This is a genomic window from Sphingomonas plantiphila, from assembly GCF_046000505.1.
Taxonomy (GTDB): domain Bacteria; phylum Pseudomonadota; class Alphaproteobacteria; order Sphingomonadales; family Sphingomonadaceae; genus Sphingomonas; species Sphingomonas plantiphila.
On record NZ_JBELQC010000001.1, the window covers coordinates 1 to 57671 of the forward strand.

At 65.6% G+C, this 57671-nt stretch carries 49 protein-coding genes, 1 tRNA gene and 1 pseudogene; 22 read left to right on the top strand and 29 right to left on the bottom strand.

Going from position 1 to position 57671, the window contains the following annotated elements:
• Positions 1 to 931 (top strand): DNA polymerase IV (dinB, locus tag ABS767_RS00005; RefSeq protein WP_408076315.1); only part of this gene is annotated, 931 nt, incomplete at its 5' end.
• Between the two features lie 726 nt (positions 932 to 1657).
• Here dinB and ABS767_RS00010 read toward each other — a convergent pair.
• A complete protein-coding gene (locus ABS767_RS00010; protein ID WP_408076316.1) occupies positions 1658 to 2440 on the bottom strand; it encodes an NAD(P)H-dependent oxidoreductase in 783 nt (260 codons plus the stop codon).
• Positions 2441 to 2493: 53 nt separating this feature from the next.
• Between ABS767_RS00010 and ABS767_RS00015 the strand changes: the two genes are divergently transcribed.
• The 4 genes from ABS767_RS00015 (at position 2494) to ABS767_RS00030 (ending at position 6715) form a co-directional block, all read left to right on the top strand.
• Positions 2494 to 3432, top strand: a complete 939-nt coding sequence (locus tag ABS767_RS00015) for a LysR family transcriptional regulator (RefSeq protein WP_408076317.1) — start codon at positions 2494 to 2496, stop codon at positions 3430 to 3432.
• Between the two features lie 487 nt (positions 3433 to 3919).
• Complete coding sequence (locus ABS767_RS00020; RefSeq protein ID WP_408076318.1) at positions 3920 to 6070, top strand: ATP-binding protein; 2151 nt, start codon at positions 3920 to 3922, stop codon at positions 6068 to 6070.
• A complete protein-coding gene (locus ABS767_RS00025) occupies positions 6067 to 6435 on the top strand; it encodes a response regulator (RefSeq protein WP_408076319.1) in 369 nt (122 codons plus the stop codon). Before ABS767_RS00020 ends, ABS767_RS00025 begins: the two co-directional genes overlap by 4 nt.
• Positions 6428 to 6715: an Hpt domain-containing protein gene (locus ABS767_RS00030; protein WP_408076320.1), complete on the top strand. Its 288-nt coding sequence runs from the start codon at positions 6428 to 6430 to the stop codon at positions 6713 to 6715. Before ABS767_RS00025 ends, ABS767_RS00030 begins: the two co-directional genes overlap by 8 nt.
• Here ABS767_RS00030 and ABS767_RS00035 read toward each other — a convergent pair.
• From ABS767_RS00035 to ABS767_RS00065, 7 genes and pseudogenes are all read right to left on the bottom strand, one after another.
• Entirely contained in the window at positions 6703 to 8121 is a 1419-nt protein-coding gene (locus ABS767_RS00035; protein WP_408076321.1) for a glycosyltransferase family 2 protein, read from the bottom strand. The genes ABS767_RS00030 and ABS767_RS00035 overlap by 13 nt on opposite strands.
• Complete coding sequence (locus tag ABS767_RS00040; RefSeq protein WP_408076322.1) at positions 8118 to 9158, bottom strand: HEAT repeat domain-containing protein; 1041 nt, start codon at positions 9156 to 9158, stop codon at positions 8118 to 8120. Before ABS767_RS00040 ends, ABS767_RS00035 begins: the two co-directional genes overlap by 4 nt.
• On the bottom strand, positions 9155 to 10252 hold the full coding sequence (locus tag ABS767_RS00045) for a YaiO family outer membrane beta-barrel protein (RefSeq protein ID WP_408076323.1): 1098 nt from the start codon (positions 10250 to 10252) through the stop codon (positions 9155 to 9157). The genes ABS767_RS00040 and ABS767_RS00045 overlap by 4 nt, the downstream gene beginning before the upstream one ends.
• Positions 10249 to 10623, bottom strand: a complete 375-nt coding sequence (locus ABS767_RS00050; RefSeq protein WP_408076324.1) for a response regulator transcription factor — start codon at positions 10621 to 10623, stop codon at positions 10249 to 10251. The genes ABS767_RS00045 and ABS767_RS00050 overlap by 4 nt, the downstream gene beginning before the upstream one ends.
• 156 nt (positions 10624 to 10779) lie before the next feature.
• A complete protein-coding gene (locus ABS767_RS00055; RefSeq protein ID WP_408078621.1) occupies positions 10780 to 11586 on the bottom strand; it encodes a putative bifunctional diguanylate cyclase/phosphodiesterase in 807 nt (268 codons plus the stop codon).
• 27 nt (positions 11587 to 11613) lie between these two features.
• Positions 11614 to 12072, bottom strand: a pseudogene (locus ABS767_RS00060) (diguanylate cyclase domain-containing protein); the annotation flags it as partial.
• Between the two features lie 15 nt (positions 12073 to 12087).
• A complete protein-coding gene (locus tag ABS767_RS00065; RefSeq protein WP_408076325.1) occupies positions 12088 to 13017 on the bottom strand; it encodes a CHASE4 domain-containing protein in 930 nt (309 codons plus the stop codon).
• A 126-nt stretch (positions 13018 to 13143) separates the two neighbouring features.
• Between ABS767_RS00065 and ABS767_RS00070 the strand changes: the two genes are divergently transcribed.
• Entirely contained in the window at positions 13144 to 13812 is a 669-nt protein-coding gene (locus ABS767_RS00070) for a TorF family putative porin (RefSeq protein WP_408076326.1), read from the top strand.
• Positions 13812 to 16097 carry a TonB-dependent receptor gene (locus ABS767_RS00075; RefSeq protein WP_408076327.1) on the top strand — a complete coding sequence of 762 codons (2286 nt, stop codon included), beginning with the start codon at positions 13812 to 13814 and terminating at the stop codon, positions 16095 to 16097. The genes ABS767_RS00070 and ABS767_RS00075 overlap by 1 nt, the downstream gene beginning before the upstream one ends.
• A gap of 217 nt (positions 16098 to 16314) precedes the next feature.
• Here the strand turns inward: ABS767_RS00075 and ABS767_RS00080 are convergent.
• Positions 16315 to 16404: transfer RNA gene (locus ABS767_RS00080), tRNA-Ser, on the bottom strand.
• A 133-nt stretch (positions 16405 to 16537) separates the two neighbouring features.
• On the opposite strand from ABS767_RS00080, the gene hspQ reads away from it, so the two are divergent.
• The 4 genes from hspQ (at position 16538) to ABS767_RS00100 (ending at position 18583) form a co-directional block, all read left to right on the top strand.
• The gene (gene hspQ, locus ABS767_RS00085) at positions 16538 to 16918 is read left to right on the top strand and encodes a heat shock protein HspQ (protein ID WP_408076328.1); all 381 of its coding nucleotides are present in this window, start codon (positions 16538 to 16540) and stop codon (positions 16916 to 16918) included.
• A 287-nt stretch (positions 16919 to 17205) separates the two neighbouring features.
• The gene (gene rplU / locus ABS767_RS00090; RefSeq protein ID WP_408076329.1) at positions 17206 to 17574 is read left to right on the top strand and encodes a 50S ribosomal protein L21; all 369 of its coding nucleotides are present in this window, start codon (positions 17206 to 17208) and stop codon (positions 17572 to 17574) included.
• 13 nt (positions 17575 to 17587) lie between these two features.
• On the top strand, positions 17588 to 17857 hold the full coding sequence (gene rpmA / locus ABS767_RS00095) for a 50S ribosomal protein L27 (RefSeq protein WP_145849395.1): 270 nt from the start codon (positions 17588 to 17590) through the stop codon (positions 17855 to 17857).
• A gap of 171 nt (positions 17858 to 18028) precedes the next feature.
• Positions 18029 to 18583, top strand: a complete 555-nt coding sequence (locus ABS767_RS00100; protein ID WP_408076330.1) for a GNAT family N-acetyltransferase — start codon at positions 18029 to 18031, stop codon at positions 18581 to 18583.
• A gap of 58 nt (positions 18584 to 18641) precedes the next feature.
• Here the strand turns inward: ABS767_RS00100 and ABS767_RS00105 are convergent, their stop codons facing one another.
• The 4 genes from ABS767_RS00105 to ABS767_RS00120 all read right to left on the bottom strand — a co-directional run bounded on the left by ABS767_RS00105 (position 18642) and on the right by ABS767_RS00120 (position 25429).
• Positions 18642 to 20090, bottom strand: coding sequence for an efflux transporter outer membrane subunit (locus tag ABS767_RS00105; RefSeq protein ID WP_408076331.1), 1449 nt, complete (start codon positions 20088 to 20090; stop codon positions 18642 to 18644).
• On the bottom strand, positions 20087 to 23263 hold the full coding sequence (locus ABS767_RS00110) for an efflux RND transporter permease subunit (RefSeq protein ID WP_408076332.1): 3177 nt from the start codon (positions 23261 to 23263) through the stop codon (positions 20087 to 20089). The genes ABS767_RS00105 and ABS767_RS00110 overlap by 4 nt, the downstream gene beginning before the upstream one ends.
• 12 nt (positions 23264 to 23275) lie before the next feature.
• Positions 23276 to 24460, bottom strand: coding sequence for an efflux RND transporter periplasmic adaptor subunit (locus tag ABS767_RS00115; protein ID WP_408076333.1), 1185 nt, complete (start codon positions 24458 to 24460; stop codon positions 23276 to 23278).
• Between the two features lie 108 nt (positions 24461 to 24568).
• Positions 24569 to 25429, bottom strand: coding sequence for a metal-dependent hydrolase (locus ABS767_RS00120; RefSeq protein ID WP_408076334.1), 861 nt, complete (start codon positions 25427 to 25429; stop codon positions 24569 to 24571).
• 49 nt (positions 25430 to 25478) lie between these two features.
• On the opposite strand from ABS767_RS00120, the gene ABS767_RS00125 reads away from it, so the two are divergent.
• Complete coding sequence (locus ABS767_RS00125) at positions 25479 to 26111, top strand: TetR/AcrR family transcriptional regulator (protein ID WP_408076335.1); 633 nt, start codon at positions 25479 to 25481, stop codon at positions 26109 to 26111.
• Position 26112: 1 nt separating this feature from the next.
• Positions 26113 to 27162, top strand: a complete 1050-nt coding sequence (obgE, locus tag ABS767_RS00130; RefSeq protein WP_408076336.1) for a GTPase ObgE — start codon at positions 26113 to 26115, stop codon at positions 27160 to 27162.
• Positions 27163 to 27195: 33 nt separating this feature from the next.
• On the opposite strand, the gene ABS767_RS00135 is transcribed toward obgE, so the two are convergent.
• Positions 27196 to 27594: a hypothetical protein gene (locus tag ABS767_RS00135; RefSeq protein WP_408076337.1), complete on the bottom strand. Its 399-nt coding sequence runs from the start codon at positions 27592 to 27594 to the stop codon at positions 27196 to 27198.
• 149 nt (positions 27595 to 27743) lie between these two features.
• Here ABS767_RS00135 and ABS767_RS00140 point away from each other — a divergent pair, with 149 nt between their 5' ends.
• The gene (locus ABS767_RS00140) at positions 27744 to 28526 is read left to right on the top strand and encodes a MipA/OmpV family protein (RefSeq protein ID WP_408076338.1); all 783 of its coding nucleotides are present in this window, start codon (positions 27744 to 27746) and stop codon (positions 28524 to 28526) included.
• Positions 28527 to 28529: 3 nt separating this feature from the next.
• Here ABS767_RS00140 and ABS767_RS00145 read toward each other — a convergent pair whose 3' ends face one another.
• The gene (locus ABS767_RS00145; protein WP_408076339.1) at positions 28530 to 28994 is read right to left on the bottom strand and encodes a DUF305 domain-containing protein; all 465 of its coding nucleotides are present in this window, start codon (positions 28992 to 28994) and stop codon (positions 28530 to 28532) included.
• 109 nt (positions 28995 to 29103) lie between these two features.
• Here ABS767_RS00145 and proB point away from each other — a divergent pair, with 109 nt between their 5' ends.
• Both proB and ABS767_RS00155 read left to right on the top strand, forming a co-directional pair.
• A complete protein-coding gene (proB, locus tag ABS767_RS00150; RefSeq protein WP_408076340.1) occupies positions 29104 to 30207 on the top strand; it encodes a glutamate 5-kinase in 1104 nt (367 codons plus the stop codon).
• On the top strand, positions 30204 to 31112 hold the full coding sequence (locus tag ABS767_RS00155) for an NAD-dependent epimerase/dehydratase family protein (protein WP_408076341.1): 909 nt from the start codon (positions 30204 to 30206) through the stop codon (positions 31110 to 31112). Before proB ends, ABS767_RS00155 begins: the two co-directional genes overlap by 4 nt.
• Positions 31113 to 31121: 9 nt before the next feature.
• Here the strand turns inward: ABS767_RS00155 and ABS767_RS00160 are convergent, their stop codons facing one another.
• Positions 31122 to 32825: a class I adenylate-forming enzyme family protein gene (locus ABS767_RS00160; RefSeq protein WP_408078622.1), complete on the bottom strand. Its 1704-nt coding sequence runs from the start codon at positions 32823 to 32825 to the stop codon at positions 31122 to 31124.
• 190 nt (positions 32826 to 33015) lie between these two features.
• Between ABS767_RS00160 and ABS767_RS00165 the strand changes: the two genes are divergently transcribed.
• The 5 genes from ABS767_RS00165 (at position 33016) to ABS767_RS00185 (ending at position 39847) form a co-directional block, all read left to right on the top strand.
• Positions 33016 to 34245, top strand: coding sequence for a serine hydrolase domain-containing protein (locus ABS767_RS00165; protein WP_408076342.1), 1230 nt, complete (start codon positions 33016 to 33018; stop codon positions 34243 to 34245).
• Between the two features lie 28 nt (positions 34246 to 34273).
• Positions 34274 to 36298: a 3-hydroxyacyl-CoA dehydrogenase NAD-binding domain-containing protein gene (locus ABS767_RS00170; RefSeq protein WP_408076343.1), complete on the top strand. Its 2025-nt coding sequence runs from the start codon at positions 34274 to 34276 to the stop codon at positions 36296 to 36298.
• A 105-nt stretch (positions 36299 to 36403) separates the two neighbouring features.
• Positions 36404 to 37591 (top strand): acyl-CoA dehydrogenase family protein, encoded by a 1188-nt coding sequence (locus tag ABS767_RS00175; protein ID WP_408076344.1) that lies wholly within the window; start codon positions 36404 to 36406, stop codon positions 37589 to 37591.
• Between the two features lie 106 nt (positions 37592 to 37697).
• Positions 37698 to 38825 (top strand): acyl-CoA dehydrogenase family protein, encoded by a 1128-nt coding sequence (locus tag ABS767_RS00180; RefSeq protein ID WP_408076345.1) that lies wholly within the window; start codon positions 37698 to 37700, stop codon positions 38823 to 38825.
• 131 nt (positions 38826 to 38956) lie between these two features.
• Positions 38957 to 39847 carry an acyl-CoA thioesterase gene (locus ABS767_RS00185; RefSeq protein WP_408076346.1) on the top strand — a complete coding sequence of 297 codons (891 nt, stop codon included), beginning with the start codon at positions 38957 to 38959 and terminating at the stop codon, positions 39845 to 39847.
• 13 nt (positions 39848 to 39860) lie between these two features.
• Here ABS767_RS00185 and ABS767_RS00190 read toward each other — a convergent pair whose 3' ends face one another.
• The 8 genes from ABS767_RS00190 to ABS767_RS00225 all read right to left on the bottom strand — a co-directional run bounded on the left by ABS767_RS00190 (position 39861) and on the right by ABS767_RS00225 (position 47379).
• Positions 39861 to 40568 carry a TonB-dependent receptor gene (locus ABS767_RS00190; RefSeq protein WP_408076347.1) on the bottom strand — a complete coding sequence of 236 codons (708 nt, stop codon included), beginning with the start codon at positions 40566 to 40568 and terminating at the stop codon, positions 39861 to 39863.
• Positions 40569 to 40641: 73 nt separating this feature from the next.
• A complete protein-coding gene (locus tag ABS767_RS00195; RefSeq protein WP_408076348.1) occupies positions 40642 to 41760 on the bottom strand; it encodes an energy transducer TonB in 1119 nt (372 codons plus the stop codon).
• A 111-nt stretch (positions 41761 to 41871) separates the two neighbouring features.
• A complete protein-coding gene (locus ABS767_RS00200) occupies positions 41872 to 42081 on the bottom strand; it encodes a hypothetical protein (RefSeq protein WP_408076349.1) in 210 nt (69 codons plus the stop codon).
• A 67-nt stretch (positions 42082 to 42148) separates the two neighbouring features.
• On the bottom strand, positions 42149 to 42949 hold the full coding sequence (locus tag ABS767_RS00205) for an SDR family NAD(P)-dependent oxidoreductase (RefSeq protein ID WP_408076350.1): 801 nt from the start codon (positions 42947 to 42949) through the stop codon (positions 42149 to 42151).
• On the bottom strand, positions 42949 to 43713 hold the full coding sequence (locus ABS767_RS00210) for an SDR family NAD(P)-dependent oxidoreductase (protein WP_408076351.1): 765 nt from the start codon (positions 43711 to 43713) through the stop codon (positions 42949 to 42951). The genes ABS767_RS00205 and ABS767_RS00210 overlap by 1 nt, the downstream gene beginning before the upstream one ends.
• A 116-nt stretch (positions 43714 to 43829) precedes the next feature.
• Positions 43830 to 44891: a phosphotransferase family protein gene (locus ABS767_RS00215; RefSeq protein ID WP_408076352.1), complete on the bottom strand. Its 1062-nt coding sequence runs from the start codon at positions 44889 to 44891 to the stop codon at positions 43830 to 43832.
• Complete coding sequence (locus ABS767_RS00220) at positions 44888 to 45973, bottom strand: Zn-dependent alcohol dehydrogenase (RefSeq protein WP_408076353.1); 1086 nt, start codon at positions 45971 to 45973, stop codon at positions 44888 to 44890. Before ABS767_RS00220 ends, ABS767_RS00215 begins: the two co-directional genes overlap by 4 nt.
• Positions 45974 to 46095: 122 nt before the next feature.
• The gene (locus ABS767_RS00225; RefSeq protein WP_408076354.1) at positions 46096 to 47379 is read right to left on the bottom strand and encodes an acyl-CoA dehydrogenase family protein; all 1284 of its coding nucleotides are present in this window, start codon (positions 47377 to 47379) and stop codon (positions 46096 to 46098) included.
• Positions 47380 to 47635: 256 nt separating this feature from the next.
• On the opposite strand from ABS767_RS00225, the gene ABS767_RS00230 reads away from it, so the two are divergent.
• On the top strand, positions 47636 to 48880 hold the full coding sequence (locus tag ABS767_RS00230; RefSeq protein ID WP_408076355.1) for a TetR/AcrR family transcriptional regulator: 1245 nt from the start codon (positions 47636 to 47638) through the stop codon (positions 48878 to 48880).
• 19 nt (positions 48881 to 48899) lie between these two features.
• On the opposite strand, the gene ABS767_RS00235 is transcribed toward ABS767_RS00230, so the two are convergent.
• The 5 genes from ABS767_RS00235 to ABS767_RS00255 form a co-directional block, all read right to left on the bottom strand.
• The gene (locus ABS767_RS00235) at positions 48900 to 50195 is read right to left on the bottom strand and encodes a spinster family MFS transporter (RefSeq protein ID WP_408076356.1); all 1296 of its coding nucleotides are present in this window, start codon (positions 50193 to 50195) and stop codon (positions 48900 to 48902) included.
• A 95-nt stretch (positions 50196 to 50290) separates the two neighbouring features.
• A complete protein-coding gene (locus ABS767_RS00240; RefSeq protein WP_408076357.1) occupies positions 50291 to 53245 on the bottom strand; it encodes a TonB-dependent receptor domain-containing protein in 2955 nt (984 codons plus the stop codon).
• Positions 53246 to 53527: 282 nt separating this feature from the next.
• Positions 53528 to 54598, bottom strand: a complete 1071-nt coding sequence (locus tag ABS767_RS00245; protein WP_408076358.1) for an acyl-CoA dehydrogenase family protein — start codon at positions 54596 to 54598, stop codon at positions 53528 to 53530.
• Positions 54599 to 54740: 142 nt separating this feature from the next.
• Complete coding sequence (locus ABS767_RS00250; protein ID WP_408076359.1) at positions 54741 to 55955, bottom strand: acyl-CoA dehydrogenase family protein; 1215 nt, start codon at positions 55953 to 55955, stop codon at positions 54741 to 54743.
• A 95-nt stretch (positions 55956 to 56050) separates the two neighbouring features.
• Positions 56051 to 57586 carry an MFS transporter gene (locus tag ABS767_RS00255; protein ID WP_408076360.1) on the bottom strand — a complete coding sequence of 512 codons (1536 nt, stop codon included), beginning with the start codon at positions 57584 to 57586 and terminating at the stop codon, positions 56051 to 56053.
• Positions 57587 to 57671 lie beyond the last annotated feature (85 nt).

Consider the following 57671-nt stretch of genomic DNA (forward strand, 5'->3'; position numbering starts at 1 on the left):
TGCTGCGCTTCATTTTCGTCCGACTCCTTCGAGGCGGACTCTACCCAAAATCGGTCACATTCCAGGGGCGCACGTCACGCGCTTCGACGTTTACCGCGCGGTCTCGGCGCAGATCCACGCGATCTTTGCCGACTATACGGACCTAATCCAGCCGCTTTCGTTGGATGAAGCCTATCTCGACGTGACCGAGGATCGCCGGGGGCTGCAGACCGCTTGGGCGACCGCTAAAGAAATCCGCGCGCGCATCCTGGGCGAGACCGGCCTCACGGCGTCGGCGGGAATCTCTTACAACAAATTCCTCGCCAAGCTCGCTTCGGACCATCGCAAGCCCAATGGTCAGTTCGCCGTGACGCCCGAAATGGGCGCCGCCTGGGTTGAGCAATTGCCGGTCGCGAAGTTCCACGGGGTGGGTCCGGTGACCGCCGCCAAAATGAAGCGGCTCGGCATCGAAACCGGCGCCGACCTCAAGGCCCAGTCGATCGAATTTTTGGCGCGGCATTTTGGGAGCTCCGCCGAGTGGTATCACGGCATCGCGCGGGGCATCGACGATCGCCCGGTGAACCCGAGCCGCGAGCGCAAATCATCGGGTTCGGAAACGACGTTCGACCGCGATCTCACTGACCCCGCCGAGATTGAGGCAGGCGTCCTAAAAATGGCCGACGACGTTTCCGTCTGGTGTTCGACCCGTCAGCAGTTCGGGCGGACCGTCACCGTTAAGGCAAAGTACGCGGACTTTCGACAGGTAACGCGCAGTCGAACGCAACCACAGGGGTTGCGCGATCCGAGCAATTTGCGATCGACCGCAATCGAATTGATCCGCACCCTCTATCCGTTGAAACAAGGGGTGCGACTCGTCGGCGTTACAGTGTCGAATTTTGAACCGATGAGATCGGACATGCCACTATTCTCGGACAACCAATCGCCCGCGTGAGTGGCGGCAGTTTTGCGCCCCAGTTTCGGACATTCAGCCGACAGGTGTTCAGGCCAAAAACTGCCGGATTGTTGCTAGCGCTCGCCCCTCCAGATTTGGACGACCGCAATTGAAGGCAGTGTGTCGACTGTCTGGCCTCGACGACGCTGCAGCGTTTCGGACATTCGTTCAGCTAACGGCTATGTGGCAACCGAGCGCGCCGCGCCGGTCCTCCCCGCCCGTCGCCGACACGTTAGATTCGGTACGATGCGGCGAGAGCCGAAGCGATCCTGAATCCCTTACAGCCTAGATATCGCCAGCGCCTGAAGTTCGCTGTCCCATTGAATTCGCTTTAACAGATGCGGGACTTCGACATCTTCGGCGATGAATTCGACCTAACCATCCTTTGCCTCAACCGCACCAACCGCGCATGCTACGTCCTCCCTCGTCACTCCAATCAACTCGCGCACCCGCTTGGCTTCCTCCTTAGCGCGCTATCGCGGGCAAGCTCGGTTTCATTCTTGCCGCGCATGAGATGATCAGTGACAAGCAAATCGGGCAAGAGTTCTCCCTCGAGCCGGTCGATGCGGGTGGCCGTGTCTGCGGCGGCGACAAAACGCGATGCCGGATGGGGGCACGCCGTTCCGATCCTGTGCTGCGGACGTGCCGTGCACCCCTTGGCAGGACGCCAATTAGGGATTTGGCCGCCAATGTGCGCGGCCTTGATCGATCGACATCGGTGTTGCCCTATGCGTCGGCCAAATCGGCAAAGTGCGCGGCGAGGCCGGTTTGGCCCGGCGCAACATGGCCGGCCATGGTGTGGCGATCGGGGAAGTCGCCGCCGTTTTGCGACCGGAAGGGAATTGGCATATCGGTGAACAATCCCCCGAGACGCGCACGCCATGCCGCCTTGATCGTGTCCACTTCCTCCGCCGTGGAAACGTGAGCCGCGCCATAGACGGCGTGCGTCGGAAGCACCTCCATGCCGGGATAGAACAGCGCGCCATGAGTCAGCGGGAACAGCAACTGCTCGATCGGCCCGTTAATACCCCGCGGGCCATAGTCGGCCGCCGGGCCACCTGCCTGTACGTTGACCAGCGCGCGCTTGCCCTTGAGGATGCCTTCGCCAAAGCGGAACTGGTTGGAGCCGTTCTGATAGCCATAGGCAAAGCCGAAGGCATAGACCCGCTCGATCCAGCCCTTGAGGATCGCGGGAACGCCGTACCACCACAGCGGGAACTGCAGGACCACAGCATCGGCCTCGAGTAGCTTTTGCTGCTCGGCGATCACATCGGGCGTCTGATGTCCGCTTGCGTAGGCGTGGCCCGATTCCATGATGAATGACAGCCTTTCGGGATTGTCGCGAACCGGGAAGTCATCGGCGTCGTAAACGGCCTTCCACTTCATGCCGTAAAGGTCCGAGTGGGTCACGGTGTGCCCCGCAGCTGACATCGTCTCAGCGGTCACGTCGACCAACTGCCGCGTCAGCGACGTGGGTTCAGGATGCGCGTAAACAATAAGAATGTTCATGATAGCCTCTCAACTTCAGATCTGAACCCCATGTGGATCGGCATGACACGCTGTTGAAATCGAACCTTTTGCCTGCTGTTATCCAGCGGATGAATACCAGGAACCTCGATCTCGGCCTGCTTGTCACGCTCGAAGCGCTGCTGGCGGAAGGAAATGTCACGCGTGCCGCCCGACGCCTGAACCTGAGCCAACCCGCCTTGTCGGCCCGGCTGGCACGGCTGCGCGATGAGCTCGGCGATCCGCTCCTCATCCCGGCACAGCGCGGGATGGTCCTCACCCAGCGCGCCGCCGAGCTTCGGCAACCGTTGCATGAAGCGCTGGAGGGCGTTCGTCGGGTGGTGGCAGCAGGCGCGCCGTTCGATCCGGCGACGATGGAGGCCACGCTGGTCATCGCTGCGAGCGACTATGGGCAGTTCGCCTTGCTCAGCCGTTTCTCCATCGCGCTCAGGACCGAGGCACCCAAGGTCCGCATCGCCTGGCGAGCCCTGGATGTGCTGGGCCTCGCCGCGCAATTAGAGCGCGGCGAAATCGACTTGGCACTTGCATCGCCAGACTTTGCACCGGCGGCCATGCGCCAACGCGAACTTTTTCGCGAGGATTATGTGGTGATCGCCCGGCAGGGACACCCGGCGGTCCACGGCCGCGTCAGCTTGGAAGTGTTCTGCGCCTTGGAGCACGTGGTCGTGTCGCCCCAAGGTGGCGGGTTCTCAGGGCCGACCGATGCAGCACTGGAAGCCATCGGTCGCCGCCGCACCGTCGCGCTGTCCACATCTGGATTCCTGATCGTACCGGAAATGGTTTGCCGATCCGACATGATTGCGCTGGTGCCTCGGCGGGTGGCCAACGGCTGGTCGGATCGCCTGCAAGTGCTCGACCCGCCACTCACCATTCACGGTTTCGCCATCGCCGCTGTCTGGCACGACCGAGCCACTTACCATCCCGCGCAACGGTGGCTGCGTGAGCGGCTGGCGATGTTGGCGGCGGAGGTCTAGTTGCCCAGGGGCGCCGCGGAAGGATGTCCGGAACTGAGTGATTTTACCCGCCGGCTGCTCCTCGTTAGCCGCTGCGAATGCAGGCGTTCTGCTCGAGTCCAATCAAGACCGGGGAGATGAACGATGTGACACTCGCGACATACCCTGCCGCGTGGAATTGACCTGACCGTCCTAGATCTTGTGAGTCGATCATATAAGTAGCCGACATTGGTAGGGGGCACCGTTTGATTGACCGGCGCTAGCGTCGGCTTCGCGCCCCGGTAGCGGACCTCCGAAGCTCCTCTCGCGCCTCTCGAAAGCGGACGTACGCGAAATCAAGTGAGGGCTGCTGCCGTCGACGTTCCAGTGCGTTCGGCGGTTCCAAGCCAAACACCGACAATAGGCACCTGGATTTCGCGCCGTTTATCCATCTTGAGATTGACGTGGTCTGACGTGCGCGCCGATAAGATGTCTCTGGCCACCATGTTCTAGCGTTTGAGGTGTAGCCATGAGCCGGATCAGTTGGGGGCGCATCAGTGTCATCGCAGCCGCCGCGAGCGTGCCAGCGATTCTGCTCGTCCTCACGACGCTTGCGAACCGAGGGTTCGACGAAACCGAGCGGCTGCGCCTTGACGTCGAGCGATCTTACGAGACGCGCGCCGCGCTGGAGCGGGTGCTCTCGCTCCACCAGGATATCGAGCTCGGCCAGCGTGGCTATCTGATCACCGGCGACGACTCGTTTCTGCGTCCCTATCGCGATGCCGAACGCGAGGTGCGCCAGTCGCTCGAGGCGTTGGCGGAGGCGGATATCGATCCGGCAGACCGCGCGCTGCTCGCGCAGCTCGAAGCTGCGTCGGATGCCAAGCGCGGATTCGTGGATCGGACGATCGGTCTATACGCTCAGGGAGAACATGAGGCCGCGCGGGCACTGGTCAGCGGTGGCGAAGGCAAACGTCTGATGGATCGCCTGCGCGCAAACATCGCCGAACTCTCGCGCCTCGAACGGTCGCGCCTCGCCGCGCGGACGGAGGTTGCTGCCGCGGCCCGAGATCTGTTGCGGGTGCAAACCGTCGCGCTACAGATCGCGCTGATCCTGTTGCTCGCTCTGGCAGTGTGGCTGGTCCAGCGCAGCACCGCCGCCCGGCAGGCTGCGCTGCGTCGAGCCGAAGATGCCGCGGCACGACAGGAAATCATCTTCGCGAGTGCTAAGGACGGGATGATCGTAATCAACCCGAGCGGGAGTATCGAAAGCCTCAATTCTGCGGCCGCGGCGTTGTTCCGGTATGAGCCCGACACACTGCTCCGTCGTGACATCGGCGTGCTGTTCGAGGTCGCGCCGGATCGCGGTCGGGTGGAGAGTTTTCTGCGGCGCCTCGGGGCGACCCGGCGAGAAAGCCATGGGCAGGTTCAGGAATTTGTCGCGCGGCGTGCCGATCTGACGACGTTTCCCGTCGAAGTGTCCATCAGCCCGGTACGCCTGGCCGATCTTACATTATTCCTCGCTGTCATTCGCGACATCAGCGAACGGCGCGAGATGGAGCAGATGAAAACCGAGTTCGTCGCGACCGTAAGCCATGAGTTGCGCACGCCACTAACCTCGATCGCCGGCTCGCTCGGCCTGATCAACGGCGGCGCAGCGGGCGCGCTGCCGCCCAAAGCCGAGCGCCTGGTCGGGATCGCGCATAGCAATGCCGCGCGCCTCGTTCGCCTGATCAACGACATCCTCGATATCGAGAAGATCGAGGCGGGGCGGATGCAGTTCGACGTTCGCCCCTTGCCGCTCGACACGCTGTTGCAGAACGCCGCCAATCAGAGCGCCGGCTTGGCCGCGCAGCTTGACGTGCGGATCGACCTGGTTGCGCCAAAGCCAAACGCGGCAGTGCTTGGTGACGAGGACCGGTTGATGCAGGTCTTTGCCAATCTTCTCTCCAACGCGCTCAAATTCTCACCGACCGGCGGTGTCGTGACGGTCTATATTCGTCCACTCGATCGCCGCTATCGGGTCAGCATCGCCGATCAGGGCAGCGGGATTCCAGAGGAGTTTCGCGACCGGATTTTCGGCAAGTTCGCCCAGGCTGACAGCTCCGACACGCGGCAAAAAGGCGGCACCGGACTGGGCCTCAGCATCGTGCGCGAAATCGTGCAGCGGCTGGGGGGATCGGTCAGCTTCGAATCGAACGCCGGAAAGGGCACGGTATTCCACGTCGATCTGCCCGCTGCAGCCGCGCCGAAGATCGCAGACGCGCCGCCGGCCGTTGCCGAGCCGGAGTTCGAGCGGAGCGCGACGGCGCACCTCCCAGTCATTCTCCATGTCGATGACGACCCCGACATGCTGGACGTGCTCGCGGATGCGTTCGAAGGGCGCGCGAGGTTGCGCTCGACGCCGAGCGTTGCGGAGGCGCGCGCCATGTTGAAGCGGGAGCGGATGGACGCGGCGATCCTCGATATCGGCCTGCTCGACGGGTGCGGAACCGATCTTGTCGCGCCGCTGCGCGAAGGGCAGCCAGACCTTCCGATCATCGTATTCACCGCCCAGGAGGCGGAGCAATGTGGCTCGACCGGTGTCGATCTGGTGCTGGTCAAGTCACGCGCGACGCTCGACGTGCTAGTGAACGAAACCATGTTGCGGATCGCGCGGCGTGAGGAGGCGAAGCCATGACCAAGATCCTCTATGTCGATGACGAGGCCGACATCCGCGAAGTCGCGCAACTTGCGCTCGAACTCGATCCCGATATCGAAGTGCGCAGCTGCGCATCGGGCACCGAAGGCCTGGAGGCGGCTGCTGCGTGGCACCCTGACCTCATTCTCCTCGATGTGATGATGCCGGGCATGGATGGCCCAACCACGTTTGCCCGGCTGCGCGACCAGGCTGCGACCGCAACGATCCCGGTCGTTTTCATCACCGCTCGCACCCAAGCGCACGAGGTACAGCGATTCCGGGAACTCGGCGCACATGGTGTGCTGGCCAAGCCGTTCGATCCGATGACGCTCGCCGATCAGGTGCGTGCGCTGCTCGATGGATGAGTTCGAGGCGCGCATGGCGGCGCTGCGCGCGCGGTTCGTGGCGCGCGCGATTGCGGAGGGGGATTCGATCCGCAGCCATCTAGCCCAGCGGAAGCTGACCGAGCTACGCGAACTCTGTCACGGTTTGGTCGGAACGGCGGGGACGTTCGGCTATCCGGCGATCAGTGACGCGGCGCTCGCGGTCGAGGAAGCGATCGAGGCAGGGGCGCAGGACGACGCGCTGGACGCATTGTGCTTGCCGCTGATGGAGCAACTCGAGGCTTTGCGTCAGGGGCGCTGAAACCCCTTGCGCACCATCGTGCCCCAGCCTTGTTTCTTGCGCACGAATTGCCACCAGCCGCGCAGACGCCAAAAATTGTTGAGCTGGCGATAGCCGAAATTCTCGGCGATCGCGGCGACTGTCAGTGTCGCCAGATCGCGTGCATTTTTGAGGCGACGCAGCTGGATTTCCTCCAGCACAAGTGTCGCGACACTGATGAACACGCCAAAGGTGAACACCACCGCGATGAAGGCGAGCAGATATTCGACCGAGATCAGCCCGAGTAGCCATAGCGGCGGTACGAGCGCATAGCCGACCACCTCGACGATCGGACCGATCACATCGACGACCCAGACCTGCCCGAAGCCGAGAAAGCCGATCCGACCATATTTGGGGTTGAGAAACATGTCCCCATGCTTGCGATAGGTTTCGAGCGACCCCCGTTGCCAGCGAGCGCGCTGATTGGCGAGTATCGAGAGGCTCTCCGGCGCCTCGGTCCAGCTGACGGGCTCGGGGATATAGGCGATGCGATAGTCGCGCTTGCGGTCGCGCATATGGCGGTGGAGCTTGACGACCAGTTCCATATCCTCGCCCACCGTATTGTGGCTGAACCCGCCGACCTCGATCGTGCTGCTGCGCCGGAACAGGCCGAACGCGCCGGAGATGATCATCAGCGTCTGCATCTGACTTAGCCCCAGCCGCGCCATCAGGAACGCGCGCAGATACTCGACCACCTGGAACAGCGCGAGCAGGTTGCGGGGCAGCCGAGCCTCGATCAGCCGCCCATGCTCGATCCGGCATCCATTGGCGATGCGGATCGTGCCGCCCACCGCAACGGTCCGGATCGGGTCCTCGACAAAGGGGCGAACCACGCGGATCAGCGCATCGGGCTCAAGCAGTGTATCGGCGTCTATCACGCAGACCAGCGGCGCGCGGGCGACATTGATTCCAGCGTTCATCGCGTCCGCCTTGCCGCCATTCTCCTTGTCGATCACCAGCAGACGCGGATAGGCCGGATTGGCATAGAGGCCGCGGATCGGCTGGCTTGTCACCGCCAGGTCGAGATACCGGTGCACCGGCTTCAGATCGAAATGTTGGATCATGCGGGCCAGCGTCGTGTCCTTCGAGCCGTCGTTGATCACCAGCACTTCGAACTCGGGATAGTGCAGGGCGAGCAGCGCTTCCGCGCTCTCGATGATCGTCAGTTCCTCGTTATAGGCGGGCGCGATCACCGCGATCGGCGGCGCAAGGTCTGCGTAACGATCCCACAGCACCTCGGTCGGCGGCATCGCGGGGCGGCGGTGCAGCGCGATCGCCGCAAAGCCGAGCTGGACGATGTACAGCAGGATCTGGATCAGGCCGATCGCGATCACGAACCAGGTGACGATCTCTGCAACAGTGTAGAGCCAGCCGGGAAAGACGATCATCGCGCGATCCCCTTTTCGGCGAGGATCGCCTCGGCGACTTCTGCCGCAGCCCCGCCGCCGCGCTCCGCAGCATCGCGCAAATGGGCAAGTCCGGGCGCGCCAATCGCCACCAACGCCTCGGCCGCGCGAAACCGCACCCACCATTCCGGATCGGCGAGAAGACCCGCAAGCTGGTCTGCCGCCGCCACCATTCCGATCCGGCCCGCCGCCTGGGCAGCGGCGGCGCGCGCCGCCATGGAATCGCTCGATAGCGCGAGGCGCACTGCTTGTGCTCCGCTGGGGTGACCGAACTGGCCAAGTGCATGAAGATAGCGCGGGAGCTCCTCCGTCCCGTCCCGTGCGGCGAGCGCCAGCTCGGCGATCACCGGGACGAGCGAGAAGTCGCCGGTTTCGGCCAGCGCCTCGACCGCGGCGACACGGACCTCGCTATTCTGGTTGAGCTGAAGGACCAGCCCCTTGATTTCCTGCGGCCGGGTTCGGGCTATCGATACGAACAGGCTGACCACTAGGCGGGACGATTGTCCGGTGCCGAGTTCGAGCCTGTCGACCAGATCGATCAGCTCGAACGCTTCCCCCTTGTCGGCAAGTGCCTGCGCAGCGGCCAGCCGGATATCGCGATCCCGGTCATCCAGAGCGTTGCGCAACGCGCCGAGCGCGCTGGCATCGTCGAATTGGGCAATGCCCTGCAGTGCGTTCATCCGGTCACGGGTCGCGCCCGCGCGCATCCGCCGCGCGAGCCGTTCGGGAACCCCCAGCCGGGTGGCGCTGGCGATGAAGGCGGCGCGCTCGGGGCCGCGCACCAGCTGCATCAGATCGAGCGACAGGTCCGCGATGACGTGATCCGGAATATCGCGAAACTGGTCCGGGTCGATCTGCTTGCCCGTCAGCAGAAGCGGAGTGAGGCGCTTGCGTGCCGCCAGATGCCGGTCGTTCCGCCAATGTGCGACAAGTCTGAGGAGTACCAGCGCGCCCATGACCACGACCGCCGCGACCGCCAACACCAGCGACACGGTCCAGATCAGGAGCAGCGCGCTCAAAAGCGGAAGCCGGCACCGATGCCGAACTGGGTGCGGTCGGCGCCGGTGGCGCGGTTCTCATGCGCCAGCGACACCCGCAGCGTCGCGCGCGACGACACGTCGATGGCGACGCCGCCGAACACGCTGCGGACCGGAACCACGATCCCCTCGTCGGTGTCGGGTGCATCGCTATAGCCGAGGAACAGCCGTATCGGGTCGGTGGCCTGAAGATCGCCACGGATCGAGTAGCCGGACCGGTGCCGCCCCCGTTCATCGAACAGGTTGATCCAGCGCCCCGTGACCCAGAACCGGCCCCCGACATATTGTTCGACGCCTGGACTAACGCTCTGCACATCGCCGAGCGCAAACCGCGCCTGCCGCGCGTCGAGCGTAAGCAATGTCGCATACGGTCCGCTGCGCAGCCGCGCGGAGCCGCCCAGCCCGAGCTGCCATTCGGGACGAAAGTCGGGGTCCACGGTGGCACCGAGGCTCAGATAGCCGCGCAGGCCGTCGCCCAGCGCCCCCTCGACGGTCATTTCGCCATAGACATCGCTGCGCCCGAACCGCCGTGCATATTCGACCCGCGCGCCGACCGTGCCGCTCTGGCTCATATGGTAGCGCAGTTGGGCTGCGGCTTCGGTCCAGTCCGCCTGCGGCCCGGACAGATCGCTCAGGCTTCCTTCGACATCGAGCTGCCAGCGAATCTGGGTCGGCGTGGCCGCGAGTTGTCGGCGAAGCTCCGCTGCATCAGCGTTGGCGGGATCGACGGGTTCGAGCGCACGCCGCGCGCCTGCAATGTCGCCGCGCCGCTGTGCAATGCGGGCCAGCCCGATCCGCGCATCGGCATAGTCCGGCGCGACCGAAAGCGCTGCTCGGAACGCGGTGTCGGCAGCGTCCAGTTGCCCAAGTGCGAGGTTGGCGAGGCCGAGCTGGACCTGCGCGTCGGCATTGCCCGGGTTCGCCGCGACGATCGGCTGGAGCAATGCGACGGCCCGTGCCGGATCGCCAGCCAGGCGCGCCGAAACGGCCGCCTGATAAGGGTCGGCTATAGTCGGATCCTGCTGCGGCTGGACCACCATCGGCGCAGCGAAAAGAGCGAGTCCGGCGCCGATCATTTCAGCCCCGGAAGCAGTCGCGCCAGTCGGGTCATGAGTTCCTCCGGAATGAACGGCTTCACCAGATAATCATTTGCTCCGAGATCGAACGCATCGACGATGTCGCGCTGTTGTTTGCGCGCAGTCAGCATGATGACCGGGATCTCCGCCGTTTCCGCCTGACCACGCAGGCGGCGCAGGACCAGTTGGCCGTCCATGACCGGCATCATCGTGTCGAGGATGATCGCGTCGGGCAAATGCTCTTCGGCGAGCGCCACAGCCTGCGCGCCATCGCGCGCGATCAGCACGCGATACCCCTTGTTCTCAAGACGAAAGCTGAGCAGCTCGACGAGCAGCTCATTGTCGTCGCATATGAGGATCGTCCTGTTCACTACGCCACGCCCCGGACAGTACTTACCCAAAGTGTAGCGCCAAAGCGGGGTCCGAGCCACCGGAAGCTGGGCCCGCGAGGACTCGTTCCGGCGCAGCTATGGCGCGCTTCGGCAGGATAGTCCGCGGGGTTTAAGAAACGTTAATTGCGCGCTGGCTCACTGGATCGCGGCATGATGCATTTCGACCGACGGGTTCCGGTACAAGAGGGATGCGATCGCGGCGGGGGTGAGCGGCCGGGACAGCAAATAGCCCTGCAAGGATGAGCAGCCGGCATTGGCGAGGAAGTCGCGTTGCTCATTCGTTTCGACGCCTTCTGCGGTGATCTGCATCCCGCTCGCCTTGGCCAGATCGACGATCGCACGGATGATCGCGCTTCCGCCGCGCCGCATGTCGATGCCATTCACAAAGCTCTGGTCGATCTTGATCCGATCGACCTCGAAATTGCGCAGGTGACTGAACGAGGAATAGCCGGTGCCGAAATCGTCCAGCGCGACCCTGACCCCGGCGGCGCGCAGCCGTGTCAGCGTGGCCTGGCACGCACTGGCGCTTTCGATGAAGCTCGTTTCGGTGATCTCGATCTCGAGCCGGGATGGCTCGAGCCGGGTGCGCGCGAGGATCGCGAGAATCTCCTCGGCAAGCCCATCGTCGCGTAGCTGCACGGCGGAAACATTCACCGAAATGGTGGGCAGGCGCAGGCGCACGGCGTCCGAGCATGCCCGCTCCAGCACCCAGCTACCGATCTGATTGATCAGGCCGCATGCTTCGGCGACCGGCACGAAGGTCGCGGGGGACATCATGCCGCGGACCGGGTGGGACCAGCGGAGCAGCGCTTCCGCGCCAACGATCTGCCCGCTCTGGGCCGAGTAGAGCGGCTGGTATTCGATCCTGAGCTGGTCCCCCGCGTCGATCGCGTCGCGCAGATCGGCCTCGATCTGGCGGCGATGGCGCACACCCGCGTCCATGTCCTCGCGAAAGAAGGTGTAACGGCCGCGGCCCCCCGCCTTGGCCTCGTAAAGCGCGATATCGGCCTTGCGGGCGAGTTCGGTCCGGGTCGCTGCGTCCGCTGGAGACAGGGCCACCCCGATGCTGACGCCGACGCTTGCCTTGCTTCCGGCCAGGTCGAACGGTTCGCTGACCGCCTCGATGATCCTCAGGCACAGGATTTCGGCCGACGCGGGCGAAACTGCGCCGGTCTGGATGACCGCGAACTCGTCGCCGCCGATCCGCGCGACCAGATCGGTTTCACGGGTCACTTCCGCGAGCCGACGCGCGGTCGCGACGATCAGTTCGTCGCCGGCCGGATGCCCCAGCGTGTCGTTGACCTGCTTGAACCGGTCGAGATCGAAGTAGAGAAGAGCGACCTGCTCACCGTTCGCCTGCGCATCCGCCAGGATGTGGCCGAGCCGGTCGTCGAAAAGCGCCCGATTGGCGAGGCCCGTCAGGGGATCGTGGAAGGCGAGGTGTTACGCCTGCGCCTCGCTCGCCTCAAGCGCCAGCGTGCTGCGCCGAATCCGAATCAGCAGCCAGCCGACCATTGCGAGAATCACGACCAGCGCGCCGATGGCAAAGGGCGCAATCCGTTTTGCCATGAGCGCCCCGGGGCCGAACGGCTCCCACACGATATACCCGAGCGTTTCGCCTGTGCGATCAACGAGCGGGGCTCCGCGGGCCGATCCCGCGGGTATCGAGGTAGCGAACCGCGCGTCGGCCAGCTGATAAGCATCGGCGAGTTCCATGAGGAAGCTGCCGTCGAGCCGTCGGACGCTGACATGGAAGGGTGGCCGCACGCCCGGTGTAAGCGTTCCCTCCTCGTCAAGGATCGCCTTGACGCTGACGATCGCCGGATGACCTCCGACCCGGTCGAGCGCATAGCTGCCCTGCGTTCGCTGCGGCACGGTAATCGACTGCAGCGATGGGTGCTCGAGTTTGCGGACCAGGTCCTGGATCAGCGGAGCGGCGACCGCGGCGACGCGCTCTCGATAACGCCCGGGGTCGATCCGCGCGCCGTCGCGCATCGCGTAAAGCGGTTTGCCAGCAGGATCGAGGACATACGCTTCGTCATGCCCGTAATAGCTATGCAGCCAGATACCAAGATTGTCGTCGAGCCACTTCAAATCCGGCCGACGCGCGGTCACCTGCCGCAGCGCCTCGTCCCAGATCGTAACCCCTTCCTGATCATGCGCGACAGCAGCCGCGCGCTGTTTCAGCACGGTTTCGATCAGTGCCTGCTGACGGTCGCCTGCGAGCTTGTTCGCCTGACTCGCGGAAAATAGCACCACGGCGGTCAGCGCGATGGCGAGCGTCGCAACCGCAGCGATGGCAGGCAGGGCAACGCGGGCCAGAAAGGTCTGGTCCCGCCGCTCGCCAAATCCGAAAGTCGCAGTTGTGGACATGATGCCGACAGCTAGGCCGATGTCCTTGCCAAAGGGTGAAACACGACCCCCGTGTTCTCACAATAGTATAAATTTTGCAGTAACTTAACTCGATATTATCGTAACGAAGCACATAGCGTCGGTACGATGATCCCGCCGTCGCTCCGTGTCGCGATATTGCCCGTCGCAATCGCTGTGGCCGTGCCTACGCGGCCCGCGCTCGCGCGCGATGTGACGGTGCAAGCGGCGATCGTCAGCGACTATCGCTTTCGCGGCCTCAGCCTGTCCAATCGCATGCCGGTGATCCAGGGCGGCGTCGATGTCGAGCGGGACGGGTGGCAGGCGGAACTTTGGGGTTCGATCCGTGCGGATGGCGAGCCCGAAGGGCGGGAGGTCGACCTGTATCTCGGCCGCGCTGGCTCTATCGGGGCGCTGAGTTATGAGGCAGGGGCACGGGCATATTTCGTTGATTGCGCACGCGCCTATTTCGAGGTCACCGCGCAGATGAACCGTCCGCTCGGTCCCGTGCAGTTCGCGGCGGAGTTGAGCTATGCGCCCGCGCAGGCGGGCCTGCGCGACAATCTCTACGTCGCGGCCAGTCTCTCGGTGTCGCCGGTCCCCAGACTTAGGCTGACCGGCCGGGCCGGGATCGAGGATAATGCGATCTTTGGCGCGAAGAGCGACTGGGAAGCCCGCGCGGAATTCGACGCGCAGCCGCTGACGTTCAGCGCAGCGATCGTCCAGGCGCGCAGTCATATGCTGACGACAGAAGATCGCGCCCCGGCGGGCGTTTTTGCACTCCAGGTGAAATTCTGATGCTGAAGTTGGACATCGCGTCGCTGGCCTTCACGCTTGCCGCTTCCGGGAGCGTGCCCGACGAGGCGCCTGAGACGGCGCCGGCTGAAGAAATCGTCGTTACCGCGCAGCATCGCCGCGAGCCGATCGGCGACACCCCGATCGCGATCAGCGCCTTTGACGGGAGCTTCGTCGATCGCGCCCGGCTCGACGATATCAAGGACCTGGTGGCGTTCGCGCCGGGCTTTGCGGGCGCCTCGGACGACAGCTATATCGAGGATCTGGCGGTGCGCGGTATCGCCTCGAACGACTATGGCATCGGCGGCGAGCCATCGATCGGGATCTTCAAGGACGGCATCCATCAGGGTCGCACCGGCTCAGCCGTGACGTCTCTCTATGATATCGAGCGTGGCGAGGCGTTGCGCGGACCGCAGGGCGTGCTGTTCGGACGCAATGCGATCTCCGGCGCGATCAGCGTGATCACGCGAAAGCCCGAATTCGACCGGTGGAGCGGGGTCCTGGCTGCAGGCTATGGCGAACCCGATCGCCGCGAGTTCGATGGTGCCGTGAACATCGCGCTCGGCAGCAACTGGGCGATGCGCGCGGCGGGATATCTGCTCGACACCGATGGCTGGATCGACAATGCGGCGACCCCCGGCCACGACCGGATCATGCGCCAGTTCAAGGCTGCCGGCCGGGTCGCGCTGCGGTATGAGCGCGGGGCGCTGAACGCCTGGATCATCGGCGAGCACGAGCATCGGCGATTGGATGGCACGCCGTACCGCGCGGCCAATGCAGATCGCGAAGTCATCGATGCGATCGACGCTGCGCTGGGAACCCAGATCGTCGTTCGCGGCGATGGCCGGTCGATCGACAGCGACCTTTTGAACCCGCGTGACGATGGCGATATCAGCAGCCTGACGGCCCAGGCCGATCTTGATCTGGGCTTCGCGACGCTGACCGGGATTGCGGGCTATCGCGGCCACCGGTTCACCTATGAAGAAGACTATGACGGAACTGCCGAACCCTTCGGCACCTATCGCCAGTTTCAGTCGGGCACCTATGCCAGCGGCGAGCTGCGGCTGGTGTCGCGGCCGGGCGGACCGCTGAGCTGGACGCTCGGACTGTCTGCCTATCGCGAGACAGTGCAGGCGCGCTACACGGACGAGGCGAATGAGCGCTACATATGCCTTGCCGGTTATGGCTATGCGAGCTGCGACGATCTGACCCAGGACCTTTTCGGTACGGCCTATGTCCCGTCGCCCGATGGCATGTTCGTTCAGCCGAACAGCGCGATCAACCGTGCCACCGGGCTTTCGGCCTATGGCGACGCCAATTACTGGGTGATGACGCGCCTGCAGATCGGTGCCGGGCTGCGCTACAGTCTGGACTACAAGCGTTTTGCTCTGGATGTGCCGCAGACGGCCAGCAGCCTTGGGAATATCTGGACCTTCACCTATCATACGGACGGCTATGTCGAGGATGCGCGGCGTTGGCAGGGCCTAACCCCGCGGATGTACCTGCGGTGGAAGCCGGATGAACATGTCAGCGTCTACGCCAGCGTGTCGCGCGGCTACAAGGCTGGTGGCTTTGGCACCTTCACGCTCGAGGCGCCCGCGCCGATCGACGACTTCGGACTGGTTCCCGCAGGAACGCGACCGGATGCGTTCAATTCCGAAACCGTTTGGAGCAAGGAGCTCGGTATCAAGGCGAGCCTTGCGCAGGGGCGGCTGCACTTCGACATCGTCGCGTTCGACTATCTCTACTCCAACCTCCAGACCAACTTCTACAACACCGAAACCCGCGCGCAGGAAGTGATCAATATCGGCGAAGTGCGCGGGCACGGAGTCGAAGCGGCGCTGATGGTCCGGCCCACGCATTGGTTCGACCTGCGCACCTCGCTGACCTGGACGCGCACGCGTACTCGCGGCGACCGTGGCTGTGCGCTTGATGACTGTGGCGGGCTGACCAATCCCGAATGGGCATCGAACGGCGTCGCGACCTTCAAATATCCGCTCGGCACCGACGCGGCGACCCTGTCGCTCGAGTGGATGTGGCAGGGCAAGTCGCGTGACTCATGGGACTGGCGCGGCATCGTGCGACGGGACCCTGCGCTCGCGGCAAACCTGCTGCTCGGCTACCGCTGGGGCGAGCGGGTCGAAGCCAATGTTTACGTCCAGAATCTGTTCGACAAGCTATGGTATCAGGGCGCTCTGAACGGCGGCGACCTGGACCCGGCGTCGGTCTGGGGCGTGTCGCAGCCGCGCAACATCGGGATCAATGTGAGGATAGGCGTAGGAAATTGAGGTGAGCAGGTGTCAGATCGGGCCGCTTGCGCCGGAATGTCGAGTTTTGGCTGCCCTGTGCCGTAAAGCGGACCGTCACAAATCGGCCCATGAGCGGAAACAAGCGGGACATCTTGCCGACACCAAATTTCAGCCAGAATGAAAATGGGACCGGCAGTGGGACCAAAATCGCCGCGAAAGAAATTTCCCCGCAATATCAGTCTCTTAATATAGAAATTGGCGGAGAGGGTGGGATTCGAACCCACGTTACGGTTCCCCGTAAACCGCATTTCGAGTGCGGCGCGATCGACCACTCTGCCACCTCTCCGCGAGGGGTCCGGGATGCATCGAAATGCCGCTCCGACCGGTCGAGCGGGCGCCTCTATACCAGCCGGTGCGACGGCGCAAGCGGGTTGCCGCACTCTTCTTGTGCAGGGCGCCGGAGACACTAGATTGGAGACATGACCAGTCCATCCGCACCGCTCGATCTGTCGATCTCCGGCGTTCCGGTACCGCCGGTTGCGCATGCCCGCTTCAACCTGGGCGAGGTGGTGCGGCACCGTCTGTTTGATTTCCGCGGCGTGATCTTCGACATCGATCCGGTCTTCGCCAATACCGACGAATGGTATGAGGCGATTCCGGAGGAGGTGCGCCCGCGCAAGGACCAGCCCTTCTACCACCTGCTCGCCGAGAATGCCGAATCGAGCTATGTCGCCTATGTCAGCCAGCAGAATCTGGTGGTCGACGACAGCGACGAGCCGATCGAGCATCCCGCGATCCGCGGCCTGTTCGATCAGGTCGGCGACGGGCGCTACCAGTTGAAGAACGAACACCGGCACTGATCCTGTGATGCGCCTGACGGCGCATGCGCGGCACCAGCCGCTCCCCCACGCAGGCGTCTTCTGATGCGCCTGACGGCGCATGCGGCACCGGCCCGCACCCCCACCCGGCCACCCATTCCACAATATGCTGTCGATGGGTGGCCGGGTGGGGGTGTGGGCCGGCGCCGCTCCCGGGGGGAAGCCCGGCGACAAAGGTTGACTTGCGCACGCGATTCGCATAACCGCGCCGTTCCTCCCGCCGGGTTCGTCCTGCGCGGGCACATGCTTTTGAAATTGAGATGAGGCCCATGTTCGCTATCGTGCGCACGGGCGGCAAGCAGTATCGCGTTGCCGCAGGAGACAAGATCGTCGTCGAGAAGCTCGACGGCGAAGCCGGATCGACGATCACCCTGGGTGACGTGCTGCTCGCTGGCGAAGGTTCGGATCTGAAGTCGACCGACGGGCTGACCGTCTCGGCCGAGATCGTGGCGCAGGCGAAGGGCGAGAAGGTCATCGTCTTCAAGAAGCGCCGCCGGCACAACTATCGCCGCAAGAACGGCCATCGCCAGAACCACACCATCCTGAAGATCACCGCGATCGGTGCGCAGGAGACCAAGAAGAAGGCCGCGAAGGCCAAGGCGACCGAGGGCGACGCCCCGGCAGCCGCGGAAGCGTAAGGAGTAACGCGAAATGGCACATAAGAAGGCAGGCGGCTCTTCGCGTAACGGCCGCGATTCGGAATCGAAGCGCCTTGGCGTGAAGAAGTTCGGTGGCCAGGTGGCGATCGCCGGCAACATCCTCGTGCGTCAGCGCGGCACCCGCTTCTATCCGGGCGCCAATGTCGGCATCGGGCGCGATCACACGCTGTTCGCGCTTACCGACGGCCGCGTGCGATTCCACGACGGCAAGCTTGGCCGCAAATTCTGCTCGGTAGACATGATTGCGGAAGCAGCCGAATAACATCGGGTAACCGGCCGGGTTGCCCACCAGGGTGATCCGGGTCTCCGCTTCAGGAGACCGCAAAAGGGAGACGGGTCACCCCGGCTCCCTTTTTCTTTGCTCCCTCCCCACCCCAACTGTCGCGCTCCGGTCATCTTGTCCGGGCATCGGCGGGTCCGCGAGGAGAGTAAGATGTTCGCACGTACACAGCGGCTGATGCTGCGGCCCGGCTGGGCCGAGGATGCCCCCGAACTGGCCCGCGCGATCGGCCATCACGAGGTTGTCCGCAACCTCAGCCGCGCCCCCTGGCCCTATGCGCTGGGCGATGCGCAGGCGTTTCTGTCGCTACCGTGCGCACCGACCGACCTCCGGTTCCTGATCTGTGCGTTTGAGGATGGGGCGACCAAGATCGTGGGGGGCGTCGGGATCGGCCCGCTTCGCGACGAACAGCACGAGCTGGGCTATTGGATCACCCCGACCGCGTGGGGCCGGGGCTATGCGACCGAAGCCGGCGCGGCGGTGATCCGCATAGCCCGAACGCTGCGCATCGACCGGGTCACGGCGCGCCACGCGATCGACAACCCTGCGTCGGGGCGCGTCCTGCGCAAGCTCGGCTTTCGCCCCACCGGACGTGTCGGCAGCTATTCTTCGCTGGGTCGCGGCGGCGAGGTGCAAAGCATCGAGTTCGAGCAGCGGCTGACCGACTCGGATTGCACCGACCCATGCCACGGACGCATGGCGGCCTGACGCGAAGGAATCGGACGGAGCCAGTTACGCTACACGGCTCCGTCCGAAACTCTGGATCTCAGTTCGCGGGTACGGGCTCGCGCCGCACCGGCTCAGGCGCAGCCTCCCAGCCGCCGCCCAGCGCCTTGAATAGCGCGACCTGCGCCTCGGCCAGCGCGGCATTGGACTGGGCGAGCGCGGCGCGCGCCCCTGCCCGCTCGCGCTCGGCGTCGATGCGCTGGAGCAGGCTGTCGCGCCCCGCCTCGAACCGCAGGATCGCGATGCGCGCGGCGTTGGTCGCCGATGCGTCCGCGCGGCGCAGCGCCACGTTCCGCTCGATCTCGCCCGAATAGCGCGCCAGCGCCTGCTCGACCTCGCGCAGCGCGGTCAGCACGGCGCCGTCGAATGCGGCGAGCGACCCTTCCGCCCCCGCCTCGGCCTGTCGCACGCGGGCGCGGGCGGCTGTGAGGTTGGGGAAGCTCCAGCTGAGCAGCGGCCCGAGCGAGAAGTTGAACGACGAGGACTTGCCGAGATCGCCGATATTCTGCGCCCCGAGCGACACCGATCCGCCTAGTGTGATCGACGGATAGAGCGCGGCGGTCGCCACCCCGACCCGCGCGGTATCCGCCGCCAGCTGGCGCTCGGCCTGACGCACATCGGGACGGCGGGCGAGCAGCGCCTGTCCGTCACCGACCGGGATCAGCGCGGAGACGCCGGGGGGCGTCGCGCATTGATCCGCCTGCGCATCGAGTTCGGCCGGCGGCCGGCCGGTCAGCGTCGCCAAGGCATAGAGCGCCGCGCGCCGCTCCGCCTCGAACGCCGGAACCTGCGCCCGCGCGCTTTCGGCCAGCACGCGTGCCTGATCGACGTCGCGGATCGTGCCGCGACCGGCATCGAGCAACCGCTGTGTCAGGTCGAGGGTGCGCGTCTGAAGCTGGACCGTCTCCCGCGCCACCGCGGCCTGCGCGGCAAAGCCGCACGCCGCGGCATAGGTACGCGCGGTTTCCGCCGCGATCGCGACGCGCGCGCCGTCGAGGGCGGCCTGCGCGGCATCGACATCGCCGCGCGCCGCCTCGATCGAACGGCTCACCCGTCCGAACAGGTCGACCTCATAGGATGCGTCGAGACCGACCTGGAAAAAGTCGCCCTCGACCCCGTCGACGCCCGGCGGCAACGCGCCCTGGGCGCTCTCCGCCCCGACGCGCGAGCGGGTGTAGCCCGCGCCGATATTGGTGCTCGGCAAGCGGGCGCCGCGCGATTCGGACAGGATCGCGCGCGCGCGCTTGAGGTTGGCCGACGCCTGACGGATATCGGTGTTGTAGGTCAGCGCCTCGACCACCAGGCGATCGAGCGTGGGGTCGTTGAACAGCCGCCACCACTCGCCCTCGACCGCGCCGGGCGACACCTTGGTCATTCCCGGATCGACGAAGGCGGCGGCCGCCGCCGGTGGGGTCTGCGGCCGTTCATAGGTCGGGCCGACCGAACAGCCCGCCAGCAGCGCCGCAGTCAGGAGGGATAGGCGCTTCATTCTGCGGGCTCCGTCACGGGATCATGGGGTTTGCTGCGAAAGCGCGCCGTCTGGGCGGTGGCCCAGATGCCGAACTTGCGGCTGATGACGTAGAAGGCCGGGGTGAACAGCAGGCCGAAGATGGTCACGCCGATCATCCCGAAGAACACCGCGACACCCAGCGCCTGGCGCAGCTCCGCCGCGGCGCCGCTCGCGATCACCAGCGGCAGCACGCCGAGGATGAAGGCGATCGAGGTCATCACGATCGGCCGCATGCGCTGGCTCGCCGCGTGCTTGGCCGCTTCGAACATGTCCATGCCCTCTTCCTCGTTCTGGCGGGCGAATTCGACGATCAGGATCGCGTTCTTCGCTGCCAGGCCGATCAGCACGACCAGGCCGATCTGGGTAAGGATATTGTTGTCCAGCCCCATCACGTTGACGCCCAGGATCGCGGCCAGCAGGCACATCGGCACGATCAGGATCACCGCCAGCGGCAGCACCAGGCTCTCGTAGAGCGCGGCGAGCAGCAGGAAGACGAACACCACAGCCAGGCCGAACGCCAGGATCCCGGTATTGCCCGCCGAACGTTGTTCCAGCGCGAGCTCGGTCCATTCATAGCCCATGCCCTCCGGCAGCGTCTGCTGGGCCAGCGCCTCCATCGAATCGAGCGTCTGGCCGGTCGAATAGCCGGGCTTGGAATCACCCTGCAGTTCGGCCGCCGGGTACAGATTGTAGCGTACCACGCGATACGGCCCGCTGTCGTTCCGCAAGGTCATCACCGAGCTCATCGGGACCATCTCGCCGGTGGCGGAGCGGGTCTTGAGCGCCTGGATGTCCGACGGATCGTCGCGATAGGGCGCATCCGCCTGTGCCGTCACGCGGAACGTACGACCGAGATAGTTGAAGTCGTTGACATAGGCCGAGCCGAGATAGGCGCCGAGCGTCGAGAAGACGTTCTGCACCGGCACGCCCATCCGCTCCGCGCGCTCGCGGTCGACATCGGCCGACAGGCGCGGCGTGCCGACGTTGAACTGCGTGAACGCTCCGGCAACGCTCTCCTGCTGGTTGGCGCCCATCATCATCCCGAACGCCGCCTGGGCGAGCGCAGGATAGCCGAGGCCGCCGCGGTCCTGGATCATCATCTTGAACCCGCCACCGGTGCCGATGCCCGGAACGGGCGGCGGCGAAATGACGAGGATGTCGCCACCCTTGATGCCGGCGAGCGCGGGATACAATGCCTGCTGGATCTCCTCCGCGCTGCGGTCGCGATCGGCATGCGGGGCGAGGCCGAAGAACACGACGCCGGCATTGGGCGCGGTCGAGAAGCTGGCGCCGTCCAGACCCGCAAAGCCCACCACGAACTTCATGCCGTCCAACTTGCGCGCCGCGGCGATCGTCTGTTGCACCACCGCGTCGGTGCGGTTGAGCGACGAGCCCGGCGGCAGCTGGACCACGCCGATCAGATAGCCCTGATCCTGCGCGGGAATGAAGCCCGACGGCGTGGCCGTGAAGCGCCAGCCGGCGACAAGGATCAGCGCGACATAGACGATGCCGATCAACGCGAGCGCGCGCACCAGGCGAGCGGTCAGCGTGCCATATTTCTCCGACAGCCAGGTGAAGCCCTGGTTGAACTTCGCCCCGGCCCGGGCGGGCGCTCCGCGCCATCCGGCGGGAGGCGCCGTATCATGCCCCTTGTGCTTGAGCACCAGCGCGCACGAGAGCGTGAGCGACACGAAAGCCGAGATGACCGTCGCCGAAGCGATGGTGATCGCGAACTGTTGGTAGAAGGCGCCTGAGATGCCCGGAATGAACATGGTCGGAATGAACACGCCGGTAAGCACCAGGCTGATCGCGATGATCGCGCCCGATACCTCGTCCATCGTCTTGTGCGCGGCTTCCTTGGGTGAAAGCCCTTCCTCTTCCATCAGGCGCTCGACATTCTCCACCACGACGATCGCGTCGTCGACGACGATGCCGATCGCAAGCACGAGCCCGAACAGCGACAATGTGTTGAGCGAATAGCCGAAGGCGAGCAGCACCGCGAACGCACCGACCAACGAGATCGGGATCGCCACGATCGGGATGACCGCCGCGCGCCAGCTCTGCAGGAAGATGATCACCACCAGCACGACCAGCACCAGCGCTTCGATCAGCGTATGCTCGACCGCGGTGATCGATTCGGCGATATATTCGGTCGGGTTGTAGTCGATCGAATATTTCATCCCCGGGGGGAAGTCCTTGGACAGCGTCTCGAGCTCGGCCTTGACCGCATCGGCGGTGGCGAGCGCGTTCGACCCGGGCAGCTGGAAGATGCCGACGCCGACCGCGCGCTTGTCGTTGAGATAGCCGTTGAAATTATAGTCCTGCGCGCCGAGCTCGACCCGCGCGACATCGCGCAGATGAGTCAGGCGGCCCTGCGCGTCGCGCTTGACCACCACCGCGCCGAACTCGTCCGGCGTGGTCAGGCGTCCCTTGGTCTGCACGCCCAGTTCGAAGGCAGGGCTGGCCGGTCCATAGGGCGGTTGGCCGACGGCACCGGCGGCAACCTGGACGTTCTGGCTGCGGATCGCGTTGACGACTTCGTCCACGGTCATGTCGCGCGCGGCGGCAAGGCCCGGGTCGATCCAGATGCGCATATTGTAATCGCGCCCGCCGAACGCCTGGGTCTGGCCGACGCCGGGGATGCGGTTGATACGGTCCTGAACCTGCAGCGTGACGTAGTTCGAGATATACTGGATATCCAGGCTCTCGTCGGGCGAGGTGAAGAACGCGACCATCAGGAAGTCGGGCGAGTTCTTGTTCACCGTGATGCCGATGCGCCGGACGTCCTCCGGCAGGCGCGGCTCGGCCGTTGCGACGCGGTTCTGGACCAGCACCTGCGCCTGATCGACATTGGTGCCCTGCTTGAACGCGACGGTGATCTGCGTCTGGCCGTTACCGGTCGACGAGGACGTCATGTACAGCATGTTGTCGACGCCGTTGATCGCCTGTTCGATCGGCGCCGCCACCGTTTCAGCCAGGGTTTCCGCGCTCGCGCCCGGATAGGCGGCCGTCACCACCACCGTCGGCGGTGCGATGTTGGGATATTGTGCGATCGGCAGCGACGGATATGCGATGGCGCCGACGATCACGATCAGGATCGACATCACCGCCGCGAAGATCGGCCGCTCGATAAAGAAATGCGGGAATTTCATGGTGTGCGCCCCTTACTGGACGGTCGCCTGGCCCGAAGCCGGTGAGTCGATGGGTCGCGTGGGTGCCGCCTGCTTGCTCGCGTCGGGCTTGATCACACCCTTTTTGGGCGTGACCGGTGCACCCGGCTGAAGCCGTCCGATCCCCGTGATGATGACACGGTCCGTGGGCGCCAGTCCGTCGCGGACGATGCGCAGCCCCTCGGCCCGCGCGCCGACCTCGACGACACGCGGCGTCGCCTTGTTGTCCTTGCTGAGGACATAGACGAGGCGGCGGGTCTGATCGGTGACGATCGCCTCGTCGGGGATCAGCATCGCGCGATAGCTGCCCGAACCGAGCAGGCGCGCACGACCGAACATGCCGGGGGTCAGGAATCCGGTCGGATTGGGCACGACCGCATGCGCGCGGATCGTTCCCGAATTGGGGTCGACCGCGTTGTCGAGGAACTCCATCCGCCCGTTCCAGCGATACTCGTTTTCGTCGGCGAGCTGGATCTGCACCGGATTGGCGGTGTTGCGCGACGAGCCGCGCTCACCGCGCTGATCCTGGCGGAGATTCTTGAGGTAGAAGGATTCGGCGCCCTCGAACTCGAACCAGATCGGGTTGATCGACACGATGCGCGTCAGCACGGTCTGTCCGTCAGCGACCGAATCGCCGATGCTGACCTTGCGATCGGACACGCGGCCGCTGAACGGGGCGCGGACGGTGGTGAAGCCGAGATTGAGCGTCGCCTGCGATGCGGCGGCGCGGCCCGCGGCCAGATCGGCCGAGGCGCTGCGTTCCGCGGCGACATTGGCTTCAAGCTCCTCCGCGCTCACCGCCTGCGCCTTGGCAAGTTCGCGGCTGCGCGCGGTAACCTGGCGGGCGTTGGTGAGTGCAGCCTGCGCGCGGGCGATCTGGGCATTCGCCTGCATCAGCTGCGCGCGATAGGGACGCGGATCGATCGTAAAGAGCGGCTGTCCCTTGCGGACATCCTGACCGTCGCGGAAATGCACGGCGGTAATGACGCCGTTGACCCGCGCACGCAGCTCGACATCCTCCGGCGCAACGAAACGACCGGTATAGTCGTCCCAGTCCACCACTTCGCGCTGAAGCGGGGTCGCGACCGTGACCTCGGGCGGGGGCGGAGCTGCGGGGGGCTGACCGCCACCACAAGCACTCAAAGCCGCCAGCGCTACAAAGCCTGCCAGGACACGCATAGTCGTATTTCCCCTTATTGCGGTGCAGCAATTGGGGAGCGGCAAAAGCGGTTTCAACCCCGCAACGGATAATTTCTGATATTTTCCGTTCAGTAATTCAAAACGCGGTCACGCGGCGATGGTTCCGCTCGGCAGGATCGCCGCCTCATAGGCGCTCTCGGCGCGGTGGATCAATCCTCGATCATCGTGGTTCCACGGGTGAAAACCGGGCAGGAAGTAGCTGATCCACGCCGGGATCATCCGCGTGACCAGACCCGGCGAAACGAGAAGATATTTCGCCACCTTCGCCTTTGCCCGCCAGCCGGTGACGCCATCCTGCGCCATGAGGTCGAGCGTGCCCTCAATCCTGTGTTTCCAGAAAGTGCCGGTGATCAGCAGCATCGTCAGCGACTTGATCTTCCACCGCTTCCACCGGCTCATGCCGCGCGTGGCATGGAGATAGGTGTCATAGGCCACACCCTTATGCTCGATCTCCTCCAGAGCATGCCAACGCCACATGTCGCCGTTTTCGGCGTCGGCTCCGGCCAGATGCTTCGGGTTGCGCAGCAGTTCGGACGCGAGGATCGCGGTGTAGTGTTCCAGCGCCATGGTCGCGGCGAGCTGCACGATCTTCGGCCGCGCACGCGCGATTTCGAGCACCTGGTCGACGCGGCTTTCGAGCCGGGTGATGTCATAGCCATGGTCCAGCACGCGCCGGTTGAACGCGACATGCTCGCGGCTGTGCACGACTTCCTGCACGGTGAACGCCTTGATCTCGCGCGCGAGCTTCTCGTCCACGCCATCGCGGAACGCCTTCACGCTTTCGATGAAATAGGCTTCGCCCTTGGGGAAGGTGACCGACAGCGCGTTGTAGAAGGCGGTCGCGGTGACATCGCCGCCCAGCCACCAGCGATCCTGGCGCACCGCGCGCCCGAAGCGGCGGTCGCGCGGGGTGATGGTCAGGTCGGCGGGAGTCTTTGCGTTCGACATGGTTTTGCTCCAAGGCATCTGGAACTGGAGCTAGTGCTTACTTACACCAATGTCAATAACGCCCATCACCGAACGCAAACGCCTGAGTCCCGAAGAATCGCGCGACGCCGCGCTTGAAGCCGCGCGCGCGTTGCTGATCGAAGCGGGGCCGCAGGCGGTGACGCTGAAGGCGGTCGCCGCGCGCATCGGGCGGACACATGCCAATCTGCTCCATCATTTCGGATCGGCGGCCGGGCTTCAGCGTGCGCTCGCCCGCAGTCTCGCCGAAACGGTCTGTTCGCGCATCGTCCGGCTCATTCAGGAAGCCCGCGCCGACGAGACGGCCCGGACCGAGGACAAGCCCCGTCAGGTCGTCGATCTGGCGTTCGACGCGTTCGACAAATCCGGCGCGGGCGCGTTGGCCAGCTGGATGATCCTGTCGGGAAACGAGGATGCGCTCGATCCGATCCTCGACGTGATCCACGGGCTGGTCGACCAGATTTCCGCGGTCGAGGGCGAGGATACCGGCGCCGCGCTGCGTGAGGATACGCTGGCGCTGGTGCTGATGGCGATGGGCGATGCGCTGCTCGGCGAACCGCTGGCCCGCTCGCTCGACCTTCCCCGTGGCGCCGCGCGCGAGATCGCGCTGCGTCAACTTACCGGTTCCCCGCGCTTTCTGAAGATGTGGGGCCAGGACAGCTGACATGCATTTTCTAGATCAGGCAAAAATCTTCATTCGCTCCGGCTGGGGCGGCGGCGGCGCCGTCGGGTTCCGTCGGGAGAAGTATATCGAATATGGCGGCCCGGACGGCGGCGACGGCGGCAAGGGCGGCGATATCATCTTCGAGGCGGTACCGGGCCTCAACACGCTGATCGACTTTCGCTACACCCAGCATTTCCGCGCCCAGCGGGGCCATGGCGGATCGGGCAGCAACAAGACCGGCGCGGGCGGCGACGATCTGGTCATCAAGCTGCCCGTGGGGACCCAGATCCTGGCGGACGACGAAGAGCGCACGCTGCTCGCCGACCTGACCGAGGCCGGCCAGCGGATCGTGTTCCTGAAGGGCGGCGACGGCGGACGCGGCAACGCCAGCTACAAGACCAGCACCAACCGTACCCCGCGACAGCACGGTACCGGCTGGCCGGGCCAGGAAATGTTCGTGTGGCTGCGGCTCAAGCTGCTCGCCGACGCCGGGCTGGTCGGCCTGCCCAATGCCGGCAAGTCGACCTTCATCAACGGCGTGACCAACGCCCAGGCAAAGGTCGGGGCCTATGCCTTCACCACCACCCGCCCCCAGCTCGGCGTAGTGCGGCACAAGGGCAATGAGTTCGTCATCGCCGACATTCCCGGGCTGATCGAGGGCGCCGCCGAGGGTGCCGGCATCGGCGACCGCTTTCTCGGCCATATCGAGCGGTGCAAGGTGCTGCTCCATCTGGTCGACGCAAATGACGCGGATGTCGCCACGAGCTATCGCGTCGTCCGCGACGAGCTGGAAGCCTATGGCGCGGGGTTGCTCGACAAGAAGATCATCGTCGCGCTGAACAAGATCGACATGCTCGACGACGAACTGATCGCCGCCCTCTCCGCCGAGCTCGAAGAGGCCAGCGGCGCCGAGGTGATCCCGATCAGCGGCGCCAGCGGCGTCGGCGTGGACTGGGTGCTCGACAAACTGCTCGAAGCGATCGGCCCCGAGCACGCGCGGGTGAACGACGACGACGGTGACGAGGAGCCGGTGGAGTGGTCGCCGATCTGATCGGCGCGCCGCTACACCGCTCCTCGCACTGCCTCAGCGCTTGAGCCGAAGCGAAATCGCGCACTGACGCGTGAATTTGTCCTCATCGATCCTGGTACAATCGCGGTCGGTCACGCGCGCACCCGAATAGCCGACTTCGGCGACTTCGCGCGCCAGCGCAGCGCGTAGCGCATAATTGACCGGCGCAGGGTCGCGTTGCTGGACGAACTTGACGACGAGCAAAGCCCGATCGTCCTCCAACGGGGAGAAGGTGTAGCGCATGGGTCCTGGATCGACATTGCCCGTCGCCGCGATCCGGGCCTGACGGGCCGACCATTCGGCGGGGGTCATCCCGATCGGGCCGCTGGGGAATGGAAACTCACGCGCGGCGACGCCGGTCGGCGAGCGCTCCTGCGCGAAACCCGGAGCGGCGAGCGCGGCTGCGCTGGACAAGATGATCGCAATTGACCCTGTTCGCATCGTCAATCCCCTTCAGACTGAGAAACTTGGATTTCGAAGCTGGACCTTCTTCTCTGAACCTCAATTGAACCAACATCCTGTATCGCTTTGTTTCCTCGGGAGGATTGGCTACCCTCCCGTCCATGTTCAGATTTACGCTTCTCGCCTTTGCGGTCGTGCTTCCCGCGTCGGCGTCTGCCCAAACCGCTGATGTCGCGCGTGAACCGGTGCGCACCCGGGTCTATCTGGGTCCGCAGCTGTCGCCAGCGACGCCGGGCGCCAAGGATCTCTCCTTCGGTCCATTCATCGATGTCTCACGGGCGCGCGGGAGCGACGTTTTCGAGTTCGAGGCGCCCGATGAAAGCTTCGGCTTTTCGGTCGCGGAGGCCGGCGGCGTCGAGTTCGGGCCCGCCCTCGGCTTCAAGGGCAAGCGCAAAGCGGAGGATATCGACCTGCCGCTGCATGAGGTCGGGTTCAGTTTCGAGATCGGTGCCTTCGCCCAGACCTATGTCGCCCCGAATCTCCGCGTCCGCCTGGAGGGGCGCAAGGCCGTGAGCGGGCATCGCGGCTGGGTCGGCGAAGCGGGTGCCGACTATATCGCCCGCGATGGCGACGACTGGCTGTTCTCGATCGGCCCGCGGGTCACGCTGGCTGACGCCAAATATCATCGCGCCTGGTACGGGGTCACCCCGGTCGACAGTGCCGCGTCGGGCCTCGCGACCTTCCGGCCCGGCGGCGGCGTCGAGGCCGTCGGCGTCAGTGCAGGCTATCTCCGCCAGCTCACCCCCCGGCTCGGGCTCGCCGCCTATGCGCGCTATGACCGGCTGGTCGGCGACGCTGCGGATTCGCCCTATGTCCGCGCGGCAGGGTCGCGCAGCCAGCCCTCGCTAGGCCTAGCGCTCAGTTACACCTTCGGCCGTCGATAGCGATCAGCGCGCGGCCTTGGCCTCGCGGGCCTCAAGCCGCGCGATCATCGCCTTCATCTCGGCGATTTCGCGCCGCTGCGTGGCGATGATCCCGTCCGCCAGCTTGCGCACTTCGGGATCGCGAATCTGCGCACGCTCACTGGTCATGATCGCGATCGAGTGGTGCGGGATCATCGCCTTCATATAGCTGACATCATCGACGGTCCGCTGGCTCCTGACCGCCCAGAGCGATCCCGAAAAGACCAAAGCCGCGACAGCCAGGATCGCGATGTTGGTGCGACGATCCTTGTACATGCCCCACATGAAGCCGAGCATGATTCCCGCCATCACCGCGCCCATCAGCAACGCCATCCAGACGCGCGTCTGGCTGAACGTGACATGCGCGAGGGCATAGGTGTTCAGATACATCAGGCCGAACATCACGATCGTGGAGGTCGCGATCATCGCGAGGAAGCGGGAATAGCGCATGGCGAGAGGCTCCTTTCGAAAGGCCAACCGCCCGCCGCGCCGGGGGGTTCCCGGCAGACACGCTTCCGCGCTTCCCACAGCACCCGCCTCGACTATATGCGGCGGAACCATGTCGCTCTTTCCGCCCGCTTCCTGCACCCGGCTCGTCGTCAAGATCGGCTCGGCGCTGCTCGTCGATAGTGACGGCGCGATCCGCCGGACCTGGCTGGAGGGAATCGTCGGCGACATTGCAGAGCGGGTCGAGGCCGGACAGCAGATTGCGGTGGTCTCCTCCGGCGCGATTGCACTCGGCGCGCGGCGGCTGAAGCTGCCCAAGGGCGGCCGGGCAAGCCTGGAGGATGCGCAGGCCGCTGCGGCGACCGGGCAGATCGCATTGAGCCAGGTCTGGGCCGAGATGCTCGCCGCCATGGGCCTGACCGCCGCACAGATGCTGGTTACGCTCGACGATCTCGAGGATCGCCGCCGCTATCTCAACGCCGCCGCGACGCTCGGGCGGCTGCTGACGCTCGGAGTCGTACCGATCATCAACGAGAATGACAGTGTCGCCACTGCCGAAATCCGCTTCGGCGACAATGACCGGCTCGCCGCCCGCGTCGCGCAGGCGGCCGATGCGAGCGGGGTCGTGCTGCTCAGCGATATCGACGGGCTGTACGACCGCAACCCGGCTCTTCCCGATGCCGTCCACATCCCCGTGGTCGAGCGGATCGACGCGCGGATCGAGGGGATGGCCGATCGCGGCTCCGCGTCCGGCATGGGATCGGGCGGCATGGTTTCGAAGATCGAGGCCGCTCGCATCGCCGCGAGTGCCGGGGTCAGCCTCGCCATTGCCAGCGGACGCATCGAACGCCCGCTCTCGGCCGCCACCCGGCACACGATCTTTCTCCCCGAAAAACGCACCCGCGCGCGCAAGGCGTGGCTCGCCGGTCGGCTGACCGCGAAAGGCAGCATCACCGTCGATTCCGGCGCGGCCAAGGCACTGACCGAGGGACGCAGCCTGCTCGCGATCGGCGCCACGGGCGTGCGCGGCATGTTCTTTCGCGGCGATCTGGTCACGATCGAGGGGCCGAACGGGCCGATCGCGCGCGGCCTGTCCGAATATGACGCCGCCGACGCGCAGGCGATCCTCGGCACGCGCAGCGAGGATCAGGGCGAACGGCTGGGCTATGCGCCGCGCGCCGCGCTGGTGCATCGCGACCATCTGGTGATGCTGTGAGCCTGACGCTCGCGCTGACCGGCGCAACCGGCTTTGTCGGCAAGGCGACGGTGGACCATGCACTGGCCCGCGGTCATCATGTCCGCGCCCTGACCCGGCGCGATCAGCCGGCGCGGGAAGGCGTGAGCTGGATCGCCGGAAGTCTGGACAGCGAGGATGCACTCGCCCGCCTCGCGAGCGGCGCGGACGCTGTTATCCACATCGCCGGGGTGGTCAACGCGCCCACACCCGCGGGCTTCATCAACGGCAATGTCCACGGGACCGCGCGCATGACCGCCGCCGCCGCTTCCATGGGGGTGCGCCGCTTCGTCCACGTCTCGTCACTGTCCGCGCGTGAGCCGCAGCTATCGAACTATGGGCGGTCCAAGGAGCGGGCCGAAGACGCGGTGCGCAAATCGGGACTGGACTGGACGATGATCCGGCCGCCGGGCGTCTACGGCCCCGGCGACACGGAGATGCGCGACCTGTTTCGCATGGCAAAGCTTGGCTTCGTCGTGCTGCCCCCGGCGGGACGTATCTCGCTGATCCATGTCCAGGATCTCGCACGGTTGCTGGTGGCGATGGCCGAACGCGATACCGGTCGACACATCTATGCGTGCGATGATGGAGTCGATGGCGGGTACAGCCATGCCGAGTTCGCGCGGCTGATCGGCGATGCCGTGGGCCGCCGTCCCCTGGCGCTGCATGTACCGCGCTCGCTGCTCTGGCTCGCCGGGCGCGCCGACCGGCTGCTGCGAGACGCGAACGCCAAGCTGACGCCCGATCGCGCCGCGTATCTCAGCCATCCCGACTGGACGTGCAATCCGGCCGAGCGACCGCCCGAAACCCTGTGGGCGCCGCGCATCGCGACGCCCGACGGGCTGCGGCAGACCGCCGACTGGTATCGCGCGCAGGGACTGTTCTGAGCGTCGCGGTCAGGCCGCCGCTTCCTCCACGAACAATGCCTTGAGGTCCTTCTTCAGGATCTTGCCATTGGCATTGCGCGGCAGCGTTTCGGAAACGAAGCGGATCGCGACCGGCGTCTTGAAGATCGCCAACCGCTCGCGCACCCATGCCTGCAATTCGGCCTCGGTCGCGTACATACCGGGCGCGAGATGCACGACCGCCGCGGGCTCCTCGCCCAGCGTCTTGTGCGGAATGCCGATCAGCGCGCAGTCGGTGACGGCGGGATGCGCGTAGAGCACGTCCTCCACCTCGGACGAATAGATATTCTCGCCGCCGCGGATGATCATGTCCTTGGCGCGATCAACGATGTAGAGGAATCCCTCCTCGTCCAGCTTCGCCAGATCGCCGGTGCGGACCCAGCCGTCGCGGAAACATTCGGCGGTCGCTTCGGGCTTGTTCCAGTATCCCTTCACGATCATCGGCCCCTTGGCCCACAATTCGCCAACCTCGCCCGACGGCATCTCGCGCGCGCCATCGGCGTCCATGATCTTGAGGTCGGCGACCGGCACGGGCGGCCCGGCGCTGGTCGGGCGGTTGAGATAATCCTCGGACGAATGGCTGGTAACGGTCGCCATCGTCTCGGTCATGCCCCAGCCATTGCCGGGCAGCGCGCCGAATTCGGTGTAGATGCGCTTGACCAGCTCGGGCGCGGAGGGCGCGCCGCCGTAAGCGATCGCCTCCAGGCTCGAGAGGTCGTATTTGTGGCGATCGGGATGCTCCAGCAGCTGCCAGGCGATCGTCGGCACGCCGCCGGTCAGGTTCACCTTCTCCCTTTGGATGATCTCCATCGCCTGCACCGGATCCCATTTGCGCATGAACACGACGGTATTTCCGGCCGCCACCGTCCCCATCAGACTCGCGGAACAGGCGGTGACATGGAACAGCGGGATGACCATCAGGCCGGTCCGTGGCTGCGGTTCGGGCGGCATCTCGCCGCGGCGCAGGAACGAGCGCGCGGCGGCATAGCCGCCCGACATGATGTTGGTGCAGAGGTTGCGATGGGTGCCGAGCGCGCCCTTGGGCGAGCCGGTGGTGCCGCTGGTGTAAAAAATCGTCGCGTCGTCCTCGGGCGCGAGCGTCGGCTCGGCCGGCAGCGCGATGTCGGGCAGGCCGGCCCAGTCGTTGGGGGCGCCGATCAGCTCCTCCAGCCGGTCGACGCCCTCGGGAAGCGCGCCTTCCCAGCGGCTGACGATGGTACGCTGAAGATCGGGGAGGCCGCCCAGCCGCTTCTGCAGCCGCGCGAGCCGCTCCCCATCCACGAACAGGATCTTCGATCCCGAATCGCGCAGGCCGTAATCGAGCTCGCCCCCGGTCCACCATGCGTTGAGCGGGACGAGGATCGCGCCGATGCTCACCGCGGCGAAAAAGATCACCGGCCATTCCGGCGTATTACGCATCGCCAACGCGACGCGGTCGCCCTTTCCCACGCCCATCGCGCGCAGCTTGGTCGCGAGATGCGCCACGGCGCGGAAATTCGCCTCGAACGTGACGCGCTCGTCCTCATGGATCGTGAACAGCCGGTCGCCATAGGCGCGCGATGCCTGGATCAGGAAAGCGAGATGGGGCGGCGCGCCTTTCCACACGCGCGTACGCACCCCGCGAATGTCGATTTCCTCCATCTCGAACTTTTGTCCGGGGGCGGTCATCAGCGCCTGGGCCTGCCCCAGCGTCATCTTCGGCCAGTTCGGGTCGAGGGGGATGATCGGGTCGGCTGCCAAGGGATACTCTCCAGCTTTGTTGAATGTCCGGTTTGGCGATTCAGCCGCCCGGTTCTTCAGATCATTCTTGATTCATACGCCGTCAAACGCAATAGGGAAGCGACACCGAACACGATGCTACGGGATGAGGATTCGAATTAGAGGTATGGACTCCATCGACTTCGCCACGCCAGCAGAGACCGGGTTCGACGCCGAACGGCTCGGGATAATCGATACCTTTGTGAAGACGCGGTATCTCGACTCGGGCAAGCTTCCCAACGCCCAGCTGTTGATCGCGCGCGACGGACGCATCGCACATTTCAGCCATCAGGGCGCCGCGCGCGAGGGCGGCGCGACGGTCGACGAAGGCGCGATCTACCGCATCGCGTCGATGACCAAGCCGGTGACGTCGATCGCATTCATGCAGTTGCTCGAGCGCGGCCTGGTCGCGCTCGACACGCCGGTCCACCACGTCCTGCCCGAGTTCAAGGGGCTGGGCGTGTATAATGGCGGCGGCGGCGGGGTGCCGTTCGTGACCAGGTCGACGACCGAGCCGATGCGGATGATCGACCTGCTGCGGCATACCTCGGGACTCACCTATGGCTTCCAGAATCGCGGCAATGTCGATGCCGCCTATCGCGAGCGGCGCCTTGAGGCGTGGCACGGCCATCTCGACCTGGACGGGTTCGTCGCTGCGCTCGGCAAGCTGCCGCTCGAATTCTCGCCCGGCGAGGGCTGGAATTATTCGGTGTCGACCGACGTGCTGGGCGCGGTGGTCGAACGGGTGTCGGGGCAGACGCTGGACGCGTACTTCGAAGAACATATCTTCGCGCCGCTGGGCATGCCGGACACCGGCTTCTGGGTTCCGGCGAAAAAGCTCGACCGGCTGACCGACTGCTACACCTTCAAGGGCGGCGAGGGTCGGGTAATCTATGATCGCGGTGCGGAGTCGGCGTGGAGCCGCAAGCCGACGCTGCTGTCCGGCGGCGGCGGGCTCGTCTCCACCGCGCTCGACTATCACCGTTTCTGCACGATGCTGCTGAATGGCGGCACGCTGGGCGATGCGCGCATCATCGGGCGCAAGACGCTCGACCTGATGGTGATGAACCACCTTCCCGGCGGCAAGGATCTGTCGGCACTGTCGCGGTCGCTGTTCAGCGAGACGCAGAATGCCGGCACCGGCTTCGGCCTCGGCTTTGCGATGAATATCGACGTCGCGCGCTCGATGATCCCGGGCAGCGTCGGGGAGTTCTATTGGGGCGGGATGTTTTCGACCGCCTTCTTCGTCGATCCGGTCGAGCGGATCACGATGGTGTTCATGACGCAGCTGTCGCCGTCGGGACTGTACCCGATCCGGCGCGAACTGAAGACGATGATCTATTCCGCGCTGGCCTGACCGGCGCAGCACTCAACTGGAGAGCGACATGTCCGTGATTACGACCGAAAAACAGGGCGATATCCTCGTCATCACCTCGAACAACCCGCCGGTGAACGCGCTGGGCGCGGCGGTGCGGCAGGGCCTCGCGGCGGCGATCGAGGAACTCAACGGCGACGATAGCCTGAAGGCGGCCGTGATCCGCTGCGACGGGCGCACCTTCTTCGCCGGCGCCGACATCACCGAGTTCGGCAAGCCGATGCAGGAGCCGGGGCTGCCCACCGTGGTCGACGCGATCGAGGCGAGCGAGAAGCCGGTGATCGCCGCCGTCCACGGCACCGCGCTGGGCGGCGGGTGTGAGGTCGCGCTGGCGTGCCATTACCGCATCGCGGTTCCCTCGGCCAAGTTCGGCCTGCCCGAGGTGAAGCTCGGCATCCTGCCCGGCGCGGGCGGCACGCAACGGCTGCCGCGCGTCGCGGGGGTGCCGTTCGCGCTCGAGCTGGCGGCGAAGGGCGATCCCGTCTCCGCCAAGGCGGCGCAGGCCGCCGGGCTGGTCGATCGCATCGCCGGTGAGGACAGCCTGACCGCCGATGCGGTGGCCTATGCCAAGGAAGTGGCGGACACCCGTCCCCTGCCCCGCGCCAGCGAGAAGCCGGTAAGCGTCGATCCCGGCGTGTTCGACGAATTCCGCAAGACCAATGCCCGCCGCATGCGGGGCTTCGACGCCCCGGCCGAGATCATCAACGTGATCGAGGAAACGGTCGAAAAGCCCTATGCCGAGGGTGTGCAGCGCGAGCGCAACGGCTTCATGAAGCTGATCATGGGCACGCAGTCGGCGGCGATGCGCCACATCTTCTTCGCCGAGCGCAAGGCGGCGAAGATCGACGACGTGCCCGAGGACACCAAGCTGCGCCCGATCAAGAAGGTCGGCGTGATCGGTGCCGGTACGATGGGCGGCGGGATCAGCATGAACTTCCTGTCGGCGGGCATCCCGGTGACGATCGTCGAGATGCAGCAGGAGGCACTCGACCGCGGCACCGGCGTGATGCGCAAGAATTACGAGGCGAGCGCCGCCAAGGGCCGCCTCAAGCCCGAGCAGGTCGAGGGCGCGATGGGGCTGCTGACCCCGACGCTGAGCATGGACGACCTGGCCGACTGCGACCTCGTCATCGAGGCGGTCTATGAGAATATGGACGTCAAGAAGGACATTTTCGGCAAGCTGAGCAAGATCTGCAAGCCGGGCGCGATCCTCGCGTCGAACACCAGCTATCTCAACATCGACGAGATCGCCGGATCGACCGACCGGCCGGGCGACGTCGTGGGCATGCACTTCTTCTCGCCCGCCAACGTCATGAAGCTGCTCGAGGTCGTACGCGGCGCCAAGACCGACAAGGACGTGCTGGCGACGGTGATGGACGTCGCCAAGAAGATCAAGAAGGTCGCGGTGGTCGCGGGCGTGTGCCACGGCTTCATCGGCAACCGCATGCTGATGCCGCGCCAGGTCGAGGCGAACAAGCTCTTGATGGAAGGCGCAAGCCCGCAACAGATCGACAAGGTCCATGTCGAGTTCGGCATGCCGATGGGCCCGTTCCAGATGAGCGACCTCGCCGGTGTCGACATCGGATGGCATCGCGACCCGACCCGGATCGAAAGCATCCGCGATGCGCTCGCCGCCGAGGGCCGCTGGGGCCAGAAGAAGCAGGCCGGCTTCTATGACTATGACGACAAGCGGAACCCGTCGCCCAGCGCGCGCGTCGCCGAGATCATCGAGGATTTCCGCAAGAAGACCGGCGCCGTCCAGCACGAGGTGACCGATGAGGAGATCATCGAGCGCACGCTCTACACGATGGTCAACGAAGGCGCGAAGATCCTGCAGGAAGGCATGGCGCAGCGCGCGAGCGACATCGATGTGGTGTGGATCTATGGCTATGGCTGGCCGGTCTATCGCGGTGGGCCGATGTTCTGGGCCGATACGGTGGGGCTCAAGACCATCGTCGCGGGGCTGGAGAAGCACGGCTTCGAGGTCGCGCAGCTGCTCAAGGACAAGGCCGAGAAGGGCGAGCGGTTCAATTAAGACAACAGGTCGTCGCCCCGGCGAGAGCTGGGGCCTCGTGCCGCTGGCGCTGCGGCTGACGCATGAGACCCCAGCTTTCGCTGGGGTGACGGATGGAGAGCGATGATGAGCGACGATCTGGAACAATTCCGTTCCGAAACCCGCGCCTGGCTGGAGGCGAATGTGCCGCCGTCGATGCGCGAGCCGATCCGCGGCGAGGGCGATGCGAACTGGGGCGGGCGCAAGGCGGACTATAGCCGTAACCCCGACCAGAAACTCTATATGGACCGCATGGCCGAACGCGGCTGGACCGTGCCGGACTGGCCCAAGGCCTATGGCGGCGGTGGACTGTCCCCGGCGGAGGCCAAGGTGCTGCGCGAGGAAATGGCGGCGCTGAAGTGCCGCAACCCGCTCAACTCGTTCGGCATCTCGATGCTCGGCCCGGCGCTGCTCAAATACGGCACCGAGGAGCAGAAGCTGGAGCATCTGCCCAAGATCGCACGCGGCGAGATCCGCTGGTGCCAGGGCTATTCCGAACCCAATGCCGGCAGCGACCTTGCCGGCCTTGCCACCAGCGCGGTCAGCGACGGCGACGATTACATCGTCAACGGGCAAAAGGTGTGGACCAGCTATGCCGACAAGGCCGACTGGATCTTCTGCCTCGTCCGCACGAGCAAGGAGAGCAAGCAGGGCGGGATCAGCTTCCTGCTGTTCGACATGGACTCGCCGGGCGTGTCGACCAAGCCGATCCTGTTGATCAGCGGCTATTCGCCCTTCTGCGAGACCTTCTTCGACAATGTCCGCGTGCCCAAGAAGAACCGGGTGCACGAGGAGAACAAGGGCTGGGACGTCGCCAAATATCTGCTCGGCCATGAGCGCGAGATGATCTCGGGCATGGGCCTCGCCGCGCCGGGGGGCAATCCGCTGATCGAGGGTGCGATCGCGACCGTGGGGCTGGACGCGCAGGGGCGGCTCGCCGATCCGGTGCTGCGCGCGCAGCTCGCGCTGTTCGAGGTGCGCAGCAAGGCGTTCACGGCAATGTCCGAACGCTTCCTCGACGAACTCAAAGCCGGGCGCGCGCACCCCGCCCAGCCGTCGATGATGAAATATTACGGCACCGAGCTGAACAAGGACCGGCACGAGCTGGTGATGGCGAGCGGCGGGTCGGACACGCTGGAATGGGAGAGCGAGCGCTCGAACGGCGGCGCGAAGCCGCGCGCGTGGCTGCGCACCAAGGCCAATTCGATCGAGGGCGGCACGAGCGAGGTGCAGCTCAACATCATCGCCAAGCGGATTCTCGAACTCCCCGCCTGATCGTCACCCCCGCGAAAGCGGGGGCCCATCTCCCACACCGTGGAGCTGGGCGATACCGACAGGAGATGGGTCCCCGCTTCCGCGGGGATGACGAAGGAATGGATGAATGCCACTCTACCTCAACGAAGAACAGACGATGCTCCGCGATGCCGCGCAGCAGTTCGTGTCCGAATCCGCTCCGGTCAGTCACATGCGCGGGCTGCGCGACGCGAATGACGCGACCGGCTTCTCGCGCGACCTGTGGAAACAGTTCGCCGAGATGGGCTTTACCGGCATCCTGATCCCCGAAAGCGACGGCGGGCTGGGGCTCGGCCATGTCGAGGCGGGCGTTGTGCTCGAGGAGATCGGGCGCAACCTCTCCCCCTCCCCCTTCCTCACCACCGCCGTCGCGGCGGTGTCGGCGCTCAAGGGCAGCAGCCATGCCGAGCGCTGGTTCCCCGGCATCCTGGCCGGCGAAACCGTCGCGGCGCTGGCGATCGACGAGCGCGCCAAGCATGGCGATGCGATCGGCATGAAGGCCGAGCGGTCGGGCAACGGCTTCAAGCTCACCGGCACCAAGCAGTTCGTCGCGCATGGTCACGTTGCCGACCTGCTCATCGTCGCCGCGCGTACCGCCGGATCGCCGGAGGACGAGGCCGGCGTGACGCTGTTTGCGGTGCCCAAGGATGCGGCGAACATGACCGCCGATCCGCAGCGCCTCGCCGATGCCAGCCTAGCGGCGCGCATGACCTTCGATGGCGTCGAAGTCGATGCCGATGCGGTGATCGGTCAGGTGGATGACGGCCGCACGGTGCTGAACGCGCTGCTCGGCGCCGGACGCACGGGTGCTGCGGCCGAGATGCTGGGCGTCGGCGGCGGAGCGATGGACATGACCGTCCAGTACCTCAAGGAACGCAAGCAGTTCGGCGTGCTGATCGGCAGCTTCCAGGCGCTGCAGCATCGCGCGGCGCACCTGTACAGCGAGCTGGAGGTCGCGCGCGCGGCGATGCTCAAGGCGCAGCAATTGCTCGACGCGGGTGATGCCAAGGCAGACGCCGCGGTATCGGTGGCCAAGGCGATGGCCGGCATGGCATCGACGCTCGCGGTGCAGGAGGGGGTGCAGATGCATGGCGGCATCGGCATGACCGACGAATATGATATCGGCTTCTACATGAAGCGCGGACGGGTGCTGGCGGAGCTGTTCGGCGATACCAACTATCACGCCGACGCATTGGCGCGGGCGGCCGGGTATTGACCGGCTTTGGCCCCTCCCCTTTAGGGGAGGGGTTGGGGTGGGGCCGATCCTCGCAGGCCATCGGTCTCGGTGAGACTGAGACTCCCCACCCCCAACCCCTCCCCTGAAGGGGAGGGGCTTAAGGAATGAACATGAGCGAACCGGAAAAACGCGCCGACACCGCAGCAGGACAGGTCGAACAGCTGATCGAGCTGCTCGATGTCGAAACCATCGACGTCGACCTCTATCGCGGCGCGCGCCAGCCCGGCGGGGTCGGGCGCGTGTTCGGCGGGCAGGTGATCGCCCAGGCGCTGCAGGCGGCGCAGCGATCGGTCGAGGGCAAGGACGCGCATTCGCTGCACGCCTATTTCATGCGGCCGGGGAACGAGGATTACCCGATCATCTATCGCGTCGTGCGCGACTATGACGGGGGGAGCTTCGCCAATCGCCGCGTGATCGCGCTGCAACAGGGCGTGCCGATCCTCAACATGATCGCATCGTTCCAACGCCCCGAGGACGGACTGGCGCATCAGACCGACATGCCCGACGTTCCCGGCCCCGACGAATTGCGGTCCGAGGTCGAGCTGCGCGAGGAAATCCGCGATCACGTGCCGGAGAAGTTCCGCCCGTTCTTCCTGCGTCCCCGCCCGATCGAGATCCGGCCGTGCAACCCGCGTAACTGGTTCAAGCCGGAAAAGACCGATCCGGTCCAGAACAGCTGGTTTCGCGCCGCTGCGGCATTGCCCGACGATCCGGCGCTGCACCGCGCGATCCTGTCCTATGCCAGCGACATGATGCTGCTCGCCACCGCGACGTTGCCGCATGGCGTGAACTGGATGACGCGCAACCTGCAAAGCGCGAGCCTGGACCATGCGGTGTGGCTGCACGAACCGCTGCGCGCCGACGACTGGCTGCTCTACACCACCGACAGCCCCTGGGCCGGGCATGCGCGCGGGTTCAATCGCGGACGTATCTACAATCGCGACGGACGCCTGGTGGCGAGCGTGGCGCAGGAAGGGCTGATGCGGCTGCGCGAGCAGTAATCCCGGTCGAGCCTTACTGCTTGGGTCGGATCACATAGGCTGCGGGCAGATACAGGAATACTTCGGTCAGGCTTGCGCGCGACCATTCGACCGGACGGTCCAGACCGCGCACCTCGACGCCGTAATCCGGGCCGAAGCGCGCGGCCGTCGTCCGGGCGTCGGCGGCGATCATCGCGATGATCGTCTCGCGATACTGGTCGGGGTCGAGCACCGACAGGGTCATGTCGCCGCTCTTCTCGATCTGCGCGCGGCCGGTGGGCGGCACCGCCTTGATGAACTTCGTGACCCGGTCGAGCGCGGCGCGGGCGTCCATGCCGGGCTCCAGCTTCACCTTGATGATGAAACCGGTCCGCTCCGAATCCGGACGACTGTCACGCTTCACGGCCAGATTGCCGTAATTGGCGAGGGTCAGCGGCTCCACCACATAGTCGCCGGTTGCCAGCTCGACGCCATGCTGGCCCGCGCGTTCGATCGCGCTTTTCACCATCGCAAAGATTTCTTTGCGGCGCAGCGCCTCGTCGCGGGTGTCGCCGGTGATCGCAACGCGCTGCACGGCGAAATCGGCGGTACGCCGCAGCGTGACGATCGGGATCGAGGTACCCTGAAAGCCGTCGCGATTTGCCGATGCGCGCGTGGCGCTGACCACCACTTCCTGCGCGGAGGCGGGCAAGATGCTCGCCGCCATCAGAAGAACCGCCGTCAGTGTCCGAATGATCCGCATCGCCTGCTCCCGCCTTGTGCAGAGTGCAGGGTCGCTCGACGCGTCGACTGGGTCAATCGCTTGTCAGGGCGCGTCAGAAAGGCGCTGGAGGCGCGTCGTCCTCCGCCGCATCGTCCGACGCCATGCGATACTGCACCCGCGCGATGCATCCCTGCGCACCGCTGGCGGACGGCTGCGCGCGCGCGGCGGCGATCATCCGGCGCGCCTGCTCGCCGAACTCCGCCGCCGGCTCGGCGGCGAGCACGGTGACCGCCCCGGTCGCGCCCCAGGGCGCGAGGTCGTAGCGCACGATCGCCCAGCCCTCGATGGCGCGACGGCGGAATGCCTGGGGAAATTGCTGGCGCAGCGGTTGCGCCCAGCGCACCGGCTGCGGGCAGCGCTCCTCGCGAAAGGCCGATGCGGGCGGCATCGGCGGGGCGTAAACCGGCTCGGTCGCCGGGCGCAGAAACGGCAGGGTACAGCGCGTCCGTGGGGCATTGCCGACATAGCGGCTACGCGCGGTGGCGTCGGCGGCGGCCCCCTCCAGCACGCGGTTTCCATCGCTCGCGACGATGCCCGGCTGTTGCGGGACGCCATCGGCATCGACATCATAGCTGACCACCGCGAAGGACGGCACGCCGGGCGTCTGGGGAATGCGGCGATCGTCGATAAAGGCGCGCAGCAACATGCGCGGACGGCCCGGCCCGGCACAATCGCCCGACTTGCGGATCTGGCGAATCAGCGTTTGAAACCCGGTCGTATCGGCCATCTGCAGCGCGGCGACACGGTACAGATCGGTCACGGCGGCGCCATCGAGCGGGACCGCGCGCGCGGTGAAGGTCATCGTGCACCGCGCGCCCGCCACGCTGGCGGGGAAGCGCCACAGGCTGAGCGCCGGGGCAAGATCGCTGCCCGCGACATAGCCGGTGCCGGTGGTCGTCGCGACCCGCTGGGTAATGCCGAGCGGCCGCCCATCCGCGCCGATGACGAATTCCATCAGATAGCCGCGCGGCGGATCGCCGCCGATCGTCGCCACCTGCGTAAAGGGCGCGACCGTGGTGAGCGGCATCACCACCCGCCCCCCGCACTGCGCGCTCGGGCTGTCGAAATCGACCAGGTGCGGGCGATAGGCGGGCGTCCGGATGACCGGCGGCGGCGGTGCGGGCGGAACCGCCTGGGCAACGGAAGCGGCGGCGGCGAGGAGCGTCAGCATGTAGCGCAGCGTCGGCGCTTTTTGTTACCGGATCAAGGCATTAGGTGGGCGCTGGAGGGCCGCTGCCGCGCCACGCGGGGATGGCGGAAGGTGGGGGAAGCAGTCAAATCTTCAATCACCGCGCCGAAATACGCTCCCGATCAAGTAGCTCGATGCCAGCAGTCCCGACAACACGCACAATCCGCGCGCGATGAGCGATTCGGTAGCTAACTCTCCCAGATTGAAGATTTGGTCGAGACGGATCGCCTCATACAGCAACCAGCACGAAGCGATCAGTACGACCGACGCAGTCAGTTGCTTCAAAAATACGATACGCCCCATGACCCCGAAATAACGGCCTGCGGTTGATCTCCGCGATGGGTCGTTAGCCGACCGGTAGCTTCCGCCGCTACACCGCCGTCTTGCCAAATTCCTGTCGCGTCACCGGGTGGCTCGACGACAGCCCGCCATCGACCGCGAGCGCCTGGCCGTTGACATAGCTCGCGTCGTCCGACGCCAGGAACAGTGCCGCGCGCGCCAGTTCCTCCGCCTGCGCGCCGCGGCGGAGCGGGTTCAGCCGGCCGACGCGGTCCATCTTTCCCGCCTCGCGCGCATAGTCGAAGGTCGGCTTGGTCATGCCCGTCTCGGTGAGGCCGGGGCAGAGCGCGTTGACGCGGACGTTGGAGCCCGACAGCTGCTGTGCGGCGACGGCAGCGAGATTGATCACCCCCGCCTTGGAAGCCGAATAGGCCGGGCTGCCCGCGCCCGAGCGGATGCCGGCGACGCTGGCGGTGAGGACGATCGCCCCCCTGCCGCGTTCCGCGATCTTCGGCGCGCCATGCTTGATCGCGAGCAGTGGCCCGATCAGGTTCACACGCAGCACTTCGGCGATCAGTTCGGGCGTGGTGTCGAAGATGTTCGCCATGCCGCCCGAGATCCCGGCATTGGCGAAGAGGATATCGAGCCCACCGAATTCGGCTACAGCCAGATCGACGGTCGCGATCACGTCCGGCTCGCTGCCCGCATCCATGCGGATTGCCTTTGCCGTGCCGCCAGCCGCAGCGATCAGCGCGACGGTCTCGTCCGCGCCGTCGGTCTTGTCGGCGACGATCACCCGACCCCCTTCGGCGGCGAACAGGATTGCGGCGGCGCGGCCGATGCCGCTGCCCGCGCCGGTGACGATGATCGACTTGTCGGTGAAGCGCGCCATCAGATCGTCACCCCGCCATCGATCACGATCGCCTGCCCGGTGGTGTAGCGCCCCGCCGCCGAGGCGAGGAACACGACGCCGCCGGCAATATCCTCCGGCTCGCCCAGGCGACGCAGTGGGGTCTGCTGGTTCACCCGCTTCTCCGCATCCGGATTTTCCCACAGCGCGCGGGCGAAGTCGGTCTTGATCAGCCCCGGCGCGATGCAGTTCACCCGGACATTGTCGGGGCCATATTCGACCGCATAGTTGCGCGCGAGCTGGAAGTCCGCCGCCTTGGATACGTTGTACGCCCCGATCAGCGGCGACCCGCGCAGCCCCCCGATCGAGGAGATGATGACGATCGCCCCGTCCTTGCGCTCGCGCATCTCGGGCGCGACCATCTGGATCAGCCAGTGGTTGGACAGGACGTTGTTGTCGAGGATCTTGCGGAACTGTTCGTCGGCAATGTCCGCCAGCGGCCCGTAATAGGGATTGGACGCGGCGTTGCAGACGAGGATGTCGATGCGCCCGAACACGCGGCGGGTTTCGTCCACCAACTCCTGCAGCGCCTGTTTCGACGAGATGCTGGCGGCAACCGCGATCGCGGTGCCGTCGCCATGCTTGGCGTTGATCGCAGCGGCGACTTCGTCGCACGCATCCTGGTTGCGGCTGGAGATCACCACCTTCGCGCCCTGATCGGCGAGCGCCTCTGCGCTGGCCTTGCCGATCCCGCGTGAGGATCCGGTGACGATGGCGACCTTCCCGGTCAGATCGAACAATCCCACTTTCCTCTCCTTCCCCTCTCGTCATCCCCGCGAAAGCGGGGGACCCATCTCCTGACCGTGACACAGGTCGGACAGTGCGGGAGATGGGCCGCCGCTTTCGCGGGGGTGACGACAAACTACGCCCCCGCCTTCTCCGCAAATGCCCACGCGCTCGCCGCCAGCCCAGGCACGCGCGCGGCGGTTTCCTCGGCATGCGCGTTGCTGGCATTGCCGTCGAGCAGGCGGCGCTTGATCCCCTGGACGATGCTCATCAGCCGGAACTGGCCGAAGGCGAAATACCAGTTGAGGTCGGGAATTCCGTCGCGCCCGGTCGCGGCGCAGTAGCGTTCGACCATCTGCTCGACCGTCGGAATGCCTGTCTCCGCCCCGGTAATGCCGCCGATGCCCGACGCACCATTGGCGGGGATCATCCAGTTCATCAGCAGGTACGAGAAATCCGCCATCGGATCGCCCAGCGTCGACAGCTCCCAGTCGAGCACCGCCTTCACCTGCGGTTCGCCAGTATCGAAGATCATGTTGTCGATGCGATAATCGCCATGGACGATCGAGGTGCGCGTCTGTGGCGGCAGCGTGCGCGGGAGCCACTCGATCAGCTTTTCGACATCGGGCAGATCGTCGGTCTGCGCCAGCCGGTACTGTTTGGTCCAGCGCCCCACCTGCCGCTCGAAATAGCTGCCCGGCTTGCCATACTCGCCCAGCCCCGCCGCGACATAATCGGTCTCGTGCAGCTGCGCCAACCGGTCGCAAATCTCGTAATAGATGGCAGTGCGCTGCTCGGGGGTCTTGTCCGGCAACGCACCGTCCCAATAGGTCGCGCCCTCGACCAGCTCCATGATGTAGAAGGCGGAGCCGACGACGGCATCGTCCTCGCACAGCCCATAGGGCTTCGCGACGGGGAAGCCCGTGGGATGCAGCCCGGCGATCAGGCGATACTCGCGATCCACCGCATGGGCGGAGGGGAGCAGCGGGCCGAACGGCTTGCGGCGCAGGACATAGGCACCGCTCGCCGCATCGATGCGATAGGTCGGGTTGCTCTGCCCGCCGGGGAATTTGGCATAGGTCAGCGGCCCTTCGAAGCCCGCGACATGCGCCTGCATCCATGCCGTGAGCCGGGCGACGTCGAGATCGTCGACCTGCTCCATCGGCTGTCCGCCGCGATGGCCCGCCGGGCTGCTCATGCGAACTCGATCACGGAACGCACCGCGTCGCCCTTGCGAAGATTGTCGAAGGCATGGTTGATGTCCTCGAGTTTGATCCGCTCGGCGACCATCGTGTCGAGATCGAGCAGCCCGTCGAGATACATCTGCACCAGCCGCGGCAGATCGATCGGGAACTGCATCGAACCGGCGAGCGAGCCCTGCAGCTTCTTGCCCGACAGGAAGGTCGGGCCCGGAATACTGACCGACTGGCCCGGCGCGATCATGCCCAGGATCGTCGCGGTGCCGCCGCGGCGCAGCACGTGCCACGCGGTTTCGGCGGTCTGCGGCCGCCCGACCGCCTCGATCGCATAATCGACGCCGCCATTGGTGAGCTTGAGCACCTGCTTGACCAGATCGGGCGCCATTGCGTCGAGATCGTGGGTCGCGCCCATCTTGCGCGCCAGCGCCCGCTTCTCCGCGACGGGATCGATCGCGATGATCTTGCCCGCGCCCGCGATCTTCGCGGCGTTGATCGCGGCGAGACCGATCCCGCCACAGCCGATCACCGCCACCGTTTCGCCCGGGGTCACCTTGCTGTCGCGGAAGATCGATCCTGCGCCGGTCATCACCGCGCAGCCGAGCAACGCGGCACGGTCGAGCGGCATGTCCTTACTGATGGAAACGCACGCATTTTCGTGGATCAGCATCTGTTCGGCGAACGCCGACAGGTTGAGGAAGTGGTTGACCGGCGTGCCATCGCCCAGCGTCAGCTTGGGCGCCGCATCGGCCGGGCGGCGCGTCGAATTGTCTATACAAAGCGACGGACGACCCGAGACGCAGAATTCACAGCTTCCGCAGAAGACGGTGAAGAAGGTGATGACATGGTCGCCGGGCTTGAGCCGCGTGACGTCGCTGCCCACCGCCTCGACCACGCCCGCCGCCTCATGCCCGGGGACCGTCGGCATCGCGTGCGGATAGGCGCCATCGACGAAGTGCAGGTCGGACCGGCACACGCCGCACGCGACCGTGCGCACCAGCACCTCGCGCGGGCCCGGCTTGTCGATGCGGATATCGTGGATTTCGAGGGGCTGTTTCGCCTCGAACAGAACTGCTGCTTTCAAACTATCCTCCAGTCACCCTCACCCTTCCCACTCGCTACGCTCGCGGGCCCCTTCCCTCTCCCATTGGGAGAGGGAGGGAGCGCCGCAGGCGCGGAAGGGTGAGGGTGGCTCGCTCTCAAACCTTACCGCGTCGCCGCCATGTCGCCGCTGCTCTGCCGATCCGCCTTGAACGACCCATATTTCCCGAACTCGCTGCGGGCGATGGCGCGGTTGTGCACCTCGTCCGGCCCGTCGGCAAAGCGCAGCGTGCGCATGCTCGCCCACGCGCTGGCGAGCGGGGTATCGCCCGAGACGCCGGCACCGCCGAACGCCTGGATCGCATCGTCGAGGATCTGCAGCGTCATGCGCGGGCCCATCGCCTTGATCATCGCGATCTCGCCCTGCGCCGACTTGTTGCCCGCCTTGTCCATCATGTCCGCCGCCTTGAGGCAGAGCAGCCGCATCATCTCGAGGTTCGATCGTGCCTCGGCCACCCGCTGTTCCCAGATCGAATGGTCGGCGATGCGCTTGCCGAACGCGATACGGCTCAACAGCCGCTTGCACATCAGTTCCAGCGCCATTTCGGCGACGCCGATCGATCGCATGCAGTGATGGATGCGACCCGGCCCGAGGCGGCCCTGCGCGATCTCGAACCCGCGCCCTTCGCCGAGCAGGATATTCTCGACCGGCACGCGAACATTCTCGAGCACCACTTCGCCATGGCCATGCGGTGCGTGATCATACCCGAACACCGAAAGCATGCGCTCGACCCGGACGCCGGGCGTGTCCATCGGCACCAGGATCTGGCTCTGCTGCGCGTGGCGCGAGGCATCGGGATTAGTCTTGCCCATCACGATCGCGACGGCGCAGCGCGGGTCGCCCACGCCCGACGACCACCATTTGCGGCCGTTGATGACATAGTGATCGCCGTCGCGAACCATCGAGGTCTGGATATTGGTCGCATCGGACGAAGCGACGTCCGGCTCGGTCATCAAGAAGGCGGAGCGGATTTCGCCATCCATCAGCGGTTTGAGCCAGCGCTCCTTGTGCGCGCGCGTGCCGTAGCGGTGCAGCACTTCCATATTGCCGGTGTCGGGCGCGGAGCAGTTGAACACCTCGCTCGCCCAGCCCGCGCGCCCCATTTCCTCGGCGCACAGCGCATATTCGAGATTGGTGAGCTGCGTGCCTTCGAACTCGAAGCTGTCGTCGACATGGGTCTGGCCCGAATGCGGCGGCATGAAGAAATTCCACAGCCCCTGCGCGCGAGCGACGGGCTTCAGCTCCTCGATCACCGGCAACACCTTCCAGCGCTCGCCCTCGCGCGCCTGGCGGCGATACTCATCGTGGCGCGGCGCGATATGCTGGTCGATGAACCCGCGCACGCGGTCGCGGAAATAGGTCTCGCGCTCGGTCAGCGTGAAGTCCATGCGCCTCTCCTTCTCTATATCGGTTAGGCGGCACCGGCCCGCTCCCCCGCCCGGCCACCCATAAGATACGATGCCGTTGGGTGGCCGGGTAGGGGAGCGGGCCGGTGCCGCGCAAGCAAAGCTTGAATCGACTCGTAGGCCATACCCGATATTCGGTAAAGTGGGCAGCGCAGCATTTTTCGGCTACGGTTTGCTGTGCATGGCACGATGACGCTTTAGGACTGTTCGTTCGAATCAAATTTGCTAATCTCGTTCGATGAACGCCGAAGACGCAGCGCCCGAAGAGGCGCGGGGGGAAACGAAACGGTTCCGCGCAAAGCGCGACGCGATCCTCGCGGCGGCAGCGGACGTGATCAACGAACAGAGCGCGAAGGGCATGACCTTTGCCGATGTCGCACAGCGCGTCGGGCTCAACACCACCAGCGTAACCTATTATTTCAAGCGCAAGGAAGACCTTGCCGCGGCCGCGTTCGAAGTGACGCTCGATCGGCTCGATGCCATGCTCGACGAAGCGCATGAGGAGGGCACGCCCGAAGCCCGCGTCGCGCGCTACCTGTCGATCAACATGGAGCGGCTCGCCCGCATCCAGCGCGGCGAGGAAAAGGCATTCGCGATCCTGTCCGACCTGCGCGCGATGGAAGGCGAAATGCGCGCCCGCCTGATGCAGCGCTGGCAGCAGATCTTTCGCAAGACCCGCGCGCTATGGGGGGCCGAGGGCAGCCGCGCGCAGACCGACCTGCGCGGCGGACGCGCGCATGTGCTGCTGGAAAATACCTTCTGGCTTCCGGCCTGGATCACGCGGTACGAGGTGGACGAGTATCCGCGCGTCGAGAGCCGGTTGATGGACGTGTTCCGCCACGGCATTGCAACGCCGGGCGACAAATGGACGCCGGCGCTGCTCGACCTCGCGCATGACGAGGCGGAGCCGGGACGGGAAGCGTTCCTGCTGGCGGCGACGCGGCTGATCAACGAACTCGGCTATCGCGGCGCATCGGTGCAGAAGATCGCGAGCGAGCTCAACGTCACCAAGGGCAGCTTCTACCACCATCTCGACGCCAAGGACGAGCTGGTGATCGAATGCTACAAGCGCAGCTTCGACCTGATCGCCGAAGCGCAGCGGCTGGCGGAGGAAGGGCCGGGTGACCATTGGCGCAAGCTGACGAGCATCATCGCCACCCTGCTCGACGTACAGTTTTCGGAGCGCGGGCCGTTGCTGCGTACGACCGCGCTGTCGGGCCTGCCGCCGCGCGTGCGCACCGCGCTGATCGACCGTTCGAACCGCATCGCGCGCCGCTATGCCGGCATGCTGTCGGACGGCATCGCCGAAGGATCGATCCGCGCGATCGACCCGCTCGTCGCCAGCCAGACGATGATGGCGCTGCAGAACGCCGCGTTCGACATGCGCAAATGGGCGGGCACGATGCCGCGCGATCGGGCGGTCGCCTTCTACGCCTCGACCATCGTCTTCGGCCTGTTCGACGACCGGGTGCTGGACTTCTAGGCGCCGGACATCGTTCGCGTCAGGCGGCCGCCCCCCGCTTCAGCCAAACCCCCGCCCGCCAGTAATGGAACAGCGCCCAGGGCGTCGCCGCGGCGAAGGTCAGCATCGCCAGGCGCAGCGCCTCGGCATCGCCATAAGCGGGCTTGAGCGCATCGGAGATCACCCCGATCATCGTCGGACCCAGGCCAAGGCCGATCAGGTTGATGACCAGCAGCGTCACCGCCGCCCACAGCGCGCGCATGCGCAGCGGGGCGAGCCCCTGGATCAACGCGAAGGTGGGGCCGAGATAGGAGTTCACCAGAAGCAGCGACGCCCAGTAGATCGGGATCGCGATCCACGGATCGGACGATGCGTAGAACAGGAAGGACAGCGGCAGGCCGATCCCCTTCATCGCCAGCACCAGCCACGCCTGGCTGTGCAGCCCCCACCGCTCCGCCGCCTTGTTCGCGAGCCAGCCGCCGAGCACCGCCGACAACGTGCCGCACACCGCGCCGACTGGCGCGACGATCGACGCGATCTGGAGCTTGTCGAGGCCGATGGTGCGGATCAGGAAACTCGGGCCGAAGGCGGTGTGGCCATAGCCGATCAGCGAGGTGATGGTAACGCCCATCACCAGATGCACGGCAGCGCGGTTGGCGAACAGCGAGCGGAAGCCTTCGCCGAAACCGGGCATGGCGCCGTGCGCTGCGGGCGCATGACCGGCGTCCGACAGGCCGCGGCGCGGCTCGACCACGAACAGCTTGATCACGATGGCGAGCAGGATCCCCGGGACACCGACCGCGAACATCGCGACGCGCCATCCGAAATAATGCGCCAGCGTGCCGCCGATGATCGTGCCGCCCGCCGCCCCCAGGACAACGCCGAGCGAGTAAATGCCCATCGCGCCGGCGCGCTTTTCGGGCGGATAGAGATCGGCGATGATCGAGTGGCTTGGCGGGCTCGACCCCGCCTCGCCGATCCCCACGCCGATCCGCGCGATCAGCAGCTGGATGAAATTCTGCGCCAACCCGCACACCGCGGTCATCGCGCTCCACAAGGTCAACGCGATCGCGATGATGTTGACCCGGTTGCCTCGATCCGCGAGCCGCGCCACCGGCAGGCCGAGCGTGGCGTAGAAGATCGCGAACGCGAACCCCGCGAGCAATCCAAGCTGCGTGTCCGAGAGCAAGAGTTCCGCGCGAATATCCTCCTGAAGGATCGCGAGGATCTGACGGTCCATATAGCTGAAGAAATAGGCGCAGGTGAGGAGGAACAGCGTCGGCCCGCGCCGGGCGATCGCCAGCGCATCGGCGGGGGAAGAAGCCGAGGTCGCCATGTGCACGTTACTCCATCACAGGGGCAGCCGCCCGTCCATATAAAGCGGGGTCTCGCCGCGTTCCCCGCGCGGCGAGACCCCGTCCGGCGCTGACTTCAGAACTTGGCGGAAACGCCGACCTTGAAGTTGCGGCCAAGAGGATTCCCGACGAAAGGCTCGTAGTTATAGTCTTCGCGGGCGAACGGCGGGTCCTGATCGAACAGGTTGTACACGCTGCCCGAAAGGGTGACGCTGTCGGTGATGGCGAACTGGATCGTGAAATCGACGGTGGTGAAACTGTCGATGTTCGCACCCTCCGTCACCCGCGCACCGCCGAGCGCCGGGTTGGGCCCGTAGATGCCCGCCGTCGTCGTGTCGGCGCGCTGGTCGTACAGCCCGTCAATATAGGTGGCGGTCAGCCGCGCATCGACCGGCCCTGCCCCCAGTTCGAGATAGGCCTGCCCCTTCCACTCGGGCACCGGATAAAGCGTGGTCTGATAGTTGAGCAATCCGACCCCGTCATAGCCGGGCTGGACCAATGTCCCTTCGACGAAGATGTCGCTGATCGAGTTCTGCAGCGTGTAGGTGACGCTGCCGCCGATGCCGAAGCGCGTATCGCTGCCGAACAGATCGTTCGAGCGATAGCCGACGACCGCGTCGATACCCTCGTTGGTGATCGATGCGCCGTTCTGTGCCTCGGTCCGGACACGCGAGATCGCGGTGCGGGACGTGGCCGCAGTGCACGGACCGGTCGAGAAGGTGAAGCGCGCGGCCAGCGCCGCATTCGTCGCGCACGTATTGCCCCCGGTGCTCGGGAACAGCGTGTTGACCATCGCGATCAGCGGGTCGGAGACGATCACATCCTCGATATCGTAGCGATAATAATCGAGGCTGGCGCTGAATCCGCCGGCGTTGAGCAGGATGCCCGCGCCATAGTTTTTCGAGCTTTCCGGCACCAGATTGGGGTTGCCGAACACGTCGATCGGCCGGAACGTCGTGTCGATGATCTGCAGCGATGTGACCGACCCCGGCGCCAGCTGGTTGAGCGTCGGCGCACGGAAGGTGGTCCCGAAACCGCCACGGATCGCAAGCCAGTCGGTGACCTGCCAGCGCGCCCGAATCTGCGGATCAAAGGTCGATCCGGTCGCCCCGCCATAATCCTCGAACCGGGCGGCGAGCTGGACGTTCAGCGTGTCGAAGATCGGCAGCTGCAACTCGCCATAGACCGCCCAGACGTCACCCGAGAGGTCATAGTCGGAATTGGTGCCAAGGAAGCCCAACGCGCCCGCCGGAGCCCGCCCGCCGGCGCATGCCGCCGGATTGGTGTTGCCGTTGAGCGGCGTCTCGCGGCAAGGATTCTGCGCCAGATTGTTGTTGGCGCCGTAGCGGCCGGTGATCGACTGATCGCGATACTGCGCGCCGATACCGAACTGCACCTCGCCCCCGGGCAGCGAAAAGCCGGTGCCGCCGCTCAGCGAGGCCTCGCCGACGAACAGGTTGGTGTCGACCTTCGTGTTCGAGCGGACGAAGAACCAATTGGTCAATTCCGCACTGTTCTGCGGCCCGTTGGCCACCGGATTGGTCTGGCCGGTTGCCGGATTGACCGAGACGGCGTTGCCGAACGGGTTGAGCCACAGACACCCATTGGCACCCGGCGTGGTGCCCGTGCAGTTCGGCCCGCCAAAGCCGAGCAGCGCGCGCTGCACGCGATCGCCGAACGAATCGTAGCCGTCGATATAGCGATAGTAATTATGGTAGGTCGCGTTGAGGTTGTAGTTGATTCCGTCGGCGATCTCGCCGCGCAGTTCGGCGGTGAAGCGGGTGGATTCACTCTTGCGCATGCCGCGCGCCGAGCCCGGCTCGCCCTCCTCGCCCAGCGTTGTGGGGTTGCCGCCGAGCAGATAGGGGCGGAACAACAGCGTCGGGAACAGCACGCCCGCGCCGGCCGGCGTTGCATTCGCCGCACGATAGGCGACCAGACCAGGGTTGGCGCTGGGCACGAAATAGCCGCTGTTCAGCAATGCGGAGAATGGCGCCCATGGCGTTCCTGCCGCGGAGACTGCCGATGGAGGCTGGGTCAGCAGATAGGACGGCGACGTCAGATAATGTGGAACGGTCGTCCGGCCATAGAGCGCGGTGACCTGGAAGGTCGTGTTCTCGCCCACGTCCCATTCGAAGTCGACGAAGGCCTGGCCGCGCTTCTCAAGCTCGACCAGATTGTCGAACACCGAATATTGGTTGTAGCAGCGTGCATCGGCGCCGACGAAGCCGCCGAGCGGCGCGCAGGCGCTGTCAGCGACGACACCGGTCACCGGCGAACCGGTCGCGCCCAGAAACAGGAAGTTCGATGGGTTGCCGCCGCCGGTCCAGCCGCCCTGCGGGTTTTCGGCATAGGGCCGGATCGCCCAGTCGCGATCCTTCGCCATCAGCTGGCCGCGCTTCTGGAAGCCGGCGGCGAACAGGACGCGGAAATTCTCGCCGACATGGCCATAGCTGATCGACGCATCGACATCGCCATCGGACCCGTCGATGAAGCGCCAGCTGCCCGCTACGTTGAAACCGCGCTGGTTGGTACGCGTGATGAAGTTGACGACGCCCGCAATCGCTTCCGATCCGTAGGTCGCGGCGGCGCCGTCCTTGAGCACTTCGACCCGGCCGATCGCAGCCTGGGGCAGCATGTTGATGTCGACCGACGGCACACCATTGCCCGACGTGGCCAGGCGCTTCGAATTGAGCAGCACGAGCGTGCGCTGCGGGCTCAGCCCGCGCAGGTTGACCGTGGCGATGCCCTCGGCGCCCTGCGATCGGCTGTCGAACTGGTTGGCGTCGCCCAGCGACGCGCTCGAGCTGGGCAATGCCTTGACCAGATCCAGTGTCGAGGGGTTGCCCTGCTTGGCAAGCTCCTCGGCCCCGATCACGTCCACGGGCAACGCCGCATCCTCGGGCGTGCCGGCAATCAGCGATCCGGTGATGACGATTTCGGTTTCGTCGGAGTCCTGCGCAAAGGCGGGCGACATTCCCCCGATCGCCAGCGCCGACAGTCCGCACGCGAGCAACAGCTGCTTCTTCATAGATCCCACTCCCGTTCGGCCGGAATGCTTCACGATTCCATACCGTATCCTCGAATAGATCGATTTCAGAGAGCGAGGTCAAGAGCACAAAACCGTTGCGAAACGCCACCTATCTATAGGTGTTACGCCGAAGTCACGCCTTGCCGCCGCTGGTCGGCAACTGGCCCCAGGTACGTTGAACCATTATTCTAAACTTCGAATTTTCATGCCGCACATGCGAAAAGGGTCCCGGTCGGCGATGCGACCGGGACCCTGCATTAGCTCACGAAACGAAGTTGAAGATCAGAACCCGCTCAACCGCGCAAAGCGTTCGCGGTGATAGGCGGTGTTGCCCCACATCTGCTCGAGCACCCGCATGCGCTTGAGGTAGAAACCGGCATCATATTCGTCCGTCATGCCGATGCCGCCGTGCAGCTGGATCAACTCGCGGCTCATCAGATGGCCGACCTCGTTCGCCTTCGCCTTGGCGAGCGACGCCGCCTGGCGCGTGTCTCCGCCGCGGTCGATCGCGGCAAGGCCGGCTTCGACGGCGGACCGCATCAGCTCGATCTCGGTGAACAGATTGGCCATGCGGTGCTGCAGCGCCTGGAAAGTCGCCAAAACCTGGCCGAACTGAACGCGCTGCTTGAGATAGGCCAGCGTCGTGTCGAATGACTGCCCCGCCATGCCGAGCATTTCGGCGGCGGCGAGCACTGCGGCACGATCGAGCACCGCGTCGCGCAGGCCGTCGCCACCGTCGGCGAGCTTGTCGGCGGACGCGCCGTCGAACGTCACCTGCGCATGGCTGCGGAAATCGACCAGGTGACGGCGGTCGACGGTTACGCCTTCACCCGCCTCGACCAGATAAAGGCCATCGGTCGCGGCGACGACGAACAGCCCGGCGCTGTCGCCCTCGGCAACGAACGCCTTGGTGCCGGTCAGCTTGCCGCCGGACACGCTCGCAGTGATCGCCTCGGGATCGTGTCGCGGCCCTTCATCGACGGCGAGCGTCGCGACCAGTTCTCCGCTGGCGATACGCGGCAGATACGCGTCCCTCTGTGCATCGCTGCCGCCGAGCAGGATCGCGGAGGCGGCGGCCGCGCTGGCGGCGATCGGGCTGGCGGCGAGCGTCTTGCCCAGCTCCTCGACCACCAGGCCCAGGCTCAGCCAGCCGAAATCGCTGCCGCCCTGCGCTTCGGGGATGATCACCCCGGTCCAGCCCATCTCGGCCATCGTCGCATAGGCGGCGGGGTCGTATCCCCGCGCCTCATTGGCGTTGCGGATCTTGCGCCAGGCACCGACCGGGCTCTCGTTGCTCGCCCAGTCGCGCGCCATGTCGCGCAGCATCGTCTGTTCTTCGGTCAGAACGGCCATTGTCAGTCCCTCTCAAACCCTAGTTCGCCATGCCGGACTTGTTCCCGCATCCACTTCGCGTCCGCGCACCGCTCAAGCCTCTTGCTTCGCGCTCGCGGCACCGTGGATCCCGGCACAAGGCCGGGATGACGATTGTTGTGCCTTACTGGTGATCCAGCATCCCGAGGATGCGCTTGGCGATCACGTTGTTCTGGATTTCGGTCGAGCCGCCGTAGATGGTCGTGGCCTTGCCGAAGAGCCAGCCGCGAACGCCGTGCAGCTGCGCCTCGGTAAAGCCCTCGCCCTCCCAGCCGAGCCCTTCCATCCCCTGAATCTCGATCATCAGCTCGGCGCGCTCCTGGCCGAGCTTGGTTCCGACGGTCTTGAGGATCGACGAGACTTCGGACACGCCGCCGACCGCCTTGCTCTCCGCCTGCACGCGCATCGCGGTGAGCAGGAAGGCGCGCCAGTCCATCTCGAACTTGGCGATGCGCGCGCGCAGATCGGGGTCGGCGACACGCCCCTGATCATCCACGCCGACATATTTCTTGGCGACATCGGCGAGCGAGGGGCCGGTCATGCGGAAGGCCGAGCCGCCGCCCGAAAGATTGGTGCGCTCATGCTGGAGCAGGCGCTTGCCGATCGTCCAGCCCTGCCCTTCTTCGCCGACGCGGTTTTCCTTGGGCACCTTCACATTGGTGAAGAAGGTCTCGCAGAAGGGCGACATGCCGCTGATCATCTGGATCGGCTTCACCTCGACCCCCGGCGCGTCCATGTCCATCAGCAGGAAGGTGATGCCGCCCTGCTTCTGGGACTTGTCGGTGCGCACGAGGCAGAAGCATTTGTCCGCCCATTGCCCGCCGCTGGTCCAGGTCTTCTGGCCGTTGACGAGATAATGGTCGCCCTTGTCCTCGGCAAAGGTCTGGAGGTTGGCGAGGTCGGAGCCGGCATTGGGTTCGCTATAGCCCTGGCACCAGCGGACCTCGCCCCTGGCGATTGCGGGGATATGTTCGCGTTTCTGCGCCTCGTTGCCATATTCGAGCAGCGTCGGGCCGAACATCATGACGCCCATGCCGCCGATCGGGTTCCACGCCCCGGCGCGCGCCATTTCCTCCTGCAGCACCTTGGCCTGCGCGCGGCTGAGGCCACCGCCGCCATATTCGGCGGGCCAGGTGGGGACGCCCCACCCCTTTTCGCCCATCGCCTTGCGCCAAGCCGCGACCTCGGGCGTCTCCTGCGTCGGCCCCTCGACCGCCGACATCGCATTGTCCTTGCCCTTGAGCGATACAGGGAAGTTCGCCGCGAGCCAGTCGCGCACTTCCGCGCGGAACGCCTCCAGCGAGTCGGCCCCCGTCACGGGTTCGGCCAGCGTAGCCATCAGAAATCCTCCTAAACCAGCGCCGACGGCGCTCTTACGTTTTGAAAATGCGGTATGGACCGTCGCGCGTCAATTCCCTTTTCGACGCAACCGCCTCAACGCGCCGGGCCGAGCAGCGCCGAATTGTCCATCTCCACCGCGCGCGCTTCGGCCTCCCGCGCGCGCAACGCGGCAACGTTCGCTTCATGCTTCGCCTTGGTGATCGGATAGAACAGCAGGAACAGTGCGCCGAGCGACCACAGCCCGATCGAACAGGGGATATAGTGGATGACGAGGCTGCGGATCGCCTCCTCGCTCACCTGTCCGGGTGCCGGCTTGGCCGGGAAATCGGCCCAGATCAGCAGCCGACCGGCAAGGAAGATGCCGACTGCGGTCGAGCATTGCTGCATGAAGCTGGACGCTGCGAAAAAGGTCCCCGCCTCATGCCGGCCGGTCTTGAGCGCGCTGTCCTCGACCACATCGGCCAGCATCGAACTGGTATTGATCAGCGAGATCGCCACCATCGCCCCATAGAGCGCACCGATCGCGAAGAGCGTCGGAACCAGCAGCGGGTGTCCGGGCGCGAAGAACCAGCCATTATAGGCAAGGAACAGCGGGGTGAGGCCGATCGAGACGCCGACCACGGCAAACAGCATCGAGCTGGCACGCTTGCCGATCCAGGCGGACATCACCGGTGCGAGCGGCGCGGCGATGGTCGCGGCGACCAGACTGTCGATCGTCAGGATCGCGACCTGTGCCGCGTTCAGCTGATAGAGATAGGTGAGGAAAAACAGCGTCGTGGCACTGTACAGCCCGATCGCCGAATATTTGAGCACGCCAAACCCGAAGATTGCGAGAAACGCGCGGTTCTTCAGCGCCGACCCCATCTCCCGCAAATGGCCGATCAGCGACGTGCGCTCGGTCCGCACCTCCGCCTGGCGCAGATACGGGATGCGGTTATGCGTCGCGATGCCGCAGATCAGGATCGCGGCGAAGATCGTCAGCGCCCCTGCGATGGCGAAGCCGGGATAGCCCGCCGGATTGAGCTGGCCCCGCGGAAATTCGGGCGTCGCGGCGAAGAAGGTCAGCAGGCACAGCGTGGTGAAGCCGTAGGTGCCGGCATAGCCGAACCACCAGCGCAGCCCGAACAGCCGCGTGCGTTCGCGATAATCCTCGGTCAGTTCCGGGGTCATCGCCGAAGTGCTGATCTCGAACGCGCTGATCGACATGCGGGTGAGCGATGCGGTGACGAAGATCCAGATGCCGGTCTGCAGGTCGCTCATTCCCGCCGGCGGGAACCAGGCGAGCAGGAAGAACAATGCGGTCGGCAGCGCGGCGCCGTAGATGAAGGGATGCCGCCGCCCCCACCGGCTGCGCGTGCGATCGGACCAGCGCCCCAGCAGCGGATCGGCCACCGCATCGACCAGCAGGGTCAGCGCTACGGCGGCGGAGACGACCCCGGCCGGCACGCCGATGATCTGGCTGTAGAAGAACAGAAGATAGGTGGTGAACGCCGCATTCTTGATGCCGTTGGCGATCGCGCCCGAGCCATAGCCGATGCGCGTGCCCAACCCGATGGGCGGCACGCTGCGTGCCGGGTCGGTCACCGCTGCGTCGGGTGCAGACAGGGTTCCGTCATGCGTCGTCGCCATCCTCATCCTCCTTGGCCGTCTGCTGCGGCTAATCATTCGAAGATGCGGTACGGATGGCGACGCGTCAAGCGACCTGCGATTTGGA

Coding starts and splice junctions, on each gene's coding strand:
- ABS767_RS00175 (WP_408076344.1), top strand. CDS start 36,404: ATGAGCGACGATCTGGAACAATTCCGTTCCGAAACCCGCGCCTGGCTG.
- ABS767_RS00190 (WP_408076347.1), bottom strand. CDS start 40,568: ATGCGGATCATTCGGACACTGACGGCGGTTCTTCTGATGGCGGCGAGC.
- ABS767_RS00170 (WP_408076343.1), top strand. CDS start 34,274: ATGTCCGTGATTACGACCGAAAAACAGGGCGATATCCTCGTCATCACC.
- ABS767_RS00125 (WP_408076335.1), top strand. CDS start 25,479: ATGTCAATAACGCCCATCACCGAACGCAAACGCCTGAGTCCCGAAGAA.
- ABS767_RS00010 (WP_408076316.1), bottom strand. CDS start 2,440: ATGAACATTCTTATTGTTTACGCGCATCCTGAACCCACGTCGCTGACG.
- ABS767_RS00180 (WP_408076345.1), top strand. CDS start 37,698: ATGCCACTCTACCTCAACGAAGAACAGACGATGCTCCGCGATGCCGCG.
- ABS767_RS00105 (WP_408076331.1), bottom strand. CDS start 20,090: ATGAAGCGCCTATCCCTCCTGACTGCGGCGCTGCTGGCGGGCTGTTCG.
- proB (WP_408076340.1), top strand. CDS start 29,104: ATGTCGCTCTTTCCGCCCGCTTCCTGCACCCGGCTCGTCGTCAAGATC.
- ABS767_RS00055 (WP_408078621.1), bottom strand. CDS start 11,586: ATGGACGCGGGTGTGCGCCATCGCCGCCAGATCGAGGCCGATCTGCGC.
- ABS767_RS00225 (WP_408076354.1), bottom strand. CDS start 47,379: ATGGACTTCACGCTGACCGAGCGCGAGACCTATTTCCGCGACCGCGTG.
- ABS767_RS00035 (WP_408076321.1), bottom strand. CDS start 8,121: ATGATCGTCTTTCCCGGCTGGCTCTACACTGTTGCAGAGATCGTCACC.
- ABS767_RS00110 (WP_408076332.1), bottom strand. CDS start 23,263: ATGAAATTCCCGCATTTCTTTATCGAGCGGCCGATCTTCGCGGCGGTG.
- ABS767_RS00100 (WP_408076330.1), top strand. CDS start 18,029: ATGTTCGCACGTACACAGCGGCTGATGCTGCGGCCCGGCTGGGCCGAG.
- ABS767_RS00245 (WP_408076358.1), bottom strand. CDS start 54,598: ATGGCCGTTCTGACCGAAGAACAGACGATGCTGCGCGACATGGCGCGC.
- ABS767_RS00145 (WP_408076339.1), bottom strand. CDS start 28,994: ATGCGCTATTCCCGCTTCCTCGCGATGATCGCGACCTCCACGATCGTG.
- ABS767_RS00195 (WP_408076348.1), bottom strand. CDS start 41,760: ATGCTGACGCTCCTCGCCGCCGCCGCTTCCGTTGCCCAGGCGGTTCCG.
- ABS767_RS00025 (WP_408076319.1), top strand. CDS start 6,067: ATGACCAAGATCCTCTATGTCGATGACGAGGCCGACATCCGCGAAGTC.
- ABS767_RS00160 (WP_408078622.1), bottom strand. CDS start 32,825: ATGACGCTGGGGCAGGCCCAGGCGCTGATGACCGCCCCCGGACAAAAG.
- ABS767_RS00235 (WP_408076356.1), bottom strand. CDS start 50,195: ATGGCGACCTCGGCTTCTTCCCCCGCCGATGCGCTGGCGATCGCCCGG.
- ABS767_RS00205 (WP_408076350.1), bottom strand. CDS start 42,949: ATGGCGCGCTTCACCGACAAGTCGATCATCGTCACCGGCGCGGGCAGC.
- ABS767_RS00200 (WP_408076349.1), bottom strand. CDS start 42,081: ATGGGGCGTATCGTATTTTTGAAGCAACTGACTGCGTCGGTCGTACTG.
- hspQ (WP_408076328.1), top strand. CDS start 16,538: ATGACCAGTCCATCCGCACCGCTCGATCTGTCGATCTCCGGCGTTCCG.
- ABS767_RS00020 (WP_408076318.1), top strand. CDS start 3,920: ATGAGCCGGATCAGTTGGGGGCGCATCAGTGTCATCGCAGCCGCCGCG.
- obgE (WP_408076336.1), top strand. CDS start 26,113: ATGCATTTTCTAGATCAGGCAAAAATCTTCATTCGCTCCGGCTGGGGC.
- ABS767_RS00045 (WP_408076323.1), bottom strand. CDS start 10,252: ATGATCGGCGCCGGACTCGCTCTTTTCGCTGCGCCGATGGTGGTCCAG.
- rplU (WP_408076329.1), top strand. CDS start 17,206: ATGTTCGCTATCGTGCGCACGGGCGGCAAGCAGTATCGCGTTGCCGCA.
- ABS767_RS00255 (WP_408076360.1), bottom strand. CDS start 57,586: ATGGCGACGACGCATGACGGAACCCTGTCTGCACCCGACGCAGCGGTG.
- ABS767_RS00215 (WP_408076352.1), bottom strand. CDS start 44,891: ATGAGCAGCCCGGCGGGCCATCGCGGCGGACAGCCGATGGAGCAGGTC.
- ABS767_RS00065 (WP_408076325.1), bottom strand. CDS start 13,017: ATGTCCACAACTGCGACTTTCGGATTTGGCGAGCGGCGGGACCAGACC.
- ABS767_RS00250 (WP_408076359.1), bottom strand. CDS start 55,955: ATGGCTACGCTGGCCGAACCCGTGACGGGGGCCGACTCGCTGGAGGCG.
- ABS767_RS00140 (WP_408076338.1), top strand. CDS start 27,744: ATGTTCAGATTTACGCTTCTCGCCTTTGCGGTCGTGCTTCCCGCGTCG.
- ABS767_RS00240 (WP_408076357.1), bottom strand. CDS start 53,245: ATGAAGAAGCAGCTGTTGCTCGCGTGCGGACTGTCGGCGCTGGCGATC.
- ABS767_RS00115 (WP_408076333.1), bottom strand. CDS start 24,460: ATGCGTGTCCTGGCAGGCTTTGTAGCGCTGGCGGCTTTGAGTGCTTGT.
- ABS767_RS00230 (WP_408076355.1), top strand. CDS start 47,636: ATGAACGCCGAAGACGCAGCGCCCGAAGAGGCGCGGGGGGAAACGAAA.
- rpmA (WP_145849395.1), top strand. CDS start 17,588: ATGGCACATAAGAAGGCAGGCGGCTCTTCGCGTAACGGCCGCGATTCG.
- ABS767_RS00165 (WP_408076342.1), top strand. CDS start 33,016: ATGGACTCCATCGACTTCGCCACGCCAGCAGAGACCGGGTTCGACGCC.
- ABS767_RS00120 (WP_408076334.1), bottom strand. CDS start 25,429: ATGTCGAACGCAAAGACTCCCGCCGACCTGACCATCACCCCGCGCGAC.
- ABS767_RS00075 (WP_408076327.1), top strand. CDS start 13,812: ATGCTGAAGTTGGACATCGCGTCGCTGGCCTTCACGCTTGCCGCTTCC.
- ABS767_RS00070 (WP_408076326.1), top strand. CDS start 13,144: ATGATCCCGCCGTCGCTCCGTGTCGCGATATTGCCCGTCGCAATCGCT.
- ABS767_RS00030 (WP_408076320.1), top strand. CDS start 6,428: ATGGATGAGTTCGAGGCGCGCATGGCGGCGCTGCGCGCGCGGTTCGTG.
- ABS767_RS00185 (WP_408076346.1), top strand. CDS start 38,957: ATGAGCGAACCGGAAAAACGCGCCGACACCGCAGCAGGACAGGTCGAA.